The organism is Acinetobacter sp. AOR41_HL, assembly GCF_027854645.1.
GTDB lineage: Bacteria > Pseudomonadota > Gammaproteobacteria > Pseudomonadales > Moraxellaceae > Acinetobacter > Acinetobacter nosocomialis.
On sequence record NZ_JAKTHZ010000022.1, the window covers coordinates 57,672 to 115,342 of the forward strand.

At 40.0% G+C, this 57,671-nt stretch carries 52 protein-coding genes, 6 tRNA genes and 1 pseudogene (2 of these 59 cut by a window edge); 31 read left to right on the plus strand and 28 right to left on the minus strand.

The features are described 5' to 3' along the window. Positions 1-1,781: the 3' portion of a potassium transporter Kup gene (locus MKL35_RS07795; protein WP_006581027.1), read on the plus strand. Its footprint begins 97 nt before the window's first position; 1,781 of the gene's 1,878 nt are visible here — the last part of the coding sequence; its start codon lies off the left edge, out of view; the stop codon is at positions 1,779-1,781. A gap of 55 nt (positions 1,782-1,836) precedes the next feature. On the opposite strand, the gene MKL35_RS07800 is transcribed toward MKL35_RS07795, so the two are convergent. After that, positions 1,837-2,256: a hypothetical protein gene (locus MKL35_RS07800; RefSeq protein ID WP_032011917.1), complete on the minus strand. Its 420-nt coding sequence runs from the start codon at positions 2,254-2,256 to the stop codon at positions 1,837-1,839. 255 nt (positions 2,257-2,511) lie between these two features. Here MKL35_RS07800 and MKL35_RS07805 point away from each other — a divergent pair, with 255 nt between their 5' ends. Genes MKL35_RS07805 through MKL35_RS07815 form a run of 3 tightly spaced genes read left to right on the plus strand, consistent with a single transcriptional unit; the run spans position 2,512 to position 4,460 of the window. Continuing rightward, the gene (locus MKL35_RS07805; protein WP_023188101.1) at positions 2,512-3,591 is read left to right on the plus strand and encodes a DNA/RNA non-specific endonuclease; all 1,080 of its coding nucleotides are present in this window, start codon (positions 2,512-2,514) and stop codon (positions 3,589-3,591) included. Then, positions 3,588-4,172, plus strand: coding sequence for a LysE family translocator (locus tag MKL35_RS07810; RefSeq protein ID WP_032011918.1), 585 nt, complete (start codon positions 3,588-3,590; stop codon positions 4,170-4,172). Before MKL35_RS07805 ends, MKL35_RS07810 begins: the two co-directional genes overlap by 4 nt. Before the next feature lie 45 nt (positions 4,173-4,217). Further along, a complete protein-coding gene (locus tag MKL35_RS07815; RefSeq protein ID WP_000476056.1) occupies positions 4,218-4,460 on the plus strand; it encodes a hypothetical protein in 243 nt (80 codons plus the stop codon). Between the two features lie 223 nt (positions 4,461-4,683). Here MKL35_RS07815 and aqpZ read toward each other — a convergent pair whose 3' ends face one another. Together aqpZ and MKL35_RS07825 are read right to left on the minus strand one after the other, a co-directional pair. After that, positions 4,684-5,373, minus strand: coding sequence for an aquaporin Z (gene aqpZ / locus MKL35_RS07820; RefSeq protein WP_002052229.1), 690 nt, complete (start codon positions 5,371-5,373; stop codon positions 4,684-4,686). Positions 5,374-5,505: 132 nt separating this feature from the next. After that, entirely contained in the window at positions 5,506-6,510 is a 1,005-nt protein-coding gene (locus MKL35_RS07825; protein ID WP_032012259.1) for an AraC family transcriptional regulator, read from the minus strand. 109 nt (positions 6,511-6,619) lie between these two features. Between MKL35_RS07825 and MKL35_RS07830 the strand changes: the two are divergent. Then, positions 6,620-7,259, plus strand: a pseudogene (locus MKL35_RS07830) (hypothetical protein). A 41-nt stretch (positions 7,260-7,300) separates the two neighbouring features. On the opposite strand, the gene hisF reads toward MKL35_RS07830, so the two are convergent. Beyond that, on the minus strand, positions 7,301-8,059 hold the full coding sequence (gene hisF, locus MKL35_RS07835) for an imidazole glycerol phosphate synthase subunit HisF (RefSeq protein WP_000880078.1): 759 nt from the start codon (positions 8,057-8,059) through the stop codon (positions 7,301-7,303). A gap of 112 nt (positions 8,060-8,171) precedes the next feature. On the opposite strand from hisF, the gene MKL35_RS07840 reads away from it, so the two are divergent. The 3 genes from MKL35_RS07840 to MKL35_RS07850 are packed head-to-tail and all read left to right on the plus strand — an operon-like array spanning position 8,172 to position 10,195. Continuing rightward, entirely contained in the window at positions 8,172-9,122 is a 951-nt protein-coding gene (locus MKL35_RS07840) for a homoserine kinase (RefSeq protein WP_032012260.1), read from the plus strand. Positions 9,123-9,133: 11 nt separating this feature from the next. Continuing rightward, positions 9,134-9,763, plus strand: coding sequence for a DUF1294 domain-containing protein (locus tag MKL35_RS07845; RefSeq protein ID WP_032012261.1), 630 nt, complete (start codon positions 9,134-9,136; stop codon positions 9,761-9,763). A gap of 36 nt (positions 9,764-9,799) precedes the next feature. Then, on the plus strand, positions 9,800-10,195 hold the full coding sequence (locus MKL35_RS07850; RefSeq protein WP_001088855.1) for a DUF4870 family protein: 396 nt from the start codon (positions 9,800-9,802) through the stop codon (positions 10,193-10,195). Positions 10,196-10,227: 32 nt separating this feature from the next. Here MKL35_RS07850 and MKL35_RS07855 read toward each other — a convergent pair whose 3' ends face one another. Next, complete coding sequence (locus MKL35_RS07855) at positions 10,228-11,130, minus strand: DMT family transporter (protein WP_032012262.1); 903 nt, start codon at positions 11,128-11,130, stop codon at positions 10,228-10,230. A 98-nt stretch (positions 11,131-11,228) separates the two neighbouring features. On the opposite strand from MKL35_RS07855, the gene MKL35_RS07860 reads away from it, so the two are divergent. Continuing rightward, complete coding sequence (locus MKL35_RS07860; protein ID WP_004711597.1) at positions 11,229-11,780, plus strand: helix-turn-helix domain-containing protein; 552 nt, start codon at positions 11,229-11,231, stop codon at positions 11,778-11,780. Between the two features lie 68 nt (positions 11,781-11,848). Here MKL35_RS07860 and hisA read toward each other — a convergent pair whose 3' ends face one another. From hisA to hisB, 5 genes are all read right to left on the minus strand, one after another. Further along, entirely contained in the window at positions 11,849-12,580 is a 732-nt protein-coding gene (gene hisA, locus MKL35_RS07865; protein ID WP_002052186.1) for a 1-(5-phosphoribosyl)-5-[(5-phosphoribosylamino)methylideneamino]imidazole-4-carboxamide isomerase, read from the minus strand. Positions 12,581-12,674: 94 nt separating this feature from the next. Beyond that, the gene (locus MKL35_RS07870) at positions 12,675-13,316 is read right to left on the minus strand and encodes a 3'-5' exonuclease (RefSeq protein WP_032012264.1); all 642 of its coding nucleotides are present in this window, start codon (positions 13,314-13,316) and stop codon (positions 12,675-12,677) included. An 85-nt stretch (positions 13,317-13,401) separates the two neighbouring features. Further along, positions 13,402-13,950 carry a DUF805 domain-containing protein gene (locus MKL35_RS07875; RefSeq protein ID WP_032012265.1) on the minus strand — a complete coding sequence of 183 codons (549 nt, stop codon included), beginning with the start codon at positions 13,948-13,950 and terminating at the stop codon, positions 13,402-13,404. Positions 13,951-14,102: 152 nt separating this feature from the next. Further along, positions 14,103-14,720, minus strand: a complete 618-nt coding sequence (hisH, locus tag MKL35_RS07880; RefSeq protein WP_002052198.1) for an imidazole glycerol phosphate synthase subunit HisH — start codon at positions 14,718-14,720, stop codon at positions 14,103-14,105. Then, a complete protein-coding gene (gene hisB, locus MKL35_RS07885; RefSeq protein ID WP_006582523.1) occupies positions 14,720-15,313 on the minus strand; it encodes an imidazoleglycerol-phosphate dehydratase HisB in 594 nt (197 codons plus the stop codon). Before hisB ends, hisH begins: the two co-directional genes overlap by 1 nt. Positions 15,314-15,415: 102 nt before the next feature. On the opposite strand from hisB, the gene MKL35_RS07890 reads away from it, so the two are divergent. The 3 genes from MKL35_RS07890 to MKL35_RS07900 all read left to right on the plus strand — a co-directional run bounded on the left by MKL35_RS07890 (position 15,416) and on the right by MKL35_RS07900 (position 16,182). Continuing rightward, complete coding sequence (locus tag MKL35_RS07890) at positions 15,416-15,799, plus strand: GNAT family N-acetyltransferase (RefSeq protein ID WP_002052206.1); 384 nt, start codon at positions 15,416-15,418, stop codon at positions 15,797-15,799. A 105-nt stretch (positions 15,800-15,904) separates the two neighbouring features. Continuing rightward, positions 15,905-15,980 (plus strand) — tRNA-Phe (locus MKL35_RS07895). Between the two features lie 126 nt (positions 15,981-16,106). Then, positions 16,107-16,182 (plus strand) — tRNA-Phe (locus tag MKL35_RS07900). A gap of 170 nt (positions 16,183-16,352) precedes the next feature. On the opposite strand, the gene MKL35_RS07905 is transcribed toward MKL35_RS07900, so the two are convergent. The 5 genes from MKL35_RS07905 to ompR all read right to left on the minus strand — a co-directional run bounded on the left by MKL35_RS07905 (position 16,353) and on the right by ompR (position 20,860). Beyond that, entirely contained in the window at positions 16,353-16,784 is a 432-nt protein-coding gene (locus tag MKL35_RS07905) for a GNAT family acetyltransferase (protein WP_002052234.1), read from the minus strand. 130 nt (positions 16,785-16,914) lie between these two features. Beyond that, positions 16,915-18,429, minus strand: coding sequence for an acetyl-CoA hydrolase/transferase family protein (locus tag MKL35_RS07910; protein WP_017392587.1), 1,515 nt, complete (start codon positions 18,427-18,429; stop codon positions 16,915-16,917). 35 nt (positions 18,430-18,464) lie between these two features. Next, positions 18,465-18,569: a hypothetical protein gene (locus MKL35_RS07915; protein ID WP_081282758.1), complete on the minus strand. Its 105-nt coding sequence runs from the start codon at positions 18,567-18,569 to the stop codon at positions 18,465-18,467. Positions 18,570-18,620: 51 nt separating this feature from the next. Next, positions 18,621-20,078, minus strand: coding sequence for an ATP-binding protein (locus MKL35_RS07920; RefSeq protein WP_002052250.1), 1,458 nt, complete (start codon positions 20,076-20,078; stop codon positions 18,621-18,623). Between the two features lie 17 nt (positions 20,079-20,095). Beyond that, positions 20,096-20,860: an osmolarity response regulator transcription factor OmpR gene (gene ompR / locus MKL35_RS07925; protein ID WP_000060753.1), complete on the minus strand. Its 765-nt coding sequence runs from the start codon at positions 20,858-20,860 to the stop codon at positions 20,096-20,098. Positions 20,861-21,515: 655 nt separating this feature from the next. Between ompR and MKL35_RS07930 the strand changes: the two genes are divergently transcribed. Together MKL35_RS07930 and MKL35_RS07935 are read left to right on the plus strand one after the other, a co-directional pair. Then, the gene (locus MKL35_RS07930) at positions 21,516-23,867 is read left to right on the plus strand and encodes a Tex family protein (protein WP_032012182.1); all 2,352 of its coding nucleotides are present in this window, start codon (positions 21,516-21,518) and stop codon (positions 23,865-23,867) included. Between the two features lie 300 nt (positions 23,868-24,167). Then, complete coding sequence (locus tag MKL35_RS07935) at positions 24,168-26,357, plus strand: bifunctional SulP family inorganic anion transporter/carbonic anhydrase (protein ID WP_032012183.1); 2,190 nt, start codon at positions 24,168-24,170, stop codon at positions 26,355-26,357. A 68-nt stretch (positions 26,358-26,425) separates the two neighbouring features. Here the strand turns inward: MKL35_RS07935 and MKL35_RS07940 are convergent, their stop codons facing one another. After that, a complete protein-coding gene (locus tag MKL35_RS07940) occupies positions 26,426-27,316 on the minus strand; it encodes an SDR family NAD(P)-dependent oxidoreductase (RefSeq protein WP_004711613.1) in 891 nt (296 codons plus the stop codon). Between the two features lie 274 nt (positions 27,317-27,590). Further along, complete coding sequence (locus MKL35_RS07945; RefSeq protein ID WP_009499606.1) at positions 27,591-28,874, minus strand: O-acetylhomoserine aminocarboxypropyltransferase/cysteine synthase family protein; 1,284 nt, start codon at positions 28,872-28,874, stop codon at positions 27,591-27,593. Positions 28,875-29,128: 254 nt separating this feature from the next. Between MKL35_RS07945 and MKL35_RS07950 the strand changes: the two genes are divergently transcribed. Further along, complete coding sequence (locus tag MKL35_RS07950) at positions 29,129-30,850, plus strand: thiamine pyrophosphate-dependent enzyme (RefSeq protein ID WP_065286487.1); 1,722 nt, start codon at positions 29,129-29,131, stop codon at positions 30,848-30,850. 220 nt (positions 30,851-31,070) lie between these two features. After that, a complete protein-coding gene (gene ettA, locus MKL35_RS07955) occupies positions 31,071-32,732 on the plus strand; it encodes an energy-dependent translational throttle protein EttA (protein WP_002052196.1) in 1,662 nt (553 codons plus the stop codon). Between the two features lie 43 nt (positions 32,733-32,775). Here the strand turns inward: ettA and MKL35_RS07960 are convergent, their stop codons facing one another. Beyond that, complete coding sequence (locus MKL35_RS07960) at positions 32,776-33,156, minus strand: tetratricopeptide repeat protein (protein ID WP_004711619.1); 381 nt, start codon at positions 33,154-33,156, stop codon at positions 32,776-32,778. Positions 33,157-33,487: 331 nt separating this feature from the next. After that, positions 33,488-34,180 (minus strand): hypothetical protein, encoded by a 693-nt coding sequence (locus tag MKL35_RS07965; protein WP_065286488.1) that lies wholly within the window; start codon positions 34,178-34,180, stop codon positions 33,488-33,490. A gap of 153 nt (positions 34,181-34,333) precedes the next feature. Between MKL35_RS07965 and MKL35_RS07970 the strand changes: the two genes are divergently transcribed. The 5 genes from MKL35_RS07970 to MKL35_RS07990 all read left to right on the plus strand — a co-directional run bounded on the left by MKL35_RS07970 (position 34,334) and on the right by MKL35_RS07990 (position 41,640). Continuing rightward, entirely contained in the window at positions 34,334-34,729 is a 396-nt protein-coding gene (locus MKL35_RS07970) for a cation efflux protein, CzcI-like (RefSeq protein ID WP_333725604.1), read from the plus strand. Positions 34,730-34,786: 57 nt separating this feature from the next. Continuing rightward, positions 34,787-36,196, plus strand: coding sequence for a TolC family protein (locus MKL35_RS07975; protein WP_050598874.1), 1,410 nt, complete (start codon positions 34,787-34,789; stop codon positions 36,194-36,196). Next, the gene (locus tag MKL35_RS07980; RefSeq protein ID WP_032012189.1) at positions 36,196-37,404 is read left to right on the plus strand and encodes an efflux RND transporter periplasmic adaptor subunit; all 1,209 of its coding nucleotides are present in this window, start codon (positions 36,196-36,198) and stop codon (positions 37,402-37,404) included. Before MKL35_RS07975 ends, MKL35_RS07980 begins: the two co-directional genes overlap by 1 nt. Continuing rightward, complete coding sequence (locus tag MKL35_RS07985; RefSeq protein ID WP_006581052.1) at positions 37,394-40,552, plus strand: efflux RND transporter permease subunit; 3,159 nt, start codon at positions 37,394-37,396, stop codon at positions 40,550-40,552. Before MKL35_RS07980 ends, MKL35_RS07985 begins: the two co-directional genes overlap by 11 nt. A 131-nt stretch (positions 40,553-40,683) precedes the next feature. Continuing rightward, entirely contained in the window at positions 40,684-41,640 is a 957-nt protein-coding gene (locus tag MKL35_RS07990) for a cation diffusion facilitator family transporter (protein ID WP_002051646.1), read from the plus strand. Positions 41,641-41,659: 19 nt separating this feature from the next. On the opposite strand, the gene MKL35_RS07995 is transcribed toward MKL35_RS07990, so the two are convergent. Further along, a complete protein-coding gene (locus MKL35_RS07995; RefSeq protein WP_002051673.1) occupies positions 41,660-41,998 on the minus strand; it encodes a membrane protein in 339 nt (112 codons plus the stop codon). 274 nt (positions 41,999-42,272) lie between these two features. On the opposite strand from MKL35_RS07995, the gene MKL35_RS08000 reads away from it, so the two are divergent. Continuing rightward, a complete protein-coding gene (locus tag MKL35_RS08000; protein WP_270913323.1) occupies positions 42,273-43,220 on the plus strand; it encodes a hypothetical protein in 948 nt (315 codons plus the stop codon). 92 nt (positions 43,221-43,312) lie between these two features. On the opposite strand, the gene MKL35_RS08005 is transcribed toward MKL35_RS08000, so the two are convergent. From MKL35_RS08005 to MKL35_RS08040, 8 genes are all read right to left on the minus strand, one after another. Next, positions 43,313-43,388, minus strand: a tRNA-Glu gene (locus MKL35_RS08005). Positions 43,389-43,416: 28 nt separating this feature from the next. Next, positions 43,417-43,492: transfer RNA gene (locus MKL35_RS08010), tRNA-Glu, on the minus strand. A gap of 134 nt (positions 43,493-43,626) precedes the next feature. After that, entirely contained in the window at positions 43,627-44,511 is an 885-nt protein-coding gene (locus tag MKL35_RS08015) for a hypothetical protein (RefSeq protein WP_004711635.1), read from the minus strand. A gap of 116 nt (positions 44,512-44,627) precedes the next feature. Next, positions 44,628-46,046, minus strand: coding sequence for an amino acid permease (locus MKL35_RS08020; RefSeq protein ID WP_004711637.1), 1,419 nt, complete (start codon positions 46,044-46,046; stop codon positions 44,628-44,630). Positions 46,047-46,177: 131 nt separating this feature from the next. After that, positions 46,178-46,253, minus strand: a tRNA-Glu gene (locus tag MKL35_RS08025). A gap of 25 nt (positions 46,254-46,278) precedes the next feature. Continuing rightward, a tRNA-Ala gene (locus MKL35_RS08030) sits at positions 46,279-46,354 on the minus strand. A 57-nt stretch (positions 46,355-46,411) separates the two neighbouring features. Then, positions 46,412-47,920, minus strand: a complete 1,509-nt coding sequence (gltX, locus tag MKL35_RS08035; RefSeq protein WP_002051704.1) for a glutamate--tRNA ligase — start codon at positions 47,918-47,920, stop codon at positions 46,412-46,414. A 117-nt stretch (positions 47,921-48,037) separates the two neighbouring features. Further along, a complete protein-coding gene (locus MKL35_RS08040; protein WP_032011711.1) occupies positions 48,038-48,337 on the minus strand; it encodes a hypothetical protein in 300 nt (99 codons plus the stop codon). Between the two features lie 400 nt (positions 48,338-48,737). Here MKL35_RS08040 and MKL35_RS08045 point away from each other — a divergent pair, with 400 nt between their 5' ends. The 9 genes from MKL35_RS08045 to MKL35_RS08085 all read left to right on the plus strand — a co-directional run. After that, the gene (locus MKL35_RS08045) at positions 48,738-49,739 is read left to right on the plus strand and encodes a sulfate ABC transporter substrate-binding protein (RefSeq protein ID WP_065286491.1); all 1,002 of its coding nucleotides are present in this window, start codon (positions 48,738-48,740) and stop codon (positions 49,737-49,739) included. A 221-nt stretch (positions 49,740-49,960) separates the two neighbouring features. Next, positions 49,961-50,884: a 16S rRNA (cytosine(1402)-N(4))-methyltransferase RsmH gene (gene rsmH / locus MKL35_RS08050; RefSeq protein WP_002051672.1), complete on the plus strand. Its 924-nt coding sequence runs from the start codon at positions 49,961-49,963 to the stop codon at positions 50,882-50,884. Continuing rightward, a complete protein-coding gene (gene ftsL, locus MKL35_RS08055) occupies positions 50,884-51,216 on the plus strand; it encodes a cell division protein FtsL (RefSeq protein ID WP_002051754.1) in 333 nt (110 codons plus the stop codon). Before rsmH ends, ftsL begins: the two co-directional genes overlap by 1 nt. A gap of 11 nt (positions 51,217-51,227) precedes the next feature. After that, on the plus strand, positions 51,228-53,060 hold the full coding sequence (gene ftsI / locus MKL35_RS08060) for a penicillin-binding protein PBP3 (RefSeq protein ID WP_002051677.1): 1,833 nt from the start codon (positions 51,228-51,230) through the stop codon (positions 53,058-53,060). A gap of 3 nt (positions 53,061-53,063) precedes the next feature. Continuing rightward, positions 53,064-54,563 carry a UDP-N-acetylmuramoyl-L-alanyl-D-glutamate--2,6-diaminopimelate ligase gene (locus tag MKL35_RS08065; protein WP_031953439.1) on the plus strand — a complete coding sequence of 500 codons (1,500 nt, stop codon included), beginning with the start codon at positions 53,064-53,066 and terminating at the stop codon, positions 54,561-54,563. Between the two features lie 8 nt (positions 54,564-54,571). Next, positions 54,572-55,972: a UDP-N-acetylmuramoyl-tripeptide--D-alanyl-D-alanine ligase gene (locus tag MKL35_RS08070; RefSeq protein ID WP_032011713.1), complete on the plus strand. Its 1,401-nt coding sequence runs from the start codon at positions 54,572-54,574 to the stop codon at positions 55,970-55,972. After that, the gene (mraY, locus tag MKL35_RS08075) at positions 55,973-57,091 is read left to right on the plus strand and encodes a phospho-N-acetylmuramoyl-pentapeptide-transferase (RefSeq protein WP_002051726.1); all 1,119 of its coding nucleotides are present in this window, start codon (positions 55,973-55,975) and stop codon (positions 57,089-57,091) included. It begins immediately after the preceding gene. A gap of 60 nt (positions 57,092-57,151) precedes the next feature. Further along, the gene (locus MKL35_RS08080; protein ID WP_002051722.1) at positions 57,152-57,484 is read left to right on the plus strand and encodes a DUF7709 family protein; all 333 of its coding nucleotides are present in this window, start codon (positions 57,152-57,154) and stop codon (positions 57,482-57,484) included. A 2-nt stretch (positions 57,485-57,486) separates the two neighbouring features. Continuing rightward, positions 57,487-57,671, plus strand: partial view of a putative RNA methyltransferase gene (locus MKL35_RS08085; RefSeq protein WP_004884737.1) — the 5' end (the start) only. The gene runs 640 nt beyond the window's last position; only the first 185 of its 825 coding nucleotides appear in the window; the start codon lies at positions 57,487-57,489; its stop codon lies off the right edge, out of view.

Consider the following 57,671-nt stretch of genomic DNA (forward strand, 5'->3'; position numbering starts at 1 on the left):
TGAAAGAGTCCTTCCATGCTGCCCATGGTTTGGGAATTCAGCCTGAAAACGTATTAGGAATTTTATCCATTATTTTTTGGTGCTTAATGCTGATTATCAGCATCAAGTATGTCGCCATTGTCATGCGTGCAGATAACAATGGGGAAGGCGGTATCATGGCCTTACTTGCATTGAATTTGCGTAAAGCAAAAATTGCCGACAACAAAAAAATCTACATGATTGCGATTGGTTTTATTGGGGCATCACTGTTCTTTGGTGACGGTATTATTACCCCAGCCATTTCGGTATTGTCTGCGGTCGAAGGGTTGTCTATTGCAACCAACGTTTTTGACCCGTTCATTATGCCAATTGCAATTGCCATTATTGTGACGCTGTTTTTAGTTCAAAAACATGGTACGGCCTTTGTAGGTAAGTTCTTTGGTCCAATTACGCTTGTGTGGTTTATCTCTTTAGGTGCATTAGGCCTTCATAGCGTCATTCAAACACCGATTGTACTCGGCATGTTTAGTCCACATTGGGCAATTCAGTTTATCTACCATCATCCAGTCATGACGTTTTTTGTGATGGGTGCTGTGGTGTTAACAGTGACAGGTGGTGAAGCACTCTATGCCGACATGGGGCATTTTGGACCTGTTCCGATTCGTCTTGCGTGGTTCTTTGTGGTGTTGCCATGCTTGGTTTTAAACTATGCAGGACAAGGCGCATTGTTACTTCGTGACCCTGCGGCAATTGAAAACCCGTTCTATTTACTGGTGCCACAGTGGGCACTTTACCCAATGATTATTATGGCGACCATGGCAACAGTGATTGCCTCTCAAGCTGTAATTTCTGGGGTGTTCTCTCTTGCTCGTCAAGCGATTCAATTGGGTTATTTACCGCGTTTAAGTATTAAACATACTTCTGAGTCTGAAGAAGGTCAGATCTATGTGCCGTTCTTAAACTGGTTACTTTTAATCGCAATTATTATCTTAATTCTGATTTTCAAAACCAGCTCAAACTTGGCAAGTGCTTATGGTTTAGCAGTGACCTTAACCATGCTGTGTGACACGATTTTGGTTTCCATCTTTATCTACTCAGCGTGGAAATGGAGCTGGCCAAAAGTGGTGTTACTGATTATTCCATTCTTTATTTTAGAGTCGGTTTTAGTCGCAGCAACTTCACTTAAAGTGTTGTCAGGCGGTTGGGTGCCATTACTCATTGGTGGTATTGCAGTCACTATCTTAATGACATGGAAACGTGGCCGTGAGCTTACTTTTGCTAAGCTTGAACACGATACTTTGTCGCTCGATTTGTTTGTAAAAAGTATTGGTAATAGCGTGCACTGGGTACCGGGTGATGCCGTGTTTATGACAGGTACGCCAAACGTTGTACCGCATGCCATGCTACATAACATTAAGCACAACAAAGTACTGCATCAGCGTAATATCTTGGTCACTGTGGTGATTGAAGATGTACCTTTTGTTGCACCAGAAGAGCGTATTACAACAGAAGCTTTAGCTGAACATTTCTACCGTATTAAAATTTTCTACGGCTTTAAAGATGAAATGAATGTACCGAAAGCACTTATGCAAGCTTATGAGCAGTTAGGTCTTGAATATGACTTAATGCATATCAGCTTCTTTATTTCGCGCGATCGTATTGTTCACTCGGTGGGTGATGGTATGTCGCCGTGGAGAGAAAAACTATTTATTTCGATGCAGCGTAATACCAGTCCGGTGAGTGACTTCTATCAAATTCCAACCAACCGTGTGGTGGAGTTAGGTAGTCAAATCGAAATATAGAAATTTGATGTAATAAAAAACCAAGACATAAGTCTTGGTTTTTTTATGGCTCTGATTATTGAGCTTGTGGCATAGGTGCATCTGCTGGCAATGCACCATCTTTTGCCATTGGGTCTGCTGACTGGTTAGGGTTAGCCGGTGGTGGCGGTGTATTTGGGTCTTGTGGTGCCGGAGCAGCCATTTCAGCGCCAGCAGGAGGTGCTGGTGGGACATCTGCAGGAGGAGCCGGCGGTACATCGGCTGGAATAGGAGCACCTGTAGGAGCAGCACCTGTTGGGGCAACAGAAACAGGTTGTACTTGACCACTTTTAACTAAATCACTAATAGAGCCAGGTTGGCCATTGACGGTTGTAGTCACTTTTACTTTAGATAAACTTTCTAAAGTCTCACCGGGTTGGACCGCAGGTTCAGCTAAGGCTGCCATACTGCACAGTCCAGCAATTACGCCAATACCAATAATCTTTGAATGGATCATTAAATGGACTCCGTTTATATTTTTATCCAAATTTGTGGAGCTAACCATGTCATAAGCGATTGGTCGTTTTCAATGAAAGATACGCAATTAACCCAATTCAATAGTGAAAGTTCCTCACAAGGCCAACAAACTGTTACCGAACAAGAAATAGAGTTACAAAAAAGATGACCATGTTTTAACCATTTGAAAGTTAAGCGATATACTTAAAAAAGCAGGATTGTTAAGCTGCATATGGACAGTGGTATTGATAGAAACATGGCAAGTAAAAAACGTAGTACAGGTACAAATTCATTCTCTCTAAGTCAGCATTTTGGCAAGATTATTCTTGCTTGTGTTGCTGCTGGTAGTTTTGCAATTGCTTTTGGAAGTGAAAAGATTTCACAGTGGTTTTCGCCCTTAAGTACCAACTCGACTTGTCTCAATCAGTTTTATCGCGAAATTCCTCCTGCTTTAAACAAAGAAAGTTTAAAAAAAGACAGTTATCCGCTGTGCTTTAATGGCTTCAATGTTTTGTACTCGGGGATGTCTAAAACGCCGTTATGGTCAGCTGAATATCTTAGTCCTGAACGTTTAAGCACTAAAATTAAACGCGAAGATAATTTCCACGAAGAAACACGTGTGCCTGAGCGCCACCGTTCACTTTTAAGCGATTATCGTGGGTCAGGCTATGACCGTGGACATATGTCACCAAATGGCGATATGCCGACTAAGGACTCGCAGTTCGATAGTTTTTCGCTGAGTAACATGGTTCCACAGGCACCCAAAAATAATCAGGAAGTTTGGCGTAAGCTTGAAGATGCTACTCGTGCAGTGGTTACTAAGCAAAAACAAGATGCATATGTTGTGACAGGACCAATCTTTGAAGGTCAACGACTCAAAACGATTGGACGTGGTGTTATTGTTCCAAGCGCAGTGTATAAGGCTGTGTACTATCCTAAAACAGGTGCAATTGGCGCTTACTATGCACCAAATAACAACTCGCAACAGGTTAAGGTTGTGAGTGTTTGTTATTTAGAGGAAAAGTTAGGAATTAACCTGTTTCCTCAGTTAACTGAACAACAAAAACGTAATGTTTATCGTCTGCCGTTAACATCGAGTCAAGTTAAGCCAAACCAGAAGTTAGATTATTTACACTGGGATGGAGAAAGCCAGTGTGAACAAGACTTAAGTGCAGATCAGATCCACGCATTACAAGACCAGTTTAAAAAGCAGAAAAGCACATCTTCTGAGCCTATGGAATCTAAAGTTCCAAGTATTGATGAAGAAACCAGAAAAGCCATTGTGAAACAGCTAGTAGAAGCTTTGGTGAACTATTTCTTGCAAATCATCAAATAAATCGTTTGCAGGCATTGTCGATTACCCCAGGTCCTGTCAATACCGTTATTTTATCAACCAGCTTAAATCATGGTTTAAAAAGATCACTTCCCTATATTTCAGGTGCCACGATTGGTTTTACCTTGCTTTTAATATTTATGGCGTTTGGGCTGCAAAGTGTATTAACCCAATTTCCTGTTGTCTTAAAAATTCTTGCCATTTGTGGAACGCTATTTGTTTGTTATATCGGAATAAAAATTATTCTTTCTGCAGCAAATATTTCTATTTCTAGTGTTTCACTAGAACAGATGATCATTCCCAATTTTAAAGATGGCTTCTTGTTACAGTGGCTGAACCCTAAAGCATGGTTGGCTTGTGTGTCGGGCATTACCATGTTTACTAGCATTGAACATCCAAAGGCTTTGCCGATTTTTATCGTGATTTATTTTTTCACCTGCTATATATGTTTGTTCTTTTGGGGATTCTGTGGTGATAAATTTTCAGTGGTGCTAAACCAAGGCAACCGTTTGAAATATTTTAATATCTTAATGGGTGCTTTTTTAATTTTATCGGCACTTTTAATTTTGATTGATTTTTTATAGATTGGTCGTATTACACTATCAACATATAACAACGAGACCACACTTATGTTTAAGCCATTTGAAAAGGGTACAGAGTCTTCTTCAATTGAAGATTTAACATTAGAAAATGATGTCGATTGCGTGAGCATTTATGGCAATTTGCAAATTACTAAAGACAAAGTTGGGTTAGAGCAGGCAAAAGCACTACAGAGCTTTTTAAATGATGTGGTTGCAGCTTTGGAAAAAGAAGAATTGCCTGAGAAAATTGAACGTCCAGCTGAACAAGAAGTAAATAATCCGTTTTTATAATTTATACATTTTATGTGTGATGTTTAGCATAGTCATGTTGCCATACAGTCTTTAGTACCACGTTAGGTCTTATTGAGTTTGTATAGCCATTTCTTACTTTTGAAAGACCAAAAGTAAGCAAAAGTCTTTGTTGATCAGAGGGTACTTCCGTGTACCCCTGCTCAACAGGTGACATCCATGTCACCCCACCGCGATAGCATATTAAGGCTATAGATATGAAGAATTAATCCTTATCTCCAGCAACTACCTTATAAATAATTGCACCAATCACAGCACCTAAAATCGGCGCTACCCAGAACAACCACAGCTGACTTAAAGCACCAGTTTGAGCAAAGAATGCAACACCTGTACTACGTGCAGGGTTCACAGAAGTGTTTGTAACCGGAATACTGATTAAGTGAATAAGCGTTAATGCAAGACCAATCGCAATAGGTGCAAAACCAGCAGGCGCACGACCATGTGTTGATCCTAAAATAACAATCAAGAAGAACGCAGTAAGTACCACTTCAATAATAAAAGCAGAACCTAAACCAAATTTATTTGGCGATAAATCACCAAAACCATTGGTTGCAAAACCGCCCACACCAGTAAAGCCAGCTTGACCTTGAGCGATAATATAAAGAACAAATGCAGCAGCAGTCGCACCAACCACTTGCGCAACAATATATGGAATTAAATCTTTAACATCGAAGCGACCACCGACCCAAAGACCGACACTGACCGCGGGGTTAAAATGTCCACCAGAGATATGCCCTAGAGCATAAGCACCAGTGAGTACGGTTAAACCAAAGGCAAGGGCTACACCTGCAAAGCCAATACCAAGTTCAGGGAAAGCTGCGGCTAACACTGCGCTACCACAACCACCAAAGACTAGCCAAAACGTACCTAGGAATTCAGCAAAATATTTATTCATTGTGATTACTCATCTATTGATCTATTTTTTAATTAATGTGAAATATGTCACAAAAAATTAAGCATGTGACTATATGAAATTTTTGTTTTCAGTGTTGTTTTAATCAAGAAAAGATTTGTAAGTTTTGGTTGGTTATTCTTTGTCTAAAAATTGATCTCTCCATTGTTGGGGTGTTTGATTGGTCCAATGTTTAAATGCTCTTTGAAATGCGCTTTGTTCTGAATAACACAGCAAAAGTGCAATCTCTTGTAGGCTTAAATGCGGATCTTTTAAATACTCGGTTGCGAGCATAAAGCGTACTTGTTGAACACGTTCCTGAAAGGTGGTGTTCTGCTGTTGTAAATGCCGTTGAAGTTGCCGAACAGACAAGCCTAATTGATTGGCAATATATTCAATTTGGTACTGATTTTTTTGTAAGCCAGTCAAAATTGAATGCTGTAAACGTTGATCAAGTTGAGTTGAATTGGGTAACTGTTCTAAAAGTGCTTGTGCTTGCTGGACCAATAGCTGCTGTAGAGTGTGGTCAGCGCTGCTAAGCGGTTTATGAATTTCGGTAATTGGAATAAGTAACTCTGTACGGGGCTGGCTAAAACGAACAGGGCATTGAAAGTACTGCTCGTAAACCCTGATATTTTTAGGGGCAGCATTTAAGAAACGTACTTCATGTAAATGTACATCTTCATGAGACATAAAAAGACGTAAGAATTGAATCACCAGTGCAATCGCGATTTCATCGGTAAGTTGAGTCGGGTGTAACTCAGTCGCTTCCCAGCGAATAGAGCCATATTGACCTTGTAACTCGACTACTAAAGGACTTCCGTCATAAATTAGGCGGTGAAAGTCATGATAGCGAATTAAAGCTTCACCTAAGTTATCGCAAGATAGAGCAAGGTAGGCAATTATTCCTAAGTGTTTGGGCTGAACATATTTAGCAATTTCTAGCCCTAAACCCGGCTTCGGGTCGAGTTTATAAATGACTTCTAATAGATCACGCCAAACTACATAGTCAAAGCGTTCCAGATTTTGTATTTGTTCTAATTGTTCAGGAATAGCTAAGCCATTAGCTTCGCAATAAGCTTTTAATAGATGTCCTAGTCCTCCATATACCGAGCCGGTATAATTTTTTAGTTGTGGCATCCTTGACCACCTCTTTCTTGTCGTGATTTGTCAATGAAACCATAAATTCTGGTCAATACCTAGCATAGCGAATTTTATATTCTAAATAAAAAGAAAAAGGAGTAAGGCGATGCTAAAAGGGTTTATTGCAGGAATTGCAGTTGCGAATGCATTTGAATGGGTGGCGCATAAATATATTTTGCATGGTGTACACCGTGCTGGACAACCGCGTTATAGCCCAGTACCAAGAAGCATGGAGTCCCATTGGGCACACCATCGTGAAGTCCGTAAACAACAATTTCATGATGATTGCTATGTTGAAGGTGTTAGTAACTGGCGTACTAAAAAATGAGTTAATTTCACTTGCTGTGGTGGCAACCGTTTCAAGTGCAATGTTTTACCCATTTTCAAAAGGTATGGCGCTTGCAGCTTGGTATAGTGCAGGAAATTATTACTATATTCATCGCCGTGCACATTTAGAGCCTGACTGGGCAAAGCGTAAAATTCCGTGGCATTACGACCACCATATGAACTCGAACCAAGACGCCAATTGGTGCGTGACCAAACCTTGGTTTGATTATGTGATGGGAACACGCGTGGTATCTTCGGCAGACCTAAAAGAACAAAACCCTTTGGGGATAAGGTTACCTACTATGCTTGCTAGACCACTCTCTCAAGCTGTAGAAAAAATTTTCCCTGCAAAATGGGTGGAGAAAAAAGAAAAGCCTCAACTCGTCAGTGACATCAATATGGTCGATGGCGCTGCATAAAAAAATAAAGGGGCATATTGCCCCTTTAAATATAAATAAGCTTACAAGCGCATTTCGATGCCTTGTTCAGCTAAATATTGTTTAGCTTCTGGAATCGTATATTGGCCAAAGTGGAAAATACTTGCTGCCAATACTGCATCGGCACCACCTTGTAAAATACCGTCTGCAAGGTGTTGTAAGTTACCTACACCGCCTGAGGCAATCGTTGGAATAGTCACGCGGTCATTAATCGCACGCATTAAAGCAATATCGTAACCTGCTTTAGTGCCGTCGGCGTCCATACTGGTAATGAGTAACTCACCCGCACCGTAGTCAGCCATTTTTACAGCCCATTCAATCGCATCAATACCCGTTGGTTTACGGCCACCGTGAGTAAAGATTTCCCATTTGTTGTCGCCAGTTTTTTTGGCATCGATCGCAACCACAATACATTGTGCGCCAAAATGCTGAGAAGCTTCTTGAACAAATTCAGGGTTAAATACGGCAGCCGAGTTAATACTCACTTTGTCTGCACCTGCATTTAATAACGCACGAATATCTTCAACCTTACGTACTCCACCACCGACAGTTAAAGGCACAAATACAGTCTCGGCCATACGTTCAACAGTACGGTAAGTGGTATCGCGGCCATGATGTGTAGCGGTAATGTCTAAGAAAGTAATTTCGTCTGCACCTTGTTCGTTATAGCGACGTGCCACTTCAACTGGGTCGCCCGCATCACGAATATCGAGGAATTGAACGCCTTTAACTACGCGTCCGTTATCAACGTCTAGGCAAGGAATAATACGTTTAGCAAGCATAGCTTTTTCCAAAAATAATCGCCGTTGGTGAAAGTTCCTACACAGGCGCTACACCTTCATGGAGGGAAGAGGTATTCTATCAAACTTCACAGATGTTTTTTGCAGGTTTTCCATGTCGGTTTATACCCCGTTGAGTTTAGATGAAGTTCGCACCTTTGCTGCACCTTATGGATTAGAGGTGTTGGAGCTGAACCCAATTCAGGGAGGTATTCAAAACACCAATTATTTTTTGGTTGATGTAAACCGCAAACAATATGTACTCACCGTATTTGAAGAGTTAGATGCCAAAGGTGCAGGTGAACTTATTCCTGTACTTGAACAATTAGGCACTCATGATGTACCCGTTGCTGTACCGTTGAAGCATAGCGGACAAGCGGTTCACGTTATTGCAGAAAAGCCTGCACAGATTGCACCACGTCTCATGGGTCACCATCCCATGCAAACCACAGTAGCCCAAGTTGCGGCAATTGCAGATGCACAAGCGAAACTGCATGTGGCTTTACAAGATTTTCCGCTTGAGCGTGAATATCGACGCGATCATCAATACTGGACAGGCGTTGCAGAGCAGCTTAAGCCAAATATGTCTCAAGATGACCAAGCTTTACTTGAGCAGGTTTATCAAGCTTTCAATGCGAAAACAGCACAGTATTCGAACCGACCAACAGGTTTTATTCATTCAGACTTATTCCGCGACAATACATTGTTTGAAGGTGATCAATTACAAGGTATCTTAGATTTTTACGAGTTAAATCAAGATGAATTACTGTTTGATATTGCGATTACCATCAATGATTTTTGTACCGAATATCCAGCAGCACATTTAAACTCAGACAAAGTGGCAGCTTACTTAGCGGCGTATCAAAAAGTTCGTGTGCTTACTTCAGATGAACTTGAATGTTTAGATGTATTCTTGGCAATGGCAGCATGCCGTTTCTGGTCAATGCGTTTACAAGTTGCTCAAAAAAATAAAGAAGAAGGACGTACAGGCGACGACATTTTGCAAAAAGATCCGCAAGAAATGCGAGCAATGATGCAAGACCGTTTAAGTCATGTAAAAGCATAAAAGGAATAAAGATGCGAGATCAGGGGCGTTTAGTCGAATGGTTCGACGAAAAAGGTTATGGCTTTATTCAGCCGGACGATGCTGAAAAAGAGCGAGTCTTTTTGCATATCAAAGATTTTGCACGCCCCGGTCCTCGGCCAATTATTGGCTGTGCACTAGAATATTTGGTCATTTTGGATGAACGAGGCCGTTTTCGTGCCCAGCAAGTCACCTATTTAAAAGCATCTCAAACTCGTAAAGCTTTAAAATCAACAAAAACAGAATCTTCATTTCAAGCAAAACCATGGTCTGCTATGCAAATGGGGATCGTATTTTATTTTGTTTTAATGGGCATTATGAGCTTTATCCATGTTCTGCCAGCTTATACTTTATTGTTTATCTTAATGATGAATGTCTTAAGTTATTGGCTATATTCACAAGATAAAGAGGCTGCACAATTAGGCAATCGCCGTGTTCCTGAACAGACTTTGCACATTGTAAGTTTTTTAGGAGGCTGGCCAGCTGCGTGGTGGGCACAACAAAAACTGAGACATAAAACACAAAAACAACCATTTCGTAAGATTTATTTTTGTACCATATTCTTTCATTTACTTTTGATTTTGTGGCTAATTTCTCCTTTAAACGTTTTGCGGGGATCATAAAAGTAAATTGTTTTATTACACTTGAGAGGTATAAAAATGAATAGTTCTATCGACCAAGATCCAAATCGTACTTTAACACTTATTTTGTATGTACTTTATATTGTTGCCATTTTTACAGGCGGCTTACTTGCGATTATTGCTTTAATTATTAACTACGTAAAACGTTCTGATGTACAAGGTTCAATTTTTGCGAGCCACTTTACATGGCAAATCAGAACATTCTGGTGGTATTTGGCTTGGAATATTATTGCCTTTTTGCCGTTTATTTTCTTGTTCTTTACAGGCGAAAATACCGATTTATTTGCAGGCGTTGCGATCTCTTCAACCGTATTCTGTGTAGGTGTCATTGCCGCGGCATGGATCTGGATTGTATATCGTGCCATTCGCGGCTTGATTGCGTTAAATGATAACCGACCGATGTACCAACCTTAATAAATAAAAAAGAGAGCGTTAAGCTCTCTTTTTTATTCTCGAATTCTTTTAGTTTTTTTAATGGGTAACTTAAGTTTTAACTCACTGACTAAAACACCTAACACCACTAAAGCACCGCCAAAAAGGGCAATCAGTGGTAAACGCTCACCTGCGATTCGGCCAATAACCCCAGCCCAAACAGGTTCTCCTGCATAAATAATCGCAGCACGTGAAGGATCGACCATACGCTGAGCCCAGTTCATCACAAATTGAATCAGTGCACTTGCTAAACCTAATGTAACAGCTGTAAGTACAAGCGGCCATGAAAATGCTGGAATCGTTTGCTCGCCCACCACAGGCATAACGGCAAACGAAAGTAGAGATGCGACAGCAAGTTGAATAATGGTCACACGGCGCAAATTTACCTTTCCAGCAAAATAACTAATAAAAAGAATTTCTAAAGCAATCGCAACTGAGCCAAGTACTGTTAAAAGCTGCCCAAAACTTAATGAAATTTGCTCAAAACCATTCCCTGTCAATAAAACAAGACCAGTAAAAGCTAGAGCTGCTCCCACCCAAGTCATGGCATGTGGTGTCTTTCTAAAGATGAGCCACATTAAAATAGGAACAAGCGGAACATAAAGTGCCGTTAAAAAAGCCGATTCACTACTCGGAATGGTTTGTAGGCCAATTGTTTGAGTTCCATAGCCGCCCACAATGACTAGACCAATCACACTACCAGCACCTAAGTCTTTTAACGTAACGCCTTTCATGCTTTTGAATGAAATAAGCAATAACGTTAGCGCTGCTACAGCAAAGCGGCAGCCTACAAAAAACATAGGCGATGTAAAATTCAGTACATATTGCACTGTAAGAAATGTTCCGCCCCAAATCATAGTAATCAAAACGAGTGCTAACTGTGGGGCTTTGCTTGAACTCAAAGAAATTGGTGACATACTCAAAATTAGAATGAATTGTGCAATATACTGCACATATTGCGCTATTCTTCTGTTTTGTGCAATATATTGCTCAAATTTTCTGTACTACCTATTCTATGAGCCATTCGAGTACCGTTTTACAGCACGTAGGCACAAATATTCGTTCATTAAGAGATGAGCGTGGTTTAAGCCAACAGGAATTAGCAGACCAGGCGGGTGTAAGTAGACGTACTATTGCTGCTTTAGAGACAGGACAAGTCAATATCAGCCTAGCTAAGCTCGATGCGATTGCGATAGTGTTGGGCGTAAACTTTAGAACGATTGTAAGTGCACCAGAGCATAAAGAACATGCGTTGGTTAATGTACTTGCTTGGCAAGGCGAAAAAGAAGAAAGCAAAGCTACTTTACTGGCTTCAGTTCCTTCCCGTTCTCAAGTTGAGCTTTGGACATGGTCTTTGGCAGTAGGGGAGTCTTATATTGCTGAAGCAGACCCAGAAGGGTGGCAAGAACTTATTTATGTATTAGAAGGTGAGCTAACCATACAATTTGCAGATAGCACAAAAACTATAGCTGCTGGTTCTTCAATTATATATGCCAGTTCAGTAACTTACACTTATATTAATAGTGGTAATCAAGTGCTTAAATTTATTCGTAATGTGGTGTATTGATTCGGAATATATTTTCATATCAATAAATAAAAAAGAGCCTAAAGCGGCTCTTTTTTACATCTTAAAAATTAAAGACGATTTTCATCTAATAAAAGCTGAGCTTCACGAAGATTTAAAGTACCTTCATAAATTGCGCGGCCTGTAATCGCACCTAAAATGCCTGGCTTGCCTTTTAAGTTACGAACATCATCAAGGTTCGTTACCCCACCTGAAGCAATCACTGGTAAACCTGAGTATTGAGCCAAGTTGACAGTTTGCTCAACGTTTACACCTTGCATCATGCCGTCACGCGCAATATCGGTATAAACAATGCTAGATACGCCAGCATCTGCAAAACGTTTTGCTAGATCAGTTGCTTTAACGTCAGTAACATTTGCCCAACCGTCAGTTGCAACCATACCATTCATGGCATCAATACCAACAATGATGTGGCCTGCAAAACGCTTACAAGCTTCTTCTACAAATTCAGGTTCTTGAACGGCTTTAGTCCCGATAATGACAAAAGTCACGCCAGCTTCTAAGTAGTGTTCAATTGTTTCTAATGAGCGAATACCACCACCAATTTGAATTGGTAACTCTGGCTGAGCTTTAGCAATTGCTTCAACAACAGGTTTATGGATAGGCGTACCTGCGAAAGCACCATTCAAATCGACCAAATGCAAACGACGTGCGCCTTCATTTACCCAATGTTGGGCAGTTGCAACCGGATCGTCAGAGAAAACGGTATCGTCTTCCATACGCCCTTGTTTTAAACGCACACATTTACCATCTTTCAGGTCAATTGCTGGAATGATTAGCATGCTTTCGCTCCTTGCTTCATCATGTTTATGAAATTGTGCACATCTTAGCAAAGTATTGATCAATCGCTAAGCCTTAGAAAAGACTTTTATAACTTTACGCATGAAGTGCGGTTTGAATCGTTTGTGAAATGTGAGCCGGTAATAAGTTTTGTTTACGAAGCTCTAAAAATACTAGTAAGGCAGCATAAGCATCAGCGGCGGCATAACTGATTTGCTGTGGTGTAAGTGGCTTTTGCGCCCAATTTGATGTTCCGACTTTCTTTGACTTTGAAAGATATTGTCCAAATAACAGTGCTACGGCTTTTTGTACACCCATTTGCTGGGTAAAACCAAAGTGACTAAAACCTTTAGCAAGGTCAATGCAGCTTTCAAGCTCTATGTCTTTTTTATGAAAAATGTGCTTATCATTCTTAAGACCAAAGCCGACTTTAAGTTGTTTTGGATTGGACAAAATAGGCTGCAAAAATTTTAAAGTCGATGAATTGACATGAAATAAATAGGCTTTATGTTCTGTGGCAAGCTGAATCAGATGTGGACCCGTCGAGACCTCACCTACCCGAAATGTCGGTTTAGATTCGGAATCAAATCCTAAAAAGATCGCTGCTTTTAATTCTTCTTCAATAGTTTTGCATTGCTCAATATTTTCAATCACCACAATATTTTGGTGGTTAAGATTTTTAAAAGGTGGAAGCTGCTGAATAGAGGCTTTATCAAGGAGGGACGGGGCTTCGGACATATTTAACAGCGTACAAATAAATTGAGCTATTCCCTTTATATATGAATAAAGCCTAGAGAACTAGGCTTTAGGAAACTTTAAAAAATTATTGAGACTGAGATGGGGACCCAATGATAACGCTTTCGCTTTTTTCAACATAGCCTTCATAGGTAGGAGCCATGATTGTGGCAACAATAGCAAAAATGACTGCAAGTGGAATAAGCGCAATATAAATCCAACCTAAAACACATTCCCAGCTTGGCGTTGGACGCTTCGGTCCATAATCATTAGGGCCTTCAGTTCCTTTTGCACAAAATAAATAAACGGCAAGGCCAATGTTCACGATTGGTACGAGCATGAGTAAAGATAACCAACCTGTATTATTACGGTCATGCAAACGGCGAATAGTAAATACGAAGCTAATATAAATACCGACGATATATAGAATGGCAATAGCGATGATGCCCGGCGCAGTAAAACCTGGGGTGCCCTCATTTTGTGTAAGACCGAAAGTAAAAATAATAAGTAGAACAACAGCAGCGAGGGTTAACGTAAATAGGAAGGTCCAAGCAGCATAAGAGAGTCGTCCAAAACGTCCATTTGCCTTAAAGGGCGAATCTTGCTGAAGTGGCTGATTTTCAAAAGGTGAATTCATTGTGTTTATCCTAATCATTTGGTTTTATTTAAAAGTATGAATATTCAATATTTTGTTGAATAAAATATCATTCTATAAATGATTGCTTGTTATTATAAATAAAAAAAAAGATCAGGCCATCTAGACCTGATCTGTTTAAAACTTTTGTGAAATTAAATATTCCATTCCACAAAGTTTTTAAGTAACTGTAAACCTGCAGTGTGACTTTTCTCTGGGTGGAATTGAGTCGCAAATAAATTATCTTTGTGAATTGCCGTACAGAAGTTCACGCCGTATTCACATGTTGCAGCTACAAGATTTTCATCTTTAGGTTCAACATAATAGCTGTGTACAAAGTAGAAGCGAGCATCTTGATCAATGTTGTTCCACATTGGATGGCTTGGGTCCATTTGGTGAACTTGGTTCCAGCCCATGTGTGGGACTTTTAAGCCTTCCATTTGAGGAAAGTGTTTAACAACACCTTCAAAAATACCTAAGGCATCTACACCGCCATTTTCTTCAGAGCTTTGTAGAAGCGCTTGCATGCCTACACAGATTGCAAGAACTGGCTTATTAAAAGCAGCGTTGCGTACGACTTCATCAATACCTGCTTCACGCATGCCTTGCATACAATCACGCATTGCCCCAACACCCGGGAAAACAATTTTGTCGGCTTGTGCAATTAATTTTGGGTCGTTAGTTACATCGACTGTAGCACCTACATGCTCAAGTGCTTTAGCAGCTGAGTGTAGATTGCCCATGCCATAATCAAGTAACGCGATACGTGTCATTAGAGGCTACCTTTTGTCGATGCAATCGTGTTTTCAGCACGTGAATCAATTTCACATGCCATACGCAAAGCACGCGCTAGTGCTTTAAATACACTCTCGATTTGATGGTGGCTATTTTTACCTTTCAAGTTATCAATATGTAAGGTCATAAGGGCGTGGTTTACGAAACCTTGGAAAAACTCGGAAAATAAATCCACATCAAATGTACCGATACGTGCGCGAGTAAATGGAATATCCATAAATAAACCCGGACGACCAGATAAATCTACAACGACACGAGATAAAGCTTCATCTAATGGTGCATAAAAATGACCATAACGGCGTAACCCTTTTTTATCGCCTAAAGCTTGTGCAAAAGCCTGTCCAAGCGTGATACCGCAGTCTTCTACGGTATGATGATCGTCAATCTCTAAGTCTCCATCACAATGAATATCGATATCAAATAAGCCATGTCGCTTGATTTGATCAATCATATGGTCTAAAAATGGAACTCCGGTGTTTAGTGTGCCTTGACCAGTACCATCGAGATTTAAACGAACTCGAATTTTGGTTTCATTGGTATTTCTAACCACTTCACTGATACGTTGCGTCATGGACACGTTCCTCAAAAAACGTCAAAAATGATTGGATGTTAACGACAATTTCGCTGTGACGAATTCGTGACAGCATCATAGTTTGCTCAGGAGGGTTAATCAATGCCTATTACCGTACATGCTTATAGTTCTCTAGATAATTCAGAGATCCGCGATCAGCTTGAGCGACTGTATGACACAAGTCCGGAGTTTGGTGACGGGCACGATGCGATTGAACAACTTGAACAAGATTTACAGCAGTATACCACGCTATACACTGCCGAATTTAACACCAAAATTATAGGTGCAATCTGGTGTTCAGGACAAGGTGAAAGCAAGGTACTTGAATATATTGTGGTGCATCCTGCTAACCGTGGTCGTGGGGTAGCTGAGCGCTTGGTAGAAGAAGCTTGTCGTATAGAAGAATCAAAAGGCGTTAAAATTTTTGAGCCAGGCTGTGGTGCCATTCATCGCTGCTTAGCGCATATTGGTAAATTACATAGCTAAAATCCTATTTTTACTGTACTTGTGATTTAAAATTAAACACTTGTTACAAAAAATACGGAAGTTGCTTGACGTCTTCTTATAAACATTGTTTAATACCCCCACTTCGGCGTGATAGCTCAGTAGGTAGAGCAACGGATTGAAAATCCGTGTGTCCCCAGTTCGATCCTGGGTCTCGCCACCATTATTTGTGTTTTCAATCCCTGATCCCATCAGGGATTTTTTTTAAGTATAAAAAATACTCATTTAAATCAGAAACTCAGGATAATTGTTGACTATTGTTCTGAGATGCGGCTTAATACAGGCCATCGGCGTGATAGCTCAGTAGGTAGAGCAACGGATTGAAAATCCGTGTGTCCCCAGTTCGATCCTGGGTCTCGCCACCATATTCAAAAAAGCCCCATACTTTAAAGTATGGGGCTTTTTTCATGCCTATTTATTTAATAAAAAATATTAAGACTTTACTTGTGTATAAATCTCATTTTATCCACAAGCAAACTCAGTTATCCCCAACAATGTTTGAACTTTCTAGAAATGGCTCAACTGAAATTTGTCTTTAGTCGTGAGGACTATCATTAATGAGTCGTTTTCCTAAACATACGGCTTCTACTTCGTCATAACCGAGCTGTTCGTAAAAGTTCAGCACATTTAGATTGTCTTTACGCACCAATAATTGAAGTTTTGGGCAGCCGCGAGCGATAAGGCGCTTTTCAAGCTGCTGAACAAGCGCTGTAGCGATTCCTAAGCGTTGTTGGTGGGGATGAACAGCCAAATAGTTAATCCAGCCTCTATGACCGTCATAGCCGCCCATGAGCGTGCCAATCAATTGCTCATCTTTAATAGCAACCAAAAATAAATCATCCTGTTGTGAGACTTTTCTAAATATATCGGTTTCAGGATTATTCCATGGACGGGTTAGGTCGCAGCTTTCCCATAAATTGACCACATCATCCAGATCTGCATTTGTAAATTGACGAATAATAAACATATGGATTTCTACTTTTTGTTTTGATGTATTGAAAAGATAAAATAAAAATACGCAATTGCGCAGTAGTTTGTGAATAATTTAAACAAATAAAAAAGCACCCCCGTAGGAGTGCTTAAATTAAAAATATTGCTTACGCTGATTTTGCAACAGGTGCCGCTTGAAGCATTTGACCTGTTTCTTCGAAGTTTGCATGCCAAGACAATGCTTCACGAAGTAAATGAGGAGTATGACCACCTTTGGCACATGCACGATCAAAGTAGTCGTTCAGTGCATCACGGTAAAGCGGATGTACACAGTTATCAATAATTGCGCGAGCACGTTCACGAGGTGCTAAACCACGTAAGTCTGCTAAACCTTGCTCTGTTACTAAAATATCAACGTCGTGTTCACTGTGGTCAACGTGGCTTACCATTGGCACGATAGAAGAGATATCGCCACCCTTAGCAATTGATTTGGTCACAAAAATTGCCAAGTGAGCATTACGAGCGAAGTCGCCTGAACCACCGATACCATTCATCATTTTAGTACCACATACGTGAGTTGAGTTCACGTTGCCGTAAATATCAAACTCAAGTGCAGTGTTAATGCCGATAATACCTAAACGACGTACAAGCTCAGGGTGATTCGAAATTTCTTGTGGACGAAGTACTAATTTGTCTTTGTAAGCTTCGATATTGCCAAAAACTTTCTCACCACATTTAGCTGAAAGGGTAATTGAGCTACCAGAAGCAAACTTCATTTTACCTGCATCAATGAGTTCAAAAGTACAGTCTTGTAGTACTTCTGAGTACATGATGAGGTCTTCAAAATTAGAATCTTTTAAACCTGTTAATACTGCATTGGCAATTGAACCGATCCCTGCTTGTAATGGACCAAGGTTCTTAGGTAAACGGCCTTCAGCAACTTCTTTTTCAAAGAAAGCAATCAGGTGATTTGCGATGCCTTGAGTCTCATCATCTGGAGGAGTGACTGTTGATGGTGAGTCATGTGTATCGTTAAAGACAATACCTACAATTTTTGCAGGATCGATCTGGATGGCTGTTGTACCAATACGCTCATCCACTTTTGTTAATGGAATTGGCGTACGTGTTGGACGGTAAGTTGGAATATAGATGTCGTGCAAACCTTCAAAGCTTTCGCTTAAAGAGGTATTGATTTCAACAATAACTTTTTCGGCAAAAATTGCGAAACTTGCAGAGTTACCCACAGAAGTTGTTGGAATAATGCCGCCATCTTCAGTAATTGCAATTGCTTCAATCACCGCAACATCTGGACGTTTAAGTTGCTGGTTACGCATTTGCTCAACAGTTTCTGATAAATGTTGATCAATAAACATAACTTCGCCGTTGTTAATCGCACGACGTAAAGTATTGTCTACCTGAAATGGCATACGACGAGATAAAACACCTGCTTCCGTGAGTTGTTTGTCTAAGTCATTACCTAAGCTAGCACCCGTAATTAACGTGATTTTTAACGGATTCTTTTTTGCAAGCTCTACAAGTGCTTGAGGAACAGCTTTAGCTTCGCCAGCACGAGTAAAACCACTCATACCAACAGTCATTCCATTTTCGATGAATTGCGCAGCTTGTTCAGCACTGATGACCTTGTCATGAAGAGAAGCTAGGCGAATACGACTTAAAGACATTGGACATCCTCAATATTGTCAAAACATACCGGATTTTAGCTATGAAAAAATGAAAAGTGCATAGGTGTTAGGCTAAGGTCTAATTTTTTAAATAAATGGGGGTATAAATTTATTTTATGAATTTTAAGATATTGATTTATTTAGTATTTAATAAATTTTAAAATAGCGCTTTAAATGATCAGTTGATCAAATTAGAAGCGCTCACTTAAAGTTTGTTTAATTTTTTCTAAAGGATTTGGCGTTGTGTTTTCTTCGGCCGCTGGTTTTGGAATAGGTAATGAAATAATCACTTCTAAACCGCCTTGTTCACGGTTATGAATTTGAATTTCACCTTGATGAATGTCGACAATACGCTTAACAATTGCAAGGCCTAAACCACTGCCTTGAATGGTCCTAGCAGAATTACCTCTTACAAATGGTTGCATTAATTCTTCAATCTGATCTTCTGGAATGCCTTCACCATGGTCAGCAACCGTAATTAAAATATGTTCATTTTCAACTTTTGCGCTGAGTTCGATTGGCTCCGCACCATAACGTTTTGCGTTATTAATGAGGTTGGCAATCAGACGTTTTAAAGAAAGGCTACGTGCAGGAATAATCGGAACATCTTGCACCTCAAAACGAATATCAAGCGGTTTAAATTGAACAATTAATTCTTGCAATAATATATTGATATTGGTGTCTTTTAATTCTTCATCTGAACCATCCCGCATATACGAGATGAACTGATTCAAAATTGCATCCATATCATCTACGTCATAAACCAGACCTTCACGTAGAAACTCATCAGGTAGCATCTCTGCAGTTAAACGAATACGTGTAAGCGGGGTTCTTAAATCGTGTGAAATACCCGCTAGCATAATCCGTCTTTCACGCTCAGTCTGCTCAAGTGTATATACCATGCGGTTAAATGCTTGGTTTACCTGGCGAATTTCTAAAGGGCCATGGTTAGTATCTAAATATGGTGCTGTTCCAGACTTACTATATTCGTTGGCGGCATTTTGCAAACGACGTAATGGGCGGTTCATTTGACGAATCAAAATTAAAATAATGATGGCCGAAACTAATGGCACACCCACAACCCAACCAATTAATAGCTCAGGACTATAGTTTGCATAGGTTTTTAAAGGCTCACGAACCCAATTGCCATGCATTTCTGGTGTTTGAATCCAGATGCGTGGGCTAGGTTTAAACTGGAAGTAAACTGTAACGTCTTTTGCGCCGATTTCATTTGCAAGTTTTTGTTCAACTTGGTTGGTAAAAAACTCCGCAATGACTTTATCGCGAACGCTTGGATACTCTTTAGGGTCGGTTATATATTCAATGCCAACCCGATTACGCAACCAAGTATCAACATCAACTTCGGTATCACGATGAAAAATACGTATATTAGGGTTGTTCACTAGCTCGAGTTCAACAGCCAAATAACGGGCATGCTGTTGAATTTCGGGTAAATAGAGAGTTCGCCAAAAAAACCACAATGACATAAAGAGGCTAAAGAACACCACCAGCAATACCAAAATAGTGGTACGCATGGCAGCAGAACGTGGCTTAATTTTGTCGAGAAAACGTTCCCATCTCGTCCGTTTACGCTCTGAGTACGCAACGTAGTCGGTAAAGTTTTGCGGTGGTATTGGCTCTAAACTCACTCTAATTTATCTCAAGCTTATTCAGCACCATCTGGAACAAATACATAACCTACACCCCATACCGTTTGAATATAACGTGCGCGTGCTGGGTTATCTTCAATTAAACGACGTAGACGAGACACTTGAACATCAATTGAGCGCTCCATTGCACCCCATTCACGGCCACGAGCCAAGTTCATAAGTTTGTCGCGCGTTAATGGTTCACGTGGATGCTGTACCAATGCTTTCAATACAGCAAACTCACCCGTGGTCAAAGTAACGATTTGTCCTTCACGAGTAAGCGTACGTGTAGATAAATCTAAAGACCATGGACCAAAGCTAACCACTTCAACTTGTTGGCTTGGAGCACCCGGAACTTCACGAACCTGACGACGTAATACTGCGCGAATACGTGCTAAAAGCTCATTTGGGTTGAATGGTTTCGGTAAATAGTCATCTGCACCAGCTTCAAGACCAGCAATACGGTCAGAGTCGCTACCACGTGCAGTTAGCATAATAATAGGTGTATCAATGTTTGACTGACGTAAACGACGACAGATACTTAAACCATCTTCAACGGGCAACATAAAGTCGAGTACGATAAGTGAAAATAACTCACGTTGTAATAAACGATCCATTTGTGAGGCATCGTGGGCAGTTTTTACAACAAAGCCTTTATCTTCCAAAAAACGTTGCAAGAGGGTACGTAAACGCACATCGTCATCGACCACTAAAATGCGTTCGACACGATCCGTTTCGTTATGTACGGTTTCAGGATGTTCAGCAGGTACAACTAAACTCATGATGTACTCCCTTTTAAAGTCATAATTTATATATTATTGGATCGGTTAGGCTTATTGCCAACAAGCCCTCAGTATAATGCCGATGTTCTTGTTAAGACTATGTATCAATTTGCTCAAAATTACAATTTTCGTAGGGGCTTGAAACCAAAAAACAACATCTTATGCCCATAATTTAGCAAAGCCTTAAAGAAAAAACCAAGCATTCGGTCACTCATTAAATTCTATTCGATTAAATTTTAATAAATAATTGTTTCAAATAGATTATTTTAAAAATTAACACTACTTTTTAAAGTTTGTTTTCTAAGAGGTTGAGAACTCATTCAAATATTAAAGCTTAATAATCTATTTAGACAGATAAGAAAAACTATAATTTTGTTCATTCTGATACTGTATCAATATGTTCATTTTCTCGTAATTTATATTAAAAATTTCATTTTACTTAACGGATATCCTATAAATTTCAGATTTTTTAAAAAGTAAAATATGGGTTTGAAGACCAAAATGAATAGCTAAAACGTTTTTTATGAAGTAAAGAATGTGAAAAATTCACAGTCAATACAAAAAAACGTTTTGAATACGCAAACAAGTGTGGATTTTATAGTCTTGGTCTTTATAATCAGTGCTTTTAAACTTTATCCTTGTGGGATCAAACACGATGACTGACTTAGTTCAGCAGTTGGCAAGTGAGCTTGCCGTACGTCCAAACCAAGTAGAAGCTGCCATCCGCTTAATTGATGAAGGTGCCAGTGTTCCATTCATTGCCCGTTACCGTAAAGAAGTAACACAAGGTTTAGATGATACGCAGTTACGCCAATTAGATACTCGTTTAGCGTATTTACGTGATTTATATGAGCGCCGTGAAAAGGTCATTCAGTCATTGCAAGAACAGAATAAATTGAATGATGACTTGTTGGCGCGGGTGAATGCAGCCGAAACAAAAAATGCTTTAGAAGAAATTTATGCGCCGTACCGTCCTAAACGTACGAGCAAGTCTTTCAAGGCGAAAGAAGCGGGTCTGGGGCCAATTGCCGAAAAAATTATTTCAGAACAAATTGATCCGACAGAAGCATTAGCTGGTTTTAGTCATGAAGACTACCCAGATGTAGAAAGTCAGTTAGACGCAATCCAGCATATTTTGATTGATGATTGGGCACAAAACATTGCGTTGACTACAGAATTAAAAGCGACTTTTGCAAAAACAGCAGTGCTAAAAAGTACTGTTGCTTCTGAAGAAAAGAAAGAAGTGGGCAAAAAGTTCCGCGATTACTTTGAATTTTCTGAAGGCCTCAACAAATTACCTTCTCATCGTTTATTGGCAATGTTACGTGGCCGTCAAGAAAACGTACTTGGTTTAAAAGTAGATGGTGAAGATGATGCACCATTGGCACGTATTGAAACTGAATACAACCTAGATCAAATTCAGCCACAAGCTCGCCAAGACTTCTTGAAGCAAACTGCAAAATTATTCTGGTTAGGTAAAGTTCGTCCTCAAATCGAGCATTCATTACTGACAGAAAAACGTCTTGCTGCCGAAGCAGAAGCAATGCAGGTATTTGCTGAAAACCTTCGTCATTTATTGTTATCTGCACCAGCGGGTAGCCGTACGACTTTGGGTGTTGACCCTGGTATTCGTACTGGTGTGAAATTGGCTGTTGTAAGCGATGCTGGTGATGTACTTGCTCACAGCACGATTTACCCATTTGCGCCTAAAGAAGACAAAGAAGGCTCTATTGCTGAGCTTGCACGTCTATGCCGTGAATATAGTGTCGAGCTTATTGCGATTGGTAACGGTACTGCGAGCCGTGAAACAGAAGCTGTAGTTGCAGAAATGATGGCTGCAAATACAGACCTTAAATTAACACGTGTGACTGTAAGCGAAGCAGGTGCATCTGTTTACTCTGCAAGCGAACTTGCTGCAGCAGAACTTCCAGAGCTTGATGTTTCAATTCGTGGCGCAGTATCTATTGCGCGCCGTTTACAAGACCCACTTGCTGAACTTGTGAAGATTGACCCGAAATCGATTGGTGTAGGTCAGTATCAACACGATGTAAATCAAACTGGTTTAGCAAAAACGCTTGATGCAGTGGTAGAAGACTGTGTGAATGCTGTTGGTGTTGATGTAAATACTGCTTCACCAGCAATCTTGGCTTACATTGCAGGTTTAAACAAAGCAATTGCTCAGCAAATCGTTGAATACCGTAAAGAGCATGGCCGTTTTGATAACCGTCAAGCGTTGAAAAGCGTACCACGTTTAGGCGAGCGTACTTTTGAACAAGCAGCTGGTTTCTTACGTATTCAAAATGGTTCAGAGCCTTTAGATGCTTCTGCTGTTCACCCTGAAAGTTACGGTCTTGTCGAGAAAATTGTTGCAGCAAAAGCGACAACTGTTAAAGACATTATTGGTAATACTGAAATTATTCGTCAGGTGAAAGCAGAAGAGTTTGTTGATGATAAATTCGGTTTGCCGACTATTCAGGATGTTTTAGCAGAACTTGAAAAACCAGGACGTGACCCACGTCCAGAATTCCGCACAGCTAAATTCCGTGAAGACATTACTGAAGTTGCTCAGTTGACTGAAGGTATGCAGCTTGAAGGCGTTGTAACGAATGTGACGAATTTTGGTGCTTTTGTTGATATTGGCGTACACCAAGATGGTTTAGTTCATATTTCTGAATTAGCGAATGAATTCGTTTCTGACCCGCATAAAGTGGTAAAACCAGGTCAAATCGTACAAGTGCGTGTGATGCAAGTTGATGCTGAGCGTAACCGTGTGAACTTGAGTATGCGTGCAGAAGGTGCCGCGCCTGTTAAGGCACAGCGTCCACCGCGTCGTGAGCAAAATAACGAACAGCGTTCTGAGCGTAAGCCGCAAGGTAAGCGTCCTCAACAACCACGTAAAGATCAGGTTGAACGTCCACAACGTAGCAAGCAAGAGAAACCTCAAGAGCAAAAAATTGGTGGGTTTGGTGCATTGTTACTGCAAGCTGGAATTAAAGGTTCTAAATAAGAGCCTTTAGAACATCTAAAAAAACCTCCCAAACGGGAGGTTTTTTATTATTTTTAAAGTTTGCTTTAGAAATTGTGAAATTCGGTTTTTCAGAAATCGCAGTGGTAAAGATGAGGTGAATCTTAAGATCAACAAAAACGGTGTGAAATCTACAATCAATTATACAACGTTATAGCATAACTCAACTTTAACCCTTTCCCGATGTCAGACAATATCGATAAAGCCTTGAGGTAAGTTCATCACTTTCAGGCAGTTATATTAAAAATTGATTGTTTTTTTATATTATAAATGGTTGTTTTTATGCCGGCTTTAGAACTGAAAAATAGATTTCATTTAAACGATCTTCTTTCGGGAGTGGTCGTATTTCTCGTGGCCTTACCCTTATGTTTGGGTATTGCCTTAGCCTCAGGTGCTCCAATCATTTCTGGTATTATTGCCGGAATTGTTGGTGGAATTATTGTTGGCCTGCTGAGCGGTTCTCACATCAGTGTCTCTGGCCCAGCAGCAGGGTTGACTGCGGTCATCCTTGTACAACTCGACCAATTAGGCGGCAATTATGCCGCCTTTTTATTGTGTATTGTATTTGCAGGAATTTTACAAATTCTGTTTGGTGTATTTAAGTTGGGTTTCTTTGCCAACTTTATTCCAAACAATGTCATTTTAGGATTACTGGCTGCCATTGGTGCCATTCTTATTGTGACGCAGCTACCGTATTTATTTGGGTTGACTGATTTTTCATGGAAAGACGTTTGGACTGCTACACCAGATACGCTTATCCAAAAGTTTGACACTGGCGCGGCGTTGATTGGACTGCTGAGCTTATTTTTAATTTTAGCTTGGGACAGCAGCCCACTTAAAAAATTAGCACTACCTTCAGCTTTAATTGCTGTAGTCATTGCTGCAGTTTTAAATTTTGTCTTAATGAATATTGGCTCATCTTGGGCAGTCCAAACCAATAATTTGATTCAACTACCAAATATATTACAAGCACCAGAAGAGGTATTGGTTTTTCCAGACTTTAGCTATCTGGCTGAACCATTGATTTATACCGGAGCAATTACACTCGCGATTGTGGCGTCTTTAGAGACATTACTAAACTTAGAAGCCGCAGACAAACTTGATCCTCAAAAGCGTTCATCTCCACCTAACCGTGAACTGTGGGCACAAGGTGCGGGGAATATTGTTTCAGGTTTAATTGGCGGAATGCCAGTGACTTCAGTCATTGTCCGTAGTTCTGTAAATGCCAATACAGGTGCGCGGAGTAAATATTCAACAATTATTCACGGCATATTATTGCTGCTAGCTGTTTTATTCTTTGTTCAACTCATGAACATGATTCCATTGTCTGCACTCGCAGCGATTTTAATTGTGACTGGTTTTAAACTGACTCATCCAAAATTATTTAAACAGCTTTATCAAAAAGGCTGGAAACAGTTTTTACCTTTCATTATCACTCTCGTTGCAATTTTACTGACAGACTTGTTAACCGGAATTTTGGTAGGTCTATTTACCAGTAGTGCATTTATTTTGTATGGCAACTTTAATAAAGGAGTTCGCGTATATAAAGAAAAGCATTTACATGGAATTGTGACGCGTATTGAGCTTCCATCACAGGTCACTTTTCTGAATCGTTCAGCGCTCATTTCTGCATTAGAGCATGTTCATAAAGATCAGCAGTTGATTATTGATGCCACTCAATGCGACTCGATTGATCCCGATATTTATCAGGTCATTCAAGATTATCAGAATGAAACTGCAGTTAAGCGTCAGGTCGATCTCAAACTCATTGGGTTTAAGCAGCACTATGAAGAAATAGATGATGCAGTTCTTGATATCTACATTAGTACCAGAGATTTACAGCGCAAATTAAGTCCGCAGCAGGTGGTTACCTTACTTAAGGAAGGTAATGAACGCTTTGTGAAAAATGAACGTTTACAACGCGATATTTACCGTCAAATTCGTGTCACCGCAGATGAAGGCCAACATCCGATTGCGGCTGTTTTAGGATGTATGGATTCTCGTGCTCCAACTGAAATGATTTTTGATGTAGGGATTGGTGATCTATTTAGTTTAAGGATTGCCGGTAATATTGCAGGTCAAAAGGTATTAGGTTCACTTGAGTTTGCTTGTCAGGCCAAAGGCTCAAAAGTCATTTTAGTTTTAGGCCATACAGACTGTGGTGCAGTGACCAGTGCATGTCAGCTACGTTTACAGCAAAAGCAAGTTTCTGATGTCAAAGAAATGCCGCATATTCAATATGTGCTTGGCCCACTCATGCGTTCGGTAGAAAGTGTATATGACATTATGCAGCCACGTGAGTTAAACAAAGCTTTTATTAATCAGGTGACAGCAATGAATGTTCACTACAATATTCAATATATTATTAATAACAGCACAGTACTGAAAGACCTGCTAGATCGTGGTGAGATTGCAATTATTGGTGCGATTTATGATGTTAAAACAGGGCATGTTGAATTTTTAGATACTTAAATAGGATTAATAAAAAAGCGCCTAATGAGAGGCGCTTTTTTATTTTTAAATAACCTTAATATGGCGGATTACCAATGCTCACCAGGGAAAAGACGTGCATAAGCTTTTTGTGCCCAATTTAGTTTCTCAGTCTTTTTACCTTTTGCTGCATCTGAACTTGGGAATAGACGGAAACCGATCGACATAAACATGTTGTTGATGCCAGGTGCTACCGAATACGTCATAGAAGCTAAACGGCCTAAGTTTGTGGCAATACGTTTCGGACGTTTCACAATCGCATAAGCAATTAAGTCCGCTGCTTGTTCAGGTGATAGAGTCGGTACATATTTATAAATTTTAGTCGGCGCAATCATAGGAGTACGCACTAAAGGCATATAAATTGAGGTGATTGCAATTTTATGGGCATGAACTTCGGCAGATAGACAACGGCTAAATGCATCAAGCGCAGCTTTAGAAGCGACATAAGCCGAGAAGCGTGTTGCATTGGCTAATACACCGATTGAACTAATATTAATAATTTGTCCGTCTTTACGTTGAATCATGTGCGGTAAAATATTAAGAACCAAACGCACAGCGCCGAAATAGTTCAATTGCATGGTACGTTCAAAATCGTGGAAACGATCATAAGATTCATGAACAGCACGACGAATAGAACGACCAGCGTTATTAATTAAAATATCAATATGATCGACAGAAGCTAGAATCTCTTTAGAAACCTGATCAATCATTTCCATGTCGTTCAGATCACATGGGAAAATTGATGCCTGACCGCCACGGCTTTCAATATCTGCTTTGACTTCTTCTAATGTTTCTTGAGTACGGGCAACCAGTAAAACATGCGCACCAGCGTCAGCAAGTTTATTGGAAATCGTTAAACCGATTCCACTTGAGGCCCCTGTCACTAAAATGACTTTACCTTGTACCTTTTCCTGGAACAGAGCTTCTAATTTTTTATTCACAGCATTTTACCTAAGTAGGGGCAGGGGCTATTTATTCCGGTATGTAATTTTTATTTTTACAACCGTTGGTTCATCCTGATGAACTCCTAAATATTGCCCTATCTTAATAGATGTTTAAAAATTGTCTAGTGTGTAAATATATGAAATTTAACAATTTATTTAGAGTAAAAACTCTAAATTATTACCCTAATCCATTAATTATTTTTAATGGTTAAATGACTTAAAAAATAAAAAAGCCTCTATATTCCAGAGGCTTGATAGATGAGTTTAAAATTTATACAGATGAAAGTGCTTGTTCTAAATCGGCAATTAGGTCATCTACATGCTCAATACCAATAGATAGGCGAACCATATCTTCACTTACGCCGGCAGCTTTTAGTTCTTGTTCATTGAGCTGGCGGTGAGTTGTGGTTGCAGGGTGGCAAGCTAAACTTTTCGCATCGCCAATGTTCACAAGACGGGTAAATAACTTTAGTGCATCAATAAAACGAGTACCGCCTTCACGGCCATCCTGAACGCCAAAAGATAAAATTGCAGAAGGTTTGCCTTTTACATATTTTTGTGCAAGTTGATGTTGTGGATGATCTTTTAGACCTGCGTAATTGACCCATTTTACTTTCGGATGGTTTTGCAAATATTCCGCAATTTTCTGAGCATTTTCAGTATGACGTTCAATGCGTAAGTTTAGAGTTTCGAGACCCTGTAAAATTAAGAAAACACTGAGCGGGCTAATAGCTGCGCCTGTATTGCGTAATGGCACAACGCGAGCTCGTGCAATATAAGCTGCCTCACCTAATGCTTCGACATAGTTCACACCATGATAGCTTGGGTCAGGTGTATTCAAAACTTTAAAACGTTCTGGATATTTACCCCAAGGAAATTTACCGCTATCGACGATTGCACCGCCAATACTATTACCATGACCACCAATATATTTAGTAAGCGAATGGATAACGATATCAGCCCCATATTGAAATGGTTTTAATAAAGCAGGGGTGGCAACCGTGTTATCGACAACGACAGGTACACCATATTCATGGGCGATTTTTGAAATTGCTTCTAAATCGATGATATTGCCGAGCGGGTTACCAATTGACTCGACAAAAACAAGCTTAGTTTTATCATCTATTAAGTTACGTAAGCTTTCGGGTTTTTGATAATCGAAAAAGCGGACTTCGATTCCCTGTTTTGGCAGCGTATGGGCAAATAAGTTGTATGTACCGCCATATAAAGTTGAGACTGAAGCAATATTGTCTCCCGCCTCAGTAATGGTTTGAATGGCATAGGTAATTGCTGCCATTCCGGATGCTAAAGCTAGAGCACCAATGCCACCTTCGAGAGCAGCAAGGCGTTGCTCAAGCACAGCAGTGGTCGGGTTCATAATACGGGTATAAATATTGCCTTGAACTTTTAAGTCGAAAAGGTCTGCACCGTGTTGGGTATTATCAAATGCATATGAAGTTGTTTGATAAATTGGAACAGCTACTGCTTTTGTTGTTGCTTCAGGAGTGTAGCCTGCGTGAATGGCTAAGGTTTCGTCTCGGTATGTATTTGACATTGTTATCATCGAAGTGGTTAAAGAATAATCCAGATTTTTTAGCATACTCTTTATTCATGATTTAGATATTTTTATGTAAAGTTCAGCATTTTTAAGTATAAAAGAGCTTATTTTATTTTTTTCGAATCACTCAATTAAATTTACATGAAGTTGAGAGAACGCCACAAAAACTTACTGGCGGTCTGCCGTCCGCAAGAACACTATAAAAGTACAAGTAATTCAATTCATGATAAAAAAGCTGGAGAAGTGAAATAATGAGTACTCAAAAAGTATCTGATATTATCATTGAGGTGCTGGAACAAGCAGGTGTTCAACGTTGCTACGGTATTGTGGGTGACACCTTAAACCATGTCACTGACTCCATGTCTAAGAGTAAAATTGAATGGATTCATGTGCGCCACGAAGAGGTTGGTGGTTTTGCAGCCGGTACAGATGCTTTACTCAGTGGTCACTTGACGGCATGTGCAGGATCGTGTGGGCCAGGAAGCCTACACTTCATTAATGGTTTGTATGAATCGCATCGTAATCGTGCGCCAGTCATTTTGATTGCAAGCCAGATTTCTACCGAGATGGCAGGATTTGTCGACTTTCCACAATATGTCGATTTTAAATCGGTTTATGCAAAAAATTCGGTTTTTTGTGAAGAGATTACCCAACCTTCACAAGCCAGACATATTATGAGCATGGCGTGTCAGGCTGCGCTGACCAAACGTGGTGTCGCGGTGGTTATTGTTCCGGCCAATATCAGTGCAGCGTCGGCTGAGGCGGGTCTACCCTTTGTACCGCGCCAAACAAATCCCGATATTTTGCCGAATAAGTCCGAACTCAACCAGATTGTTCACCTGATTTCACAGCATCAAAGAATTGGAATTTATGCAGGTGCTGGGTGTGAGGATGCGCATGACCAACTCGTGGCTTTTGCAGAGAAGTTAAAAGCTCCTGTAGCACATACTTCACGTGCTAAGGATTTTGTCGAATACGACAATCCATACAATATGGGCATGACGGGTATTTTTGGTAATAAAGCGGGTTATCACACCGTCATGGATTGCGATTTGCTGATTTTGCTAGGTACCGATTTTGCATGGGCACAGTATTATCCAAGCCATGCCAAAATCTTGCAAATTGATATTGATCCGACCCATTTGGGGCGTCGCCATCCGATTACATTAGGTGCCGTGGGTAAAATTTCATCTACACTCGATGCATTATTGCCACTGCTTGAAACACGTCATGAGCGTGATTTTCTAGATCATTGTCTTGCGTTGAAACATGAGAGCGATGAAATACGACGTAAAGAAGAGCGGGTAGGTAAAGATGGGCTGATTCATCCACAATATCTGGTGTCTTTACTCAACCGTTATGCAGATCAAGATGCAATTTTCTTCGGAGATGGTGGCTCACCGATGGTATGGGTATTAAGGCATATTGATGTAAATGGAAAACGTCGAACCTTTACCAGTTTGTTACATGGCACTATGGCCAATGCCATGCCGCAGGCACTTGGAGCCCAAAAAGCATTCCCGAACCGCCAGATCATTGCATTATGTGGAGATGGTGGCTTAGCCATGTTACTGGGAGATCTGCTCACCACAATTCAAGAAAAACTGCCAATCAAGATTGTGGTATTTAATAATAGTTCGCTCAATTTTGTAGAGCTTGAACAAAAAGTGGAAGGTTTGCTCGACCATTATACTGACCTGCTCAATCCTGATTTCGGTCAGCTTGCTCGCGTAATTGGTTTGCATGGACAAACGATAACGCATGGTAACGGGTTAGAACAGGCAGTGGAAAGTTTTTTAAAACACGATGGTCCTGCTTTACTCGATGTGCATACCAATCCGATGGAGCTGGTAATGCCGCCAGATCCTAACCTGAATCAGGTTTCTTCAACCTCTCTCTATGCGATTAAAGCGTTAATGTCGGGTCGGGTAGATGATGTTAAAAATTTGTTAGTCAATAATTTTATTAAATAAATCTATGTAGAAGAGCTCATCTTCAAGCAGTGTAATAAGCGAAAAATGCATGATTCAAGATCATGCATTTTTTATATCAGGAAACAATTTTGACGTCATTTATCAGTTATAAAAAACGATTAAACTTAATCACGCCTTATTTTTTTGCTGCGTTCAGCATATAATAGCTACTATTTTTCGCTCATTGCGATCTGTTGGTTTTTCAATTGAGGAGTCCTGCGTGGCCCAATATATTTATACGATGAACCGAGTGTCTAAGATGGTTCCGCCAAAGCGCGAAATCTTAAAAGACATCTCTTTATCATTTTTCCCGGGTGCCAAAATTGGTGTGCTCGGTTTGAACGGTGCGGGTAAATCTACCTTGCTTCGTATTATGGCTGGCGTAGATAAAGATTTCTCTGGTGAAGCTCGTGCACAACCTGGAATTAAAATCGGCTATTTAGAGCAAGAACCGCCGCTTGATCCAACTAAAGACGTTCGTGGTAACGTTGAAGATGGCGTACGTGAAGCTCTAGATGCTTTAGAACGTCTTGATCAGGTATTTGCAGAATATGCAGACCCAGATGCAGATTTTGATGCGCTTGCAAAAGAGCAGGAAAAATTAGAATCAATTATCCATGCTTGGGATGCACACAACTTAAATAACCAGCTTGAAATCGCGGCAGATGCCTTGAATCTTCCAGCATGGGATGCAGACGTAAGTAAGCTTTCAGGTGGTGAACGCCGCCGTGTAGCACTTTGCCGTTTATTGCTCTCTAAACCAGATATGTTACTTCTTGACGAACCGACGAACCATTTGGATGCAGAGTCTGTATCGTGGTTAGAGCGTTTCTTAAAAGACTTCCCTGGTACAATTGTTGCGATTACGCATGACCGTTATTTTCTTGATAACGTTGCAGAGTGGATCTTAGAGCTTGACCGTGGGCATGGTATTCCTTACCAAGGTAACTATACTTCTTGGTTGGAGCAAAAAAATGCTCGTTTAGAACAAGAGCAGAAACAAGAAGAATCTTTTGCTAAAGCATTGAAAAAAGAACTTGAATGGGTTCGTCAAAATGCGAAAGGTCAGCAAAAGAAAAACAAAGCGCGTATGGAGCGTTTTGAAGAACTTAACTCACGCGAATTCCAACAGCGTAACGAGACCTCTGAAATCTATATTCCACCTGGTCCACGTTTAGGTAACAAGGTTGTTGAAGTAGAGAACATCAGTAAATCATTTGGTGACCGTTTACTTTACGAAAACTTGTCATTTACGGTACCACCAGCAGCGATTGTCGGTATTGTAGGTCCTAACGGTGCGGGTAAAACGACTTTATTCCGCATGATGACAGGCGAGCAAAAACCTGACACTGGTACTGTAACACTGGGTGATTCGGTTAAAGTTGCTTATGTTGGTCAGATTCGTGACACTTTAGATGATAATAAAACAGTTTGGGAAGAAGTTTCTGGCGGTTTAGATATCTTGAAAGTGGGCGATTATGAAATTGCATCACGTGCTTATATTGGTCGCTTTAACTTTAAAGGCCAAGATCAGCAAAAACGCGTAGGTGAATTGTCAGGTGGTGAGCGTAACCGTTTACAACTTGCAAAAATCTTACAGCAAGGTGCAAACGTTATCTTACTGGATGAGCCATCAAACGACTTGGACGTAGAAACTTTACGTGCACTGGAAGATGCAATTTTGGTATTCCCTGGTACGGTAATGGTTGTATCGCATGACCGTTGGTTCCTTGACCGTATTGCAACTCACATCTTGTCATTTGAAGATGAGCAACCAGAGTTCTATACAGGTAACTATACCGAGTTTGAAGCATATCGCCGTGCTAAGCTTGGTGATGATGCTCAACCACATCGTAAGAAATACAAAAAAATTGGTGGCTAATTACACCTAAATTGAAAAACCAGCCTAAGGGCTGGTTTTTTTATTAGAAGGCAAGTTTACTGAAAGCTTCTTGTAAGCAACGTTCAGCGTCGGGATGACCTTGACTTGCTGCTTTGTTTAACCACTTTTCAGCTTCAGTGTAGTTTTTATCTAAACCAAATTGACCATTTAAATAGCCAATACCAAGTTTAAAAGAAGCGTCAGCATTACCTCTTAAAGCTGCACGGAGGTAACACCACATCGCATTGCGGTCGTTTGGGGTAATATCTAGCCAATTTTGCATACGTTCATGATCTTGTACGGCTAACTCTTCAAAGCGTAAGCCTTGTTCAATTTCATCCTCAGCTTGTGAATGCATATCGGCTGGTAAGTTTTCAAAGGCAAACAAGTGATTAAGCCCATGCTTGATTGTTTTCATATCCATGATAGTCTCCCCTTGTTCCTCAATCTGATTGAATTGACTCACACTTTTAAGCTAGTCCCTTATATTGAAATCTTATGTTTTATTTTGTAAATGTGATATAGCGCATTTGGATGAAAAATGATGAGGTTTTAGCTTACATAAAAGTTACAGATGTTTTTACGCTTAGCGAAATTTATAGGTAAACAAAGACTCTCTTGAGTAAATTTAAAACTAGAATATAATTTTTTTGGGAATGCGAAGAATTCAATAAGAGTTATCAATATCAAACAAAAGAAATTTTTTTAAACAAAACCAGCTTTAAAGCTGGTTTTGTATTTAAGTAAAAAGTTTTTTATTTATTAAAATCGCCTCTTAAATCAGACCAAATTAATAACGGATAAATAGTTACTACATCAAAAGTCATCGCTAATGGATAGAGTACTTTGCGAGTAGCGCTTTTAAACGGGTGCTTCGTTGTTTTTTCAATTTTTTCTTGTAGTTCAACGGCATATGGTTTTTCTAATTTTTGCTGTATATCTTTTGGGTTTTTAGCTTCATACAGTTGGCCTTTGAAAAAAATATTAATATATGGGTACTGATTTTTTTGTTGCTCTAGTACTGCATTAAAATTTTCTCTAAACCCCAATTTTTTTAACATATCTTTTTGTTTTTCGTTGAGATTTCCTAATTGGGTGTTATAGCGAACTTGGATTACACCATTGAAATGATTTGCATCTTCCATAGTGAGTATAAGAGGGGAAGGGATATTAAGTGTTCTGTCATTAGCAGGTATAGTTTTAATAATCTTTAAAAATTCAGAACTACCATCAGTCATTAAGTAATTATAGTCTTGACCAACAAAGACAATACCTTGTTTTTGGTCATCTTTAACGGCTTGCCCGAGTGCAATAATCTGATCAGTTTTTAAAATATTTGTCTTAACTTCGGTTGTTTCGCTAGGAAGGGTATTGGACAACATTGTAGTTGCACAACCGCTTAAACCGAGGCAAGTTACTAATATAAAAGTAGTTAAAGTTTTATACATACATATTGCTCTAAAAAAATTCTTTTATGCAGAAAAATTTGGAAAATTTCTAAGTAAGAAAGTGAACCTATAATTCAATGTTTTGTAATTTTATTACATGGCGGGAGCCTGCTATAGTGGCTTTGTTCAACTTTTTAGTTTAATGGTGTGCTGTTGCCACGTTCTGCACTTTTCATGTCCGTCTTATTCTGTTTGCTTATATTCCAAAGTTTATGGAATGTGGCAGCGGCATTTTGCGCCCATGAAAATCAGGAAAAAGCATTACATCATTTTGGACATCATGCTGCTTTGAGTTATGAATCTTCACAGCATAGCCATACTGAAAAGACTGAGGTTGAAGGGATTAGTCACAAAGCTCCTTTGAACTTGTCTGATCATCATGATCATTTACCTTCATGTTTTCATGTTGTGATTGTAGAAGCACAAGAAAAAATTGTTTCACCGTTAATACAGTCATCTGAGCCAAAACAACAATATTATTGGTCTAATTCTTATAAGTCTCCTCATATCTCTAAACAAGACCCGCCTCCTGTTTTAACCCTGCTATAGGTGGGGTAGCCGAAAAATAACCCACCAGAAATATTATTTATTTCATAGGGTTACTTTATGTCTATTTTTATATACGAAAAACGTTTCGTTAGTATGAGCTCATCTTGGATACTTAAATCATTAGTTGTTGCAGTTGCGCTTTCAACTAGTGTTGTAACAACTGCGGCTAATTCAAATCAAAACCTTGCTGAAAATACTCAACCGCAACGTGTACAGAATGTTTTAACGTTTGAGCAAGTACTAGAGCAGGTTAAGCAATTTCAGACACAAACAGGAATTTGGCAAGCTCAACAAGATATCGCAGAGAGCAATATCAGACAGAGCCAGTTATGGGAAAATCCGACGGTTTCTGTACAGCAAACGGGTTTTAAATCTGGAAAAGATCAGGAACTAGAACTTGGTATATCGCAAAAACTAGATGTTTTTGGTGTACGTTCCGCAGCAAAAAAACTGGCAAGTGTCCAGCAAAATCAAGTTGTGTTAAATCAGGTTTTATATGAGGCTCAACTGAAGCTTGCTGTCAAATATTTATGGTCACAAGTTTCGATTTTGGAACTTGAACATGAAGTTGCCAAAGCACAATTAAAAACGAGTAAGAACCTTTTAGATGCTACTCGTTTACGCTTTCAGGCCGGTAGTATTGCTCAGGTTGATTTAGACCGGACTTTAATGACGCATGTTGAAAACCAACGTTTATATCAGGAAGTTGAATTATCACTAAGTAGTGCCAAAAGAAAATTGGCGAACTTATGGGGTGAGACTGAAGATAACTTCACCTTACGTCCAGATATAAAAAGTGCGTGGCCTTTAAAAAATGAAGGTGACATCGATCAATACTTAAAACAGAATTTGTTAGAACAGTCCATGCGACTTCAAGCCATCCAACAAAATTCTGAAATTAATTATTTAAAAGCAAAAAATCGTCCAACACCTACCGTAAATATGGGCGTGGTTCGTAGCAAAACCGCAGAAACGAGCAGTACCGAAAATCAGATTCGAGTAGGTATTGCGGTTCCTTTAAACATTTTTAATCGCCAGCAATATGCCCTGAAAATTGCCCAAAGCAAACTTGATTTAATTGCCCAGCAGCAAAGTTTTTATAAAAAGCAAAGCCTAGATTCTATTCGTACTCTACAGTACGAGCTGGCTGGTTTGAAGCAACAATATAACTTGATGAATGAACAACAGATTCCTTTATCAGAGACGGTACAGGAGAAAATGTTGCTTGGCTTCAAAGTCGGTAAATTTGCAATTACTGATGTTCAGCAATCTACCCTGCAATTACAAGAACAAAGATTGAAGAAAGTTCAACTCCTTAAATCTGCTTGGCAAAAAGCAATTGAGGCTGAAAGTTTAGCTCTCGGGATCGATCCAAATATGGTGATGTCCGGAGATGCATTAAATCAAATTAATCAAAATTTATGGCAAGACACCTATAAGTTGCCAACAGTTGGAGGGGCAGAGTAATGTCAGTTAAAAAAATAAAAAACCAATGGGTTATTGCTCTTTCGCTGCTGATTGCTTGTCTTGCTTTAAGTGCTTGGTTATTTTTCTCAGGGAAAAAGCAGTCCACTACTGAAAAAAGTGAAGAAGGGCATGCAGAAGGTGAAGCGGGTCATGGAGAGACTGAAAAAGAGGAAGGAAGTTTAAATCTCACTTCTAAGCAACTGGTTGAATATGGTGTGAAGTTAGAGCAAGTAGGGCGCGGAGAAGTTGAGCAGAATCTCTCATACCCTGCCAAACTTGTTGTAAATACAGACCAGCAAGCACATGTCTCTTCAACATTTTCTGCCCGAGTGGATAGTGTAAATGTTGCGCTGGGACAACAAGTTGAAAAGGGACAGGCGCTTGCGACTTTATTTGTACCAGATTTGGTCGATCAACAAGCTAACTTAAGCATGGCGCAAGAAGCGCTAACATTAGCTCAGCAAGATTATCAGCGTGAAAAACAATTGTGGGAGCAAGGTGTTTCAGCACGTCAAGATTATCAGCGTGCTTACAATGCTTATCGTCAAGCGCAAATTCAGGTACAAGCTGCAAATAGCCGTTTAAGTGCCTTGGGAGCGACTCGCTCAAGTAAAGGTCGATATGTTTTAACTGCACCTTTAAGCGGTGTAATCAGCAGTAAAGATATTGTGATTGGTGAGCAAATTGGCCCTGAAAAACAGTTATTTGTTATTGATCGTCTAGATCAGCTATGGGTTGAGTTTGTGTTGCCAAGTACAAATACCAATATTCAGCCTAATCAGGAAATTGAATTTAAATCGCTGCAAACGAACAATATTTTTAAAGCGCAGGTACAAAGTTTAACGTCAGAAGCGGATAGTCAAACTGGTCGTTTACAGGTTCGTGCCAAGGTGCTGACACCTTCAAAAGAATTACGTCCTAATTTAATGGTCAATGTATTACTGAAACAAAATAATGCAGCGACTGTATTACGAGTTAACAAGGCAGCGGTACAACAGATTGATGGAAAGAATGTAATCTTTGTTGCAAAACCGGAGAAGGACAAAATTCATTTTGCTCCTGTTGCTGTAGAGTTAGGCAATTATTCTTCAGATGCGCAATGGGTTGAGGTTAAATCCGGAATTACTGAAAAGCAGCAATATGTGACTCAAGGTAGTTTCTTGCTCAAGTCCGAACTTGAAAAAGGGGAGGCTGAGCATGGACATTAATAAACCTGATTTGCCAGCGGCTGAAGGTTTGTTTGATCGGATCATTCAGTTTTCAATTAATAACGCCATTTGGGTCATGATGTTTGTCATTGCTTGGATTGGTGTCGGAATTTATAGCTACCAGAAACTTTCAATTGATGCCGTGCCAGATATCACCAACGTACAGGTACAAATCAATAGTCAGGCTAATGGTTTTACAGCACCGGAAGTTGAGCAAAGGATTACTTATCCGATTGAAAATGCCATGTCTGGCATTCCAAATCTGGAACAGACTCGTTCAATATCCAGATATGGTCTTTCTCAGGTCACGATTATCTTTAAAGATGGCACAGATATTTACTGGGCAAGGCAACTCATTAATCAACGTTTACAAGAAGCTAAGAGTGCTTTACCCGATAGTATTGATCCACAAATGTCTCCAATTTCAACTGGACTTGGTGAGATTTATCAATGGGTGGTAAAAGCGGAACCTAATGCTAAAAAAGCAGATGGTTCAGCCTATAGCGCAATGGATCTGCGTGAAATTCAAGACTGGATTATTCGGCCCCAGTTACAACGTGTACAAGGGGTAGCCGAGGTTAATAGCATTGGTGGATACAACAAAACTTATGTGGTTTCACCAGATCTAACGCGGTTACAACAGTTGCAGATTCCTCTCACCGATTTACAAGATGCGCTTCAAAATAACAATGAAAATCGCGGTGCCGGATTTATTGAAGAGAATGGTCAGCAACTCACAGTTCGTGTTCCGGGTATGCTGACGTCGATACAAGATATCCAGAACGTTACGGTCGCCACGAAAAACGGTTTGCCTATACGGGTTGCTGATGTGGCCTCAGTATCGATTGGTCATGATTTGCGTACTGGTGGTGCTACCTATAATGGACAGGAAACTGTTTTAGGTATCGCCATGATGATGATGGGTGAAAACAGTAAAACCATTGCCAAAGCGATTGATCAAAAAGTTCAGGAAATCCAAAGATCACTCCCTCAGGGTGTGGTGATTGAAACAGTCTATGATCGTAGTAGCCTCGTAGATAAAGCAATTAAAACAGTAGCTAAAAATTTGATTGAAGGAGCGATTCTAGTCATCGTTATCCTGTTCATTTTTTTAGGAAACTTTCGTGCCGCTTTAATCACTGCTTGTATTATTCCATTGGCAATGCTTTTTACCTTAACGGGCATGGCAGAACAAAAAATCAGTGCCAACCTGATGAGTTTGGGAGCTTTAGACTTCGGGATCATTGTCGATGGAGCAGTTGTTATTGTTGAAAACTGTATTCGGCGTTTAGCTGAAGCGCAGCATTTAAAAGGTCGTTTACTAACACGTTCAGAACGTTTTACAGAGGTATTTCTAGCCGCTAAACAAGCACGACGTCCATTAATATTTGGTCAGATCATCATTATGGTCGTGTACTTACCAATTTTTGCTTTAGCAGGCGTAGAAGCAAAAATGTTCCATCCTATGGCAATGACCGTCGTTTTAGCGTTATTAGGAGCAATTATTTTATCTGTGACCTTTGTGCCGGCAGCTGTTGCTTTGTTTGTTACGGGTGAGGTGAAGGAAAAAGAAAGCCGCTGGATGATGACCTTGAAAAAAGGTTATGCAGGCTTACTCGATAAGGCTTATGCCTTCCGATATGTTGTTGTCACAGCAGCAGTCAGCATCTTGATTTTGACAAGTGCAATTGCAACACGAGTGGGTAGTGAGTTCGCACCTCAGTTAAGTGAAGGTGATTTTGCACTGCAACTCATGCGTGCACCGAGCACTGGCATAGAAGAGTCGCTTAAGATTCAGGAGAATGTGGAAAAGCAGTTATTGAAAGCTTTTCCCGAAATTAAAGCCATTTTTGCAAGAACAGGAACAGCCGAGGTTGCTACAGATGTCATGCCTCCTAATATTTCCGATGGTATTGTTTTATTAAAACCACACGATCAATGGCCAAACCCTAAAGAAACGATAGATGAACTGCGTGCCAGAATGCTGCAGTTCGTGAACCAGATTCCTGGTAATAACAGTGAATTTTCACAACCGATTGAACTACGTTTTAATGAGCTTATTTCAGGTGTACGTAGTGATATTGGGGTGAAAATTTTTGGGGACGATATGCAGGTTCTCAATCAGGAAGCGGAAAAAATAGCTCAACAGCTACGTAGCATTCCGGGTGCCAGTGAAGTCAAAGTTGAACAGACTGACGGTTTGCCATTACTGAATGTAGATGTTGATCATGCATTGGCTGCCCAATACGGTCTATCAGTCAAATCTATTCAAGATATCGTGGCTGCCAGTATTGGAGGGCAGAGTGTAGGGCAAATTTTACAGGGTGATAGACGTTTCGATTTTGTGATTCGTTTGCAGGAAAACATGCGTACGCCTCAGCAGTTAGCTCAGTTACCGATTCGCTTACCAAATGGTGGTCTGATTCAGTTACAAGACGTCGCTAAGGTTGAGAATATTCTAGGCCTTGCTCAAGTAAGTCGTGAAAATGGTAAGCGCCGCGTCATTGTGACAGCAAATGTGCGTGATCGTGATCTTGGGTCTTTTGTACAAGAGATGCAAAGCAAACTGGCACAGCAAAAGCTACCTAGCGGCTACTGGTTAGGTTATGGAGGACAGTTTGAAAATCTTGCTTCTGCTACAGCAAGAATGCAAATCGTCGTGCCGATGGCTCTCATCATGATCTTTGTGTTGCTCATGGCCGTATTCAGTAATTTTAAAGACAGCTTACTGGTATTTAGTGGAGTTCCTTTCGCTTTATCTGGCGGATTAGTGGCTTTATGGCTGAGAGATATACCACTTTCTATGTCTGCTGGGGTCGGTTTTATCGCTTTATCGGGTGTTGCAGTATTAAATGGTTTGGTCATGCTCACGTTTATTAAAGAGCTGAGAACGACCTTAGATGTTCATGCAGCAACTTGGAAAGGAGCGGTATTACGATTACGTCCAGTATTAATGACAGCATTTGTTGCTTCACTTGGTTTTATTCCGATGGCTTTGGCAACAGGAACTGGAGCCGAAGTGCAACGACCTTTGGCAACGGTCGTAATCGGTGGCATTATTTCATCTACGATATTAACTTTGGTTTTATTACCGGTCATTTATCGATGGATGAATGAAAGCAAAGCGAAAAGCGCTGAGCATTCATAATGTCATCGTTTTGAGATATCTTTTTTGATGACAGCGTCAATTCAAAAAAGTGTTTGAAAGAGGTAAAGATAGTGATGTTTCCATCGTTATCTTTACCTCACCATAAAGATAAATAATAAGGAGTCCGCAAAATGGGTGGACAACATGGTCATGATCATAGTCATGCTGTAGTGACTGAAGGTAATGCTAAGAAATTAATGATTGCTTTAGCACTGACTTCAACATTTTTAATTGTTGAGGTCGTTGCTGGATTAATTACACAAAGTTTGGCATTACTCTCCGACGCTGCGCATATGTTTACCGATGCCGCTGCTCTGGCAATTGCTCTGATTGCAATTCAGATTGCTAAGCGTCCAGCCGATAATAAACGTACTTTTGGTTATCAGCGCTTTGAAATTTTGGCTGCATTATTTAATGCGCTCATGCTGTTCGTAGTGGCAATTTATATTTTATATGAAGCTTATATTCGCTTCTCTAAGCCGCCTGAAATTCAAAGTGTGGGCATGCTCATTGTGGCAACCATTGGTTTAGTGATTAACCTTATCTCAATGAAAATCCTCATGTCGAGTGCCAATAACAGCTTAAACGTGAAAGGTGCTTATTTAGAGGTGTTGAGTGATGCACTAGGCTCGGTTGGCGTTATTATTGGTGCAGTTGTGATTTACTTCACCAACTGGTACTGGGTCGATACGATTATTGCGGTATTGATTGGTTTTTGGGTATTACCAAGAACTTGGGTTTTACTGAAACAAAGTATTAATATTTTGCTCGAAGGCGTACCTGAAGAAGTTGATATCGAAAAGTTACGTGCAGATTTATTGTCTTTAAATGGTGTTGAAAGTATTCACCAACTCAAGGTATGGGCGATTACTTCTAAAAACATTCATTTAACTGTGCACTTATTTGCGCCTGAAGCTGACCGTACTAAGCTCTATCAAGATGCTGTTGAAATGCTTTCTCATGAGCATGGTATTGGCGAAGTGACATTGCAAATTGAAGATGATGCCGAGATCAATTGTCAGCATATCGCTCAACATGCTTCACATGAACATGATGAGACTGATAAAGAACATTCACATCAGCACTAAGCTGATGTGAATACTTTTTTTAAATTTCCCATTCGTGATTGCAGTCACGACATTTCCAATGTTTTTGTGACTGCATAAATGCTTGCATAGACAATTTAAAGTCCGGCAAATCACGCCAGAACATAAAACCCGCCCCTAGAGTCACAACAAAAACAACGACCGTTGCAATTTGTAGAGAAGTGCCTGCACCATTGCCAAAAATCCACATAAAAATACTAATTACAACCAAGAGTAATAGTACAAAAATGGCAGGAACTAAAATCACTAAGCTCTTAGGCACAACAGGTTTGGCACTGTTAACACCTTGGCTTACTGGCATAATTTTAACACTTTGACATTGAGGGCAACGATATTGCATGACAGCTCCACATTAAATTTGAATCTATTCTAACGGAAATGCAAAGAAAGGAAAAAAATTGTAGGGCTTTTAAAAAGTGATATAAAAGTTAGATATAAAAATACTTTTTTGAAACAAGCATATATGAAAAAATGATGATTTATGCGTACACATAAAAGTTAAAATAGTACCGTAGAGCATGCTAATCTAGATAAAAACCAAGTGTGTTCAACACTGGAAATGAGCTGAAAAGCTGATTAATGGGATGCGAAAGAAATATAAAAAGGAGAGGGACTTGGGTCAAGAAGATGACAATAAGTCGGAGCCTATAACGACATCAACAGTTTCAGGGAACCCTGACCCTATAAAACTGTCATTCTCACGCCGTTTGCTGCATAAGACCTTGCAACATGCTCATGATGCCGTTGGGTTTGCTAGTGATACGACACGTAATCTTGCAGAGGTTGCAGATGCAGCCTTAGATGCTTTAGACCATGTAACAACTCATACAAAGCGTGGGGTCGTTGGCATGACCAATCTGGCAGCAGGAACTGTTAGAGATATGGTCTCTGAAACCAGTGAAACTGCGCGTCAGGTTGCGTTAATTATGGCCCGTACTTTTCTAGGTAAGAGTACGCTGAATTTATATTTGCCTGAAATGCTGTTAAATAGCCAAATTCGTAAACGAATAGATCGGTCAGAAATTGATGATATTAAAGTTCAATGTGGCAATGATCGGTTTCAGGTTGAAATCGATGGGCACTATCACCGTTTCCTATATCGGCTGAGTTTAGATTTTCGGGTATTGGAATGCCGTATTGGGCAAGAAAAATTCTTACGTTTACGTCAAATGGATGAAAGCCTAGATGTACACATTCGACATGGTGGAACATTGTCGAATTGGGCAGTCCGTCGTATCGGCCGAGTAGGTTTCGAAGTCATTAACATGTTGCCTATACCATCACTGATTAATCATTTGATTCGTGATATCCCGGGTATTCAGCGTGATGGTCACCGTATGTGGTTTATTGACCTTGAACAGGCAGGGTTTATTGATTTCATTAACAACCGTTCATGGATGGTAGAAAAACTTTTAAGCTTGACAGACTTTAGTATTTTACCGGGACTCAATATTTTGAGGGAAAGCCGGGAGCTTGTGCAGCAACTGGTAGATCAATTCGAAATAAAAGGACTACGGGTTCAATCAGGTCGTCTTGAAGTCCAAGTTGGAATTGCGAATTAAATTACATAAATGAGAAGCTGATTGATGATCAGCTTTTTTATTGCGTAGATAAGAAAAAAGCCACTGTCTTCATGCAGTGGCTTTTTAGAATTTGGCGTCCCTACGGGGATTCGAACCCCGGTTACCGCCGTGAAAGGGCGATGTCCTAGGCCTCTAGACGATAGGGACTTATATGAGGCATACATCTGAAAAATATTGGCGTCCCTACGGGGATTCGAACCCCGGTTACCGCCGTGAAAGGGCGATGTCCTAGGCCTCTAGACGATAGGGACGTTTCAGAGGTGGGCGTATATTAGGTCGATTTAATAAAAGTGTCAAATAGTTTTCTGAAGAAATATTAAAAAAAACATTCAAGCGCTTAAAAATAACTCAAATTGTAGAAAATATAGGCATTTATGGCTAATTTTTATTGAAAAGGTTCAATAATTGCTTTGATGACTGCATGGTGTTGTAAGTACCCTACAATTTCATGGGGTTGGTTCGCAAAAGTAAAAATTTCTTGATTGATAATTGGTGGAGTGAAATTAAAAGGTGCTTCACTTAATGGGAAAGCTGTTAAAAAATCATCTTTTGAGTAGAAATTATACCAATCGCCATTGAGGCATTTTGGTCGTTCAATCGGAATAGGGAGTTTACTTTGGATCACCCGAAAAGAAAGTGGTGAAGCTAAGGTAACAAAGCGTTGTACTGAAAAATGATAAGCTGGATCTGATAACAAGTGAAATGCGATCACGGAACCTAAAGAGTGAGCGACTACAATACAATCTTCATCATCGTGCATTTGTTTTAAAATTCTTTGATGAACTTCGTACATAAAATCAGGATTAGATAAGTACATGTAAGTTTCAATCAAGAATTGTTGAATTAAGCTCTCATGTAATTTAGGAAAATTATTTAAAAGGACCACCATTTCTTTAAGAACGCGATCTTTTACTAACTGTGAAGTCAGATATAAACGTTCTGATAAGCTTTCTGCGGGTTGATCGGGGGAAAGAGGAAGATGTGGCACAAAAGGAGTATGTTCCTTAGGTGTGTTGGCTTGTGAGTGTAAATGGATAGGCAAATGAAAGTTAAAGGATTTTGGAAGTAAGGTGTTTAAATCTAATTGATTAGAGAGTTGATATTTCGTCATTAAATCGCCATAAAAAGGCATGTGTATATGTAAATCTCTTAAATTAACTCTACAGTGCAATTGTTTTAAGCCCAGTTTAAAGACTCTTAGCCAGTGCTCTTTTAAACGATGTGCTGTGTAATTTTGTTGATTCATCCCATGGATAAATATAATTTTCATTGTATACAAGGAATTGTTTTTAATATAAATTTTAATCTACAACGGTAGATTCTATAAAGCCAGTATCTAAACAAAAAAAAGTGTAGCTTTTTGCTACACTTTTTAATTACAAGCACTTAGGCCTTATGGCGATAAAAAATAAAATAACTGATATAGCAAAGAGCCGTAAAAATTAAGCAACCTACAAAACCCGCTCGCATTTGAGGGTCCGCTGCCATACTTAAACAGGTAATAAAGCAGAATAGAAAACCTAAAATTGGGACAATAGGAAATAATGGTGCAGCATATTTTAAATCTTTAACCGTATGTCCAGCTCGGTACCAGTGTCTACGGAAATTGAACTGACTTAAACAGATACTCATCCAGACAATAACCATGGTGAAAGCTGCAACGCCGAGTAAGTTTTTAAAGATGGTTTCAGGTGCAAACTGTTCCGATAACAAACCTGGGATTGCGCCAAACATGGTAACTACTAAAGCAACAATAGGTGTCCCACTTTTTGAAAGCTTGGCAAATACACTTGGAAGAAGCTTTTGTTCTGATAAAGACCACATCATGCGTGAAGCGGCATATAAACCTGAATTGGCGGCTGAGAGCAGTGCAGTAATAATTACAAAACGAATGATATCATCTGCATATGGAATACCAATGTAATTAAATACAGTAACGAAAGGACTGCTACTTACACTTTCACTGCTTAAGCCTGCAAGCTGGAAAGGGAGTAATGCACTGATCACAATAATGGTGCCGACAAAGAAAATAAGAAGGCGCCAGATTGCAGCATTAATCGCTTTAGGGACGTTTTGTGCAGGATCTTTAGTTTCACCAGCAGCCACACCAATTAGTTCTGTCCCAGAGAACGCAAAATTCACAATCAGCATGGTAGTAAAGATAGGGAGGAAACCGTGTGGGAACCAGCCTTGGGCTGTTAAATTACTAAACAGAGGAGCAGTTTGAGCGCCATGAAAAGGAATTAAACCAAAAATGGCTAATAACCCAAGCACAATAAAGGCAATAACGGTAACAACCTTAACAAGCGCTAACCAGAACTCAGATTCAGCAAATACTCGAGTTGAACTAATATTTAGCCCAAAAATCGTCACTGCAAAAATAAGTGTCCAGATCCACATTGAAATTTGCGGAAACCATTCCTGCATGAGTAGGGCAGCGGCGGTAAATTCGGTCCCTAGCGTTGCTGTCCATGTTAGCCAATACATCCATGAAATCATGTAGCCTGTACTTGGACTAATGTACTTTTGGGCATATGCACCAAAAGAACCAGAAACAGGCATGTGCACAGCCAGCTCGCCTAAACAGAGCATAACCATGTAAGCAATTGCACCCCCAAGAATGTAGGCAATAATTGCGCCAATAGGTCCAGTTTGTGAAATGACTTCCCCTGAACCCAAAAATAAACCAGTACCGATTGCACCGCCTAGCGATAACATCACAAGGTGGCGAGTACTCATGGCTCTTTTTAAAGGTGCAGTACTGTTCTGATGCTGAGCATCTAGTTGATTGTCAGATGGCTGCATATTACACATTGAGAGAATTTAAGAAAGACGCTATTTTAGATAAAATAGACAAATGTGCAATCAAGAAGGTGTCAAAGAATAGACAGGAAGGTGACGATAGAGTCTTTAAAAGGAATTTTTAAAATAGAAAATGGCGTCCCTACGGGGATTCGAACCCCGGTTACCGCCGTGAAAGGGCGATGTCCTAGGCCTCTAGACGATAGGGACTTGATGAGGCAAACACAAAGGATCTTGGTGGAGCCAAGCGGGATCGAACCGCTGACCTCTACAATGCCATTGTAGCGCTCTACCAACTGAGCTATGGCCCCAGTTTGTGTGAGCGCAATATTAGGGTGAATGCGCCCACACGTCAACAAAAAAATGAATTAAGCTTCGCTAGTTGCTTCATTTTTCGGCAGTTTTAAGCTTTCATTGAGCTTTTCCCAGTTTTTTACCTCTTTTTTACTCGGGGCACCAACAATTTCTAATGCATGTCGTAAGCGAGCAAAGGTTAAATCTGGACCAAGCGTAACCATTGATTGCATCACTGGTGTTGAACTGGTTGAGCCAGCAATTGCGATAAAGAAAGCAGGCATAAAATCACGTAGTTTAATACCCATTTGATTTGCCAAGTCCATTAAGGTTTGGCTAACCGTGTCATTATTCCAAGTAAACTGACTTTCAAGACGCCAAATAGCAAATTGTAAGCTTTGGCGAACTTGTTCTTGAGTCAATTTTTTACTTTCAAACATTTCGGCTGTAATTTGTGGCATATGGTTAAAGTAGAAACCAGCCCAATTTACTGCTTCAGAAAGTAAATTAATACGCGGTTGAATTGCAGCAGCAATATCTTCTAATGTATTGCGGTCACTCTTCCAAGTAAGTAAACGGTCTAGTAGCTGGCCTGGTGTTAAACCTTTAATCCATTGACCATTTAACCAATTGAGTTTTTCAACATCGAAAATTGGGCCGCCTAAAGATACACGTTGAATATCAAAGTGATCCATCATGTCTTGCAGGGTAAATACTTCACGCTCATCTGGCATTGACCAGCCCATACGGCCTAAATAGTTGAGTAAGGCTTCTGGTAGAACACCAATATCACGGTAGTAGTTAATTGATGTTGGATTTTTACGTTTAGATAACTTCGATTTATCTGGATTACGTAGCAATGGCATATGGCAAAGTGTTGGCATTTCCCAACCAAAGTATTGGTAAAGCAACTGATGCTTCGGTGCAGAAGGAAGCCATTCTTCACCACGTAATACATGAGTGATTTCCATTAAATGGTCATCAACGACATTTGCTAAATGGTAAGTTGGTAAACCATCAGTCTTAAGAAGGACTTGCATGTCGACTTGTGCCCAAGGAATTTCTACTTCCCCACGGAGTAAGTCGTTAAATTTACATACACCTTCTTCTGGAACTTTCATACGGATGACATGAGGTTCGCCTGCTTCTAGGCGGCGAGTTACTTCTTCTTGAGAAAGCTTTAAACCGCGGCCATCATATTTTGGTGTTTCACCGCGAGCCTGCTGTTCGGCACGCATTTGATCAAGTTCTTCTGCTGTAGCGAAACAGTAAAAAGCATGGCCTTTTTCAACAAGTTCTAACGCGTATTGCTTATAAATTCCCATACGCTCTGATTGGCGATAAGGCGCGTGCGGGCCACCCACATCTGGACCTTCAGACCAATTTAAACCTAACCAGCGTAAAGAATCTAAAATCATTTTTTCAGATTCTGGTGTAGAGCGAAGTTGGTCGGTATCTTCAATTCTTAAAATAAATTCCCCGCCATGTTGTTTCGCAAAACACATATTGAATAAAGCAATGTAGGCAGTACCAACATGTGGGAAACCAGTAGGAGAAGGTGCAATACGAGTACGAACTTTCATAGATAATGGGTCAAAATAAAAATTGAAACTATTATAACGAAAAAGCCCAGTATTCTGACGTTTTTATTTAACGGCAGACTGGGCTTAAGTTGAAACGATGAGGGGTCGTTTCAAATATTAAGAAGTATGTGGCTGGAAGATGGCCTGAACAAAACGTGAGAAACGCTCATGCTGTGCTGCAAGAAAGTTTTGAGTAGGTGTTACACGAATAGTGTTAAGTACTTTTAACTCATCATCTGTAGATGGTAGAGCTATAGTATTGCGTTTTTGCTGGTCGAGTGCTTTTTCAATAAGCGAAGACTGGCGGTCAGAAACGCTTTTGGTTGGTGTGTCTTTGAGTGCTGCGGCAATTGATAATTGTGATGCAAAACTGAGTACCAAACCCAAACTCAAAGCTTTTCCATACTTAATTTTCATTTTTACTCATCCCCTCAGTACGTACATTTCGTCTATTTTTTGAGTTTAACCAAATGTAAAATTACGGTAACGCTACGATTCAAACATAAATTTTAATAAAAAAGTAGAACCATGTCACACTTTTTACAAAAAATACCTTTATTTTACGTTGGTATCTTTCAAATGTAGCCTATCTGTATCCATTACGTCTCATTATTTAACAAATTAATGTGTAGATAAAGTGAAGACTATAAATAAACTATAAGAATAATTACAAAACTTTTCGAAATTATGAATAAAAAGTAAGCGTGAATGATATCGTTTAAAGTGATTAATAAACCTTGAATTGTTATAAGTGTTTGATAGAAAAATTAAAATATAAAAATGTAATATAGTTTAAAAGTAAAATTGGTATTTATAAATGAAAAGAATAGTAAAAATTGCGGTCGCTACATATATGGGGTTAGCAGTAAGTGCAGTACAGGCTGCGACTACATTTTTAAATGTTTCTTATGATCCAACGCGTGAATTTTATCAAGAATATAATCAGGCATTTGGAAAATTCTGGAAACAACGCACCGGTCAGGATGTCGATTTTAAACAATCCCATGGGGGCTCCGGAAAACAGGCGCGAGCTGTAGCAACTGGTCTTCAAGCCGATGTAGTAACCTTGGCTTTAGCAAATGATATTGATGAGATTGTTAAAGCTGGATATATCCAGCCAAACTGGCAAAAAGAGTTTCCTAATAACTCTGCGCCTTATACCTCTACAGTGGTGTTTCTGGTTAGAAAAGGTAATCCAAAGAATATCCGTGATTGGAATGATTTAACTAAACCAGGTGTTGAAATTATTACACCTAATCCCAAAACGGGTGGAGCACCGCGCTGGATTTATCTTTCTGCGTGGGGATATGCTTTAAAACAGCCTGGTGGCAGTGATGCCAAAGCAAAAGAGCTAGTTAAAAAACTTTATCACAATGTTAAGGTGCTAGATTCGGGAGCACGTGGTTCGCTTACTACATTTGCTGAACGTGGAATTGGAGATGTTCTACTTTCTTGGGAAAATGAAGCATTATTGGCAACGAAAGGTCTCGATAAAGATAAATATGAAATTGTGTACCCATCAATTTCAATTTTGGCAGAGCCTTCTGTTGCGATTGTAGATAAAACAGTCGATAAGGACGGTAACCGTACTTTAGCAAAAGGCTATCTCAACTTTTTATATTCACCATTAGGGCAAGAGTTGGCTGCGAAACATTATTTTCGTCCACGTAATCCTCAAGTCGCTGCTAAATATGCAGCACAATTTCCAAAAATTAAATTATTTACGATTAATGATGTTTTTGGTGGCTGGGCAAAAGCTCAGCAAACTCACTTTGCCAATGGGGCCATCTTTGATCAAATTTATGATGGGAAACAGTAAATAAAATATGGGCAGCTACCTAGTTTAAAAATTAATTAAACTTTTCATATTGAAGCAAGTGAACCTGAAAAGGTGAGCTTGCTTTTTATTTTGCTTAAAAAATGCAAAGAAAACGGTTTTCTCTATGAAAAATTAATATTTTCCTACAAAAAGCCGTTTGGTGTTCATCGTAAACAAGGTGATAATGTGCAGTTACATTTTTACGCTATGATTTAACTCCTATGTCGCATATTTCTGTCTTACTTTTTGAGACCGTTGAAAGCTTATTGGCAGATCGCACAACTGGGGTGTATATCGATGCAACCTTTGGACGAGGTGGGCATACACGCTTATTATTGTCGAAACTCGATGAAAACGCTCGAGTATATGCCTTTGATAAAGATCCTCAGGCTCTGGAAGTTGCAGCCGCTTTAGCACAAGAAGACCCGAGATTTACCATTATTCATGCAAGTTTTGCTGATATAAAAGAAAAAATGCAGGAAATTGGGGTGCAAAGTGTCGATGGAATTATGGCAGACTTAGGCGTATCTTCTCCTCAATTAGATCAGGCAGAACGCGGCTTTAGTTTTATGCAAGATGGCCCTTTAGACATGCGTATGGATAACTCTAAAGGTTTGACTGCTGCTGAATGGTTACTTGAAATTGAAGAGGAACAGTTGGCGAATATCATTTATCAATATGGTGAAGAACGATATAGTCGCCGTATTGCTAAAGCAATTAAACAAGCTGGAAAATTAGATACGACAGCACAACTGGCTGAACTTGTAAAAACAGCCCATCCAAAATGGGAAAAACATAAGCATCCGGCGACACGTACTTTTCAGGCTATTCGTATTGCTATTAACAAAGAACTAGATGATATTGAAGTGTTTTTACCGCAAGCTGTAGACTTGCTTAAACCAAAGGGGCGTTTGTCTGTGATCAGCTTCCATTCGCTTGAAGACAGGTTGATCAAACAGTTTATTCAAAAAGAATCAACGCTAGCAGAAGATTCTGGTTGGGGAATGCCTCAACAGCAGGTTGATACGAGAAGATTAAAGAAAATTTCACGGGTTCGTGCGAGTGAAGAAGAAGTAAAAGCGAATCCACGTTCACGTAGTGCATGGCTTCGGGTTGCTGAACGCTTGGAACAAAAAGGCGCGTAATGAAAAGCAGTGATGAAATCGAAACCACAGAAAATAAAGTGGTCAAAAAAGTTGTGATATATACAGTCATGGTGGCGTTGGTTTTCATCAGTGCCATGATGGTGGTATTGCAAGTATTTGAATACCGTCATGATTATAGAGAGTTAAGCTCTTATATGCGTGAACGTGATGACCTCAATGCTGAATGGGGACGTTTATTGATTGAGCAACAAACATTTGGTGCGACTGCTCAAATTGGTACGCGTGCTGTGACACAATTACGAATGTTTTCGCCACCGGCTGCAGAAACGGTGGTAATTTCTTTACCGATGACCTCAGAGCAAAATAAGTAAGGCCTTGCTGTATGGTAGATAAGCGAACAAAGCAAACACGAAAAAAACAGCAGTCTATTTCGGAAAAACCAAGTCTTGCCTTTGATATGTGGCGGTTTTATCTGCTCTGGGCAGTGGTGCTCCTGTGTTTTGTGGTATTAATTGCACGTGCATTTTATGTTCAGATCATTAATAAGGACTTTTTACAAAATAAGGCCAATGCCAATATTTTGCGTACTGAACGTGTAGAAGCTATGCGTGGTGTAATTAGCGATCGCCACGGTGTGCCTTTAGCGATCAGTAGTCCAATCATGAAAATTGTGATGGACCCACGTGATTATTTTGAAACTAAACATTTATATGATCAAATTTCGGCTGAACTAAAACAAGATCCAAAAAATCGTAAATTAAAACGCCAATTACCAGATAAAAATTTAAACTTAGATGAGCTTGCCGATGTGGTCGGTGTTGATCGTGCTGATCTTAAGAAACAGATGAATGCGCGTCCGCGTTCTCGTTATTTAGTTTTGAAAAAAGAAGTACCACCGCAACAAGCTGACCTCATTATGAAAGGTAACTTCCAAGGGGTTTATGCAGAAAAAACTTACAAACGCTATTATCCGCAGCCACAACCAAATGCCCAAATTATTGGTTTGACTAATAGTGAGGGTCAAGGTGTTGAAGGCCTGGAAATGCAGTTGAATAAGCAGCTTTCTGGAGTAGATGGCGAACAAAAAATTATTCGTGATAAGCGTGGTAATCGTTTAAAAGTTTCTGAGGTGATTCGTGAGGGCGAGCCGGGTGAGAATATCACTTTAAGTATCGACTCTCGTTTACAGTACATTATGTATCGCGAATTGACCGCAGCGGGTGTTGCGAATAATGCACGTTCAGCAACGGCTATTGCGGTTGATGTTAAAACGGGTGAGATTTTGGCTATGACCAGTTGGCCATCTTATAACCCGAATGATAAGAATGGCTTGTCTAATAAAGATGCTATGCGTAACCGTGGTGCGATCGATATGTTCGAACCGGGGTCAACCATGAAGCCATTTACCATTTCTGCTGCATTAGAAACTGGTCAATACACACCAAATACGATTGTAAATACCTCTCCTGGTTCAATGCGTTTAGGTTGGCATACTATTCGTGATACCCATAACTATGGGGCTTTGACCGTAACAGGTGTGATTATTAAGTCTTCAAACGTGGGTTCTGCAAAAATTGCATTATCACTTCCAAAAGAGACTTTACCGACCTTCTTTAATCGTGTTGGTTTTGGTAAGCGTTCTGCTGTGAAGTTCCCAGGGGAAAGTTCTGGCTTAGTACTTCCTGTAAATAAATTAAACTCTTCTCAAATTGGTACCATGGCTTATGGTTATGGTCTAAACGCAACTATTCTTCAGCTGGCACAAGGCTATGCCATGCTTGCAAATCATGGCGTCAAAATGCCATTAAGCTTGCATAAATTAGATCAGGCACCTAAAGGAGAGCAAGTTCTTAACCCAAAAATTGCTGATCAAGTCTTGTTAATGCTTGAGCAAGTGACTATGCCGGGTGGTACAGCGACACAAGCCAATATTCCAGGCTATCGAGTAGGCGGTAAAACAGGTACTGCTCATAAATTGCGTGCTGATGGTAAAGGCTATTCAAATAGTGAATATCGTGCTTTATTTGCCGGCGTTGCACCAATTAGTGATCCGCGTTTAGCTGTTATTGTGGTTGTGGAAAATCCACAAGGTCGTTACTACGGTGGTTTGGTTGCTGCCCCAGTTTTCGCTCGTATTATGCAAGAGTCACTACGTTTAATGAACGTGCCGCTTGATAAGCCACTTAACACTCCACAAAATCCTATTCGCAGGTAAGCTATGACTGTTTCTTTTCAAGAAATTAATCCAATCGAGATTGATGCACAATGGCCTCAACAGCCATTTCATGGCTTTAATTTAGATAGTCGTAAAGTAGAAGCTGGCCAAATTTTTATTGCCTTGACCAGTTATAGCCAACCTGAAAAAACACGCACATTTGCTGAAGCAGCTTTAACAAATGGGGCACTTGCTGTAATTAGTGAAACCGAATTAGGTGTAGCGAATGAGTGGGTGTGTTCTGATGTGCGTCAGCGTATGGGTGAGTGGCAAAAACGTTATTTACAACAAACTGATACGGTTAAACCATTACGGATTATTGCTGTAACAGGTACGAATGGTAAAACGACTATTTCTCGCCTAATTGCTGAGTTAATTAGTTCGCAACAGCAGCGCTGTGCGGTGATGGGAACGACTGGTAATGGTATTTTGCCGGACTTAACGCCTTCTACACATACTACTCTTGATGCTTTGCAGTTACAAAATGAATTACATGCTTATGCTAAGCACGGCGCAACTTTTGCTTCTTTAGAAGCGAGTTCGCATGGTCTTGAGCAGGGCCGATTAAATGGTTGTGATATTGAAATTGCTGTTTATAGTAACTTAAGTCGTGATCACCTCGATTATCATGGCACGCTAGAAGCTTATGCAGAAGCAAAGGCTCGTTTATTCAAGTTTAATTCGTTAAAAGTTGCTGTGATTAATCTAGATGATGCACATGCAGATTTAATGATTAAATCGGCGAAGAATAATCCAGCGCAACCTAAAATTTTGACTTATTCGCTTACTCAAAATACGGCCGATTATTATATTACCGATTTAAGTTATAGCTTGGCAGGTGCAACCTTTAATTTAGTGGGGCAGCAAGGTTCATTTACTGTAGAAAGTCCATTATTAGGTCATTTTAATGTTGAAAACTTGATTGCGGCGCTGATCGCTGCTGAGCAAGCTGGTTTCGATTTAAAAGCATTAGTTAATTTTGTTCCTAAACTGATTGGCGCACCAGGCCGAATGCAGGTCATTCGTGATGATGAGCGACTTTTTGTGGTGGATTATGCGCATACACCCGATGCATTGATTCAAGTGCTTAAAACATTAAAACGTCACGTTTCGAATCAGCTTTGGGCTGTATTTGGATGTGGTGGTGACCGTGATCGTGGTAAGCGCCCACTCATGACTCAAGCAGCTTTAGATGGTGCAAATCCTGTTATTCTGACTTCAGATAACCCAAGAACAGAAGACCCCGAACAAATCTTTGCTGATATGAAGCAAGGAATAGATTTTTCAGGGCATCGTATGCATGAAATTCATGACCGTCGTGAAGCAATTAAATTTGTTACACAGCACGCTCAAGCTGGTGACATTGTGGTGATTGCCGGAAAAGGTCATGAAAATTATCAAGAAATTAATGGTGTGCGTCACTGGTTTGATGATGTGGTTGAAGTGCGTTCTGCGATTGATGCACAACATCATACGGTAGATGCTGCTTACCCTGCACAATAGGAAAAATTATGCATACTTCAACCACCAGTACCGTGCCTTTGGAACCGTGGACAGCTCAACAATTACAACAGGCAACACAGGGTTACTGGCATAAAGACCAGATCCCTCAAACTGAAATTAAACGTATTTTGACTGACTCGCGTCATGCAGAAAGTGGGGATGCCTTTTTAGCATTAAAAGGTGAACGTTTCGATGCGCATAATTTTGTCGCGCAAGTCGCTGCAAATGGTTGCCAAGTCGCTATTGTTGAGCAACCTATAGATGCCAACATTGCTCAGCTTGTAGTTGCTGATACTCGCTTGGCTTTGGGGCAACTTGGTGCATATCGCCGTGAACAAAATGCTCAATTGAAAGTTATTGCTTTAACGGGAAGTAGCGGTAAAACCACCACTAAAGAAATGCTAGGAAGCATCTTATCTCGTTTAGCCCCTACATTGATTACCCGAGGCAATTTAAATAATGACCTTGGTGTGCCGATGATGCTGCTTGAGCTTCGCAAGGAACATCAATATGCAGTGATGGAACTTGGGGCAAATCATCAAGGTGAAATTGATTACACATCAAAACTTGTTCAACCGCATGTCGCTGGCATTTTAAATATTGGGACTGCTCACTTAGGTGAGTTCGGTGGTCGCGATGGTATTTGCCGTGCTAAATCAGAAATTTATCGTCATATTCTACCTCACGGTGTTGCTATTGTTCCGCAACAAGATGACTTTACTACCGAGATTCGTGAAGCAGCAAAAAGTCATCACATTATGAGTTTTGGTACTGGTGGTGATGTCTTTGCTACAGAGATTGAATTGTTGCCACAATCTGCCAATTTCCAGTTACATACACCTCAAGGTTCAAGTTTTGTAAGGCTGCCATTTGCAGGTGAGCATAATGTGCAAAATGCAACTGCTGCAGTAGCATTTGCTTTGGCATTAGGTGTTAGCCTAGACGATATTGTAAAAGGATTAGAGCAAGCACAAGGCGCGAAAGGCCGTTTGAACTTTATTCAAAAAGCGCCTCATTTATTTATTGATGATACTTATAACGCTAATCCAACATCTATGCGAGCTGCGGCACAAGTATTACTTCAACAAAATGGCATTAAAGTCATGGTGATGGGGGATATTGGGGAACTTGGCGATAGTAGTTGGCAAGAACATCATGATTTAGGTCGCGATCTCGCTCAGCTTCCTTTAGATCATATTATTGCAGTTGGGCAGTTTGCCTCAGCAGCTCTCGAAGGTGCGGGCCTTCATTCTACTAAATTGAAAGCATTTCAGACTCAAGCTGAGGCGCTTCCATTTTTAATCAATCTAATCCAAACACATCAACCCCAGTCCATGAGTTTCCTGTTTAAAGGTTCTCGCTTTACTCATATGGAAACGTTGATGGCTGATTTGATGGAGAAACTTTAAATGCTGTTATGGTTGTTTGAACAACTTGCGGGCTATCACAGTTCGTTTCAGGTTGTTCGTTATTTAACATTACGTTCTTTACTCAGTGTATTAACGTCACTGACCATTGGTTTGGTTCTCGGACCAATCATGATTCGTAAATTACAAGCGTTAAAATACGGTCAGGCAGTAAGTTCGTTTGCTCCTGAAAATCATGCCAAAAAAATGGGTACACCGACAATGGGAGGGATTTTAATTCTACTCTCAATTGGTATTAGTACTTTATTGTGGGCTGATTTATCTAACCCTTATGTTTGGATTGTACTTGGTGTAATGGTTGTGTTCGGTGCGGTTGGCTGGGCAGATGACTGGATTAAGATTCGCTATAAAGATAATGCGGGCTTACCTGCACGTAAGAAATTCTTCTGGACTTCTATTGCCTCACTTGGTGCTGGTATTGCGTTATATTTAATTGCAACTGAACAATCTAATTCAGAATACACAGCAAATATGCTGGATTTATTGATTCCTTTCTTCAAGAATCTTTCAATTCCACTTTCTATTGTTCCATTAGGCTTGGCATTTATTGTATTCACCTATTTAGTAATTAATGGTGCTTCTAATGCGGTTAACTTAACTGACGGTTTAGATGGTTTAGCTATTATGCCGGTGGTTATGGTGGCTTCAGGTTTAGGTGTATTTGCTTATTTATCTGGTGACATTCGTTTCGCTAACTATTTACATATTCCATATGTGAAATATACCTCTGAGCTTGTGGTGATCTGTTCAGCGATGATTGGTGCAGGCTTGGCATTCCTTTGGTATAACGCACATCCAGCACAAGTCTTTATGGGTGATGTGGGCGCTTTAGCTCTAGGCGCAATGCTTGGAACAATTGCCGTGATGGTACGCCAAGAAATCGTATTTGCGATTATGGGCGGTGTTTTTGTGATGGAGGCTGTATCAGTATTCCTACAAATCGGGTCGTTGCGAATGCGAAATAAGCGCGTATTCTTGATGGCACCTTTACACCATCACTATGAAAAACAAGGCTGGAAAGAAACTCAAGTTGTAATTCGATTCTGGATTATTACGATTATGCTAGTTGTTTTAGGCCTAATGACCTTAAAATTGCGCTAGAACTTATTTTGGTGTCAATATAAAGCCAGTTTCTACTGGCTTTTTTTATTGGAGAGGTAAATGACAAAGGTTGTTGGGCTAGACCAATTATCTGTAATTAACCAAAAAGTGGTTAGTGATGGGGAAGTATTACCTCAAGTTGTACTTAAAGATGGTAGTCAGGTACAAACGGGAACTGTCGCGACAATGCTGCATAATATTGAACTCTATAATGCGGGACAAAGAGGGCAAATTGAAGAAGAGTTGAAGATCGCTATTCCAACTTTAATTAAAGTGGGATTATTTGATTTGTTTGAAGTAGATGAATGGGTTTCTGGAACAAATGCAGGTCGCACATTTGTTGGAATGCACGCTAAGGCTTATTTGCAACAAAAAGAACAAGAGAATAATTAAACGTGACTACGCAAAATTTAATGTGCCCCGTATGTCGTCAGCGACTTGAGCTGGTAAACAAAACATGGCGGTGTGAACAGGGTCATAGCTATGACATTGCAAAGCAAGGTTATGTGAACTTACATGTCGTACAGCATAAACACAGTAAAAATCCCGGGGATACTCCTGAGTCTGTAGATGCACGCCG

Excerpts from the sequence above, each read along its gene's own strand:
- aqpZ (WP_002052229.1), bottom strand. The coding sequence starts at position 5,373 with ATGAATAAATATTTTGCTGAATTCCTAGGTACGTTTTGGCTAGTCTTT.
- MKL35_RS07905 (WP_002052234.1), bottom strand. The coding sequence starts at position 16,784 with ATGTTTATTATTCGTCAATTTACAAATGCAGATCTGGATGATGTGGTC.
- ftsI (WP_002051677.1), top strand. The coding sequence starts at position 51,228 with ATGGTAGATAAGCGAACAAAGCAAACACGAAAAAAACAGCAGTCTATT.
- MKL35_RS07935 (WP_032012183.1), top strand. The coding sequence starts at position 24,168 with ATGCCGGCTTTAGAACTGAAAAATAGATTTCATTTAAACGATCTTCTT.
- MKL35_RS07825 (WP_032012259.1), bottom strand. The coding sequence starts at position 6,510 with ATGCCACAACTAAAAAATTATACCGGCTCGGTATATGGAGGACTAGGA.
- MKL35_RS07805 (WP_023188101.1), top strand. The coding sequence starts at position 2,512 with ATGGCAAGTAAAAAACGTAGTACAGGTACAAATTCATTCTCTCTAAGT.
- MKL35_RS07800 (WP_032011917.1), bottom strand. The coding sequence starts at position 2,256 with ATGATCCATTCAAAGATTATTGGTATTGGCGTAATTGCTGGACTGTGC.
- MKL35_RS07860 (WP_004711597.1), top strand. The coding sequence starts at position 11,229 with ATGAGCCATTCGAGTACCGTTTTACAGCACGTAGGCACAAATATTCGT.
- mraY (WP_002051726.1), top strand. The coding sequence starts at position 55,973 with ATGCTGTTATGGTTGTTTGAACAACTTGCGGGCTATCACAGTTCGTTT.
- MKL35_RS07875 (WP_032012265.1), bottom strand. The coding sequence starts at position 13,950 with ATGAATTCACCTTTTGAAAATCAGCCACTTCAGCAAGATTCGCCCTTT.
- MKL35_RS07840 (WP_032012260.1), top strand. The coding sequence starts at position 8,172 with ATGTCGGTTTATACCCCGTTGAGTTTAGATGAAGTTCGCACCTTTGCT.
- MKL35_RS08020 (WP_004711637.1), bottom strand. The coding sequence starts at position 46,046 with ATGCAGCCATCTGACAATCAACTAGATGCTCAGCATCAGAACAGTACT.
- gltX (WP_002051704.1), bottom strand. The coding sequence starts at position 47,920 with ATGAAAGTTCGTACTCGTATTGCACCTTCTCCTACTGGTTTCCCACAT.
- MKL35_RS07890 (WP_002052206.1), top strand. The coding sequence starts at position 15,416 with ATGCCTATTACCGTACATGCTTATAGTTCTCTAGATAATTCAGAGATC.
- MKL35_RS08080 (WP_002051722.1), top strand. The coding sequence starts at position 57,152 with ATGACAAAGGTTGTTGGGCTAGACCAATTATCTGTAATTAACCAAAAA.
- hisH (WP_002052198.1), bottom strand. The coding sequence starts at position 14,720 with ATGACACGTATCGCGTTACTTGATTATGGCATGGGCAATCTACACTCA.
- hisB (WP_006582523.1), bottom strand. The coding sequence starts at position 15,313 with ATGACGCAACGTATCAGTGAAGTGGTTAGAAATACCAATGAAACCAAA.
- MKL35_RS07965 (WP_065286488.1), bottom strand. The coding sequence starts at position 34,180 with ATGTATAAAACTTTAACTACTTTTATATTAGTAACTTGCCTCGGTTTA.
- hisA (WP_002052186.1), bottom strand. The coding sequence starts at position 12,580 with ATGCTAATCATTCCAGCAATTGACCTGAAAGATGGTAAATGTGTGCGT.
- ftsL (WP_002051754.1), top strand. The coding sequence starts at position 50,884 with ATGAAAAGCAGTGATGAAATCGAAACCACAGAAAATAAAGTGGTCAAA.
- MKL35_RS07815 (WP_000476056.1), top strand. The coding sequence starts at position 4,218 with ATGTTTAAGCCATTTGAAAAGGGTACAGAGTCTTCTTCAATTGAAGAT.
- rsmH (WP_002051672.1), top strand. The coding sequence starts at position 49,961 with ATGTCGCATATTTCTGTCTTACTTTTTGAGACCGTTGAAAGCTTATTG.
- MKL35_RS07950 (WP_065286487.1), top strand. The coding sequence starts at position 29,129 with ATGAGTACTCAAAAAGTATCTGATATTATCATTGAGGTGCTGGAACAA.
- MKL35_RS07960 (WP_004711619.1), bottom strand. The coding sequence starts at position 33,156 with ATGGATATGAAAACAATCAAGCATGGGCTTAATCACTTGTTTGCCTTT.
- MKL35_RS07980 (WP_032012189.1), top strand. The coding sequence starts at position 36,196 with ATGTCAGTTAAAAAAATAAAAAACCAATGGGTTATTGCTCTTTCGCTG.
- MKL35_RS07975 (WP_050598874.1), top strand. The coding sequence starts at position 34,787 with ATGTCTATTTTTATATACGAAAAACGTTTCGTTAGTATGAGCTCATCT.
- MKL35_RS07845 (WP_032012261.1), top strand. The coding sequence starts at position 9,134 with ATGCGAGATCAGGGGCGTTTAGTCGAATGGTTCGACGAAAAAGGTTAT.
- MKL35_RS08045 (WP_065286491.1), top strand. The coding sequence starts at position 48,738 with ATGAAAAGAATAGTAAAAATTGCGGTCGCTACATATATGGGGTTAGCA.
- MKL35_RS08070 (WP_032011713.1), top strand. The coding sequence starts at position 54,572 with ATGCATACTTCAACCACCAGTACCGTGCCTTTGGAACCGTGGACAGCT.
- MKL35_RS08065 (WP_031953439.1), top strand. The coding sequence starts at position 53,064 with ATGACTGTTTCTTTTCAAGAAATTAATCCAATCGAGATTGATGCACAA.
- MKL35_RS07850 (WP_001088855.1), top strand. The coding sequence starts at position 9,800 with ATGAATAGTTCTATCGACCAAGATCCAAATCGTACTTTAACACTTATT.
- MKL35_RS07855 (WP_032012262.1), bottom strand. The coding sequence starts at position 11,130 with ATGTCACCAATTTCTTTGAGTTCAAGCAAAGCCCCACAGTTAGCACTC.
- MKL35_RS07945 (WP_009499606.1), bottom strand. The coding sequence starts at position 28,874 with ATGTCAAATACATACCGAGACGAAACCTTAGCCATTCACGCAGGCTAC.
- MKL35_RS08015 (WP_004711635.1), bottom strand. The coding sequence starts at position 44,511 with ATGAAAATTATATTTATCCATGGGATGAATCAACAAAATTACACAGCA.
- MKL35_RS07990 (WP_002051646.1), top strand. The coding sequence starts at position 40,684 with ATGGGTGGACAACATGGTCATGATCATAGTCATGCTGTAGTGACTGAA.
- MKL35_RS07995 (WP_002051673.1), bottom strand. The coding sequence starts at position 41,998 with ATGCAATATCGTTGCCCTCAATGTCAAAGTGTTAAAATTATGCCAGTA.
- MKL35_RS07870 (WP_032012264.1), bottom strand. The coding sequence starts at position 13,316 with ATGTCCGAAGCCCCGTCCCTCCTTGATAAAGCCTCTATTCAGCAGCTT.
- ompR (WP_000060753.1), bottom strand. The coding sequence starts at position 20,860 with ATGAGTTTAGTTGTACCTGCTGAACATCCTGAAACCGTACATAACGAA.
- MKL35_RS07930 (WP_032012182.1), top strand. The coding sequence starts at position 21,516 with ATGACTGACTTAGTTCAGCAGTTGGCAAGTGAGCTTGCCGTACGTCCA.
- hisF (WP_000880078.1), bottom strand. The coding sequence starts at position 8,059 with ATGCTTGCTAAACGTATTATTCCTTGCCTAGACGTTGATAACGGACGC.
- MKL35_RS07985 (WP_006581052.1), top strand. The coding sequence starts at position 37,394 with ATGGACATTAATAAACCTGATTTGCCAGCGGCTGAAGGTTTGTTTGAT.
- MKL35_RS07910 (WP_017392587.1), bottom strand. The coding sequence starts at position 18,429 with ATGTCTTTAAGTCGTATTCGCCTAGCTTCTCTTCATGACAAGGTCATC.
- MKL35_RS08040 (WP_032011711.1), bottom strand. The coding sequence starts at position 48,337 with ATGAAAATTAAGTATGGAAAAGCTTTGAGTTTGGGTTTGGTACTCAGT.